Raw genomic sequence first — 57,671 nt, 5'->3', positions numbered from 1 at the left:
TCTCGGCCCCATGCACCCATTACAAACGGGTCATTTACCGAAATACACCAGATCTCATCTACACCCTTGGCCTTAATCTCATCGTAGTGCTCAACATATCCTGGGACATGTTTTGCAGAGCAAGTAGGCGTGAAGGCGCCAGGTAAAGCAAAGATCACAATCTTTTTACCAGCAGCCAGTTTCTCAACTTCAAAAGCATTTGGGCCTAAGGCACAGCCCTCAGTTTCTTCATTTAAAAATTCATAAAGAGTGGCACTCGGTAATTTTTGTCCAACAGAAATCATGATGTCTCCAATAAGTAATTGTTAGGAAGCATGCCAACGCAAGCGCGGGATTCGTCGTCCGGAGGGGCGCCGCGCTGGCATTTTGCAATCACCTATTGTATTAAGCAGTTAATTAATCCGCTTGTTTACGCAAAAAGGCTGGGATTTCATAGTAATCAGCCCCTTTATCCAACAAGGTCTTTGCCTGAGGGGAGCTATCCGCACCTAAAGTAGGAGCAGGAGTCGCCTCACGAGAGCTGCGAAACACTCGTGGCAAATCATATTGGCTATAGTCAACTCCGCTAGCTGCTGGTTGCGCTGCCATCGCAGGCGTAGCTCCCGATCCAGTCAAAGCCATACCAGCGCTTGTACCTAAAGCGGAATCTAAATTTACTTTACTCATCGCAGCAGATGCGCTGGCAGGAGCAAAGCTATTGAGATCAGCCATTGTTGGCATAGCGTCATGAGTACCAGTTGCCTGTCTCCAAACTACCTCAGGCTGATGACTCTGACGTGCTTGAGGATTATTCAATCCAGTAGCAACTACTGTCACACGCAATGCATCACCTAAGCTATCGTCATAAACAGTACCGAAGATCACAGTTGCATCATCGGCAGCATAACCACGAATCGCAGCCATCACTTCGCGAGTTTCTGACAACTTCAATGAACGGCTAGCAGTGATATTGACTAAAACGCCACGAGCTCCAGATAAATCAACACCTTCAAGCAATGGTGAAGCAACTGCAGCTTCAGCAGCTAAACGTGCGCGATCCATTCCAGAAACAGTTGCTGTACCCATCATGGCTTTACCTTGCTCGCCCATGACTGTTTTAACGTCTTCAAAGTCAACGTTGATCAAACCTTGAACATTAATGATTTCTGCAATTCCTGATACTGCGTTATGCAATACATCATCTGCACAAGCAAATGCCTTATCAAATTCAGCATCTTCACCCATCACTTCAAAGAGCTTTTCATTGAGAACCACAATCAATGAATCTACATAAGACTCAAGCTCAGCAGCTCCATTTTCTGCAACTTTCAAACGCTTCACGCCTTCGAAATCAAATGGCTTGCTGATAACGCCCACAGTCAAAATGCCCATTTCTTTTGCCACTTGAGCAACTACTGGGGCAGCACCTGTTCCCGTACCACCACCCATACCGGCAGTGATAAACACCATGTGAGCACCCTGCAATGAATCAGCAATACGAGCACGCGCTTCTTCCGCTGAAGCTGCACCGATTTCTGGTTTTGCGCCAGCGCCTAATCCGCTAGAACCCAGTTGCAAATTCACAGATGCTTCTGAACGCTGTAAAGCGCCAGCATCGGTGTTCATGCAAATGAACTCTACGCCATTGACTCCGCGACGGATCATATGTTGTACGGCATTACCACCAGCACCACCCACACCAACTACTTTAATAATGGTTTTGCCAGCGGTTTCTTGATCTAACATTTCAAATTCCATATACCCTCCTAGGTAAAAAACTTACTACATTGACGACGACGAAAAAACTTAAAAATTTCCTGCAAACCATTCCTTCATGCGCGAGATAACACCCTGCAATGCGCCTGACTGAGATACTCGGCGACCACGCAATAACTGTGCCTGGCCCTCCATTAACAAACCGATACTGGTAGCAAATCGCGGGCTACGCAAAACTTCATGTAAATGTCCACGGTATTCAGGCACACCAATCCGGGCAGGCCTTAAGAAGACTTGTTCTGCCAACTCCACCATGCCCGGCATTAAAGAAGTGCCGCCAGTCAGCACGATTCCAGAAGAGACCATGTCTTCGTATCCTGAATCACGAACAACCCCTCTAACTAAAGTAAACAGCTCTTCTACACGTGGCTCAATCACTGCAGCTAGCGCTTGTTTAGACATTGGACGTGGCTCACGATCACCCACACCCGGCACATCAATCATGGTTGTTGGATCAGCCATTTCCTGACGCGCAATACCATGTGCAATCTTTAAATCTTCTGCATCAATGGTTGGGGTGCGCAATGCCATAGCAATGTCATTGGTAACTTGATCGCCCGCAATTGGAATCACTGCGGTGTGGCGAATAGATCCCTGGCAATAAATTGCGATATCTGTAGTACCACCACCAATATCTACCAGAACAACACCTAGTTCTTTTTCATCATCAGTCAATACTGCCAAGCTAGAAGCCAGCGGTTGCAAAATAAGATCATTCACCTCTAGTCCACAGCGACGTACACACTTCACAATATTTTGCGCAGCACTGACAGCTCCCGTGACAATATGCACCTTTACCTCTAAGCGCAAACCACTCATACCAATAGGCTCACGCACATCTTCTTGCCCGTCGATGATGAATTCTTGAACCAAGATATGCAGAATTTGTTGGTCAGTTGGAATATTGATGGCTTTAGCAGTTTCAAGTACGCGCTCTACATCCCCAGCGCTGACTTCTTTATCACGAATAGCGACCATTCCGCTCGAGTTAAAGCTCACAATGTGATTACCAGCAATGCCAGTAAAGACTTGCATAATCTGGCGATCTGCCATGATTTCAGCTTCTTCTAGCGCCTTCTGAATCGATTGAACAGTTGCTTCAATATTGACTACAACACCCTTCTTCAAACCCTTAGATGCGGTTTGACCAACGCCCACCACATTAAATTGGCCATCAGGAGCCAATTCGGCAACCAAGGCAACGACCTTAGAGGTTCCAATATCTAAACCGACCAATAGGTCACGATTGTCTTTACTCATTACCATTCCTCATTGCTTCAGCTCACTTTTTTTGCCGTCAACATCATTTTTTTTCATACTTGCAGAGGCAAGATGAACTGCAAAACCATTTGCATAACGCAGATCTACTGCATCTACTCGATTAGCCCACTTCTCCTGAACCTGTGGCCAATACTTAAACAGTCGCGCTACACGTTCTTCTGTCAGCGTCTTATCAGAGCTCTCTTCATCGCGCCCAAATTCCACTTTCATGCCATTAGATAATTTGATGTGCCAGGCATAGCGCTCGGTCAAAGCAAGGCTCACTACCTCTGCACCCCAAGGCTTAAACCAGTTGTTCGCTTTTTCATAAAGACTCATGACTTCTGGCCCGGAATCTTCCGGCCCACGAAAATCTACCAAAATCACATCATCATTTATTTCAGAAACTCGACCAGCAAAAATTTCGCCATGATTATTAATTAAGACATGGCTATCAGCCCCGCCCCAGGTACCAAATGGCTTTTGCTCTTCAATGCTGACAATCAGGCCATTAGGCCAAACTCGTCGAACATTGGCATGTCGCACCCAAGGCATGCTCTCAAAGCCACGTTTGACATCCTCTAAACGTACGCTGAAGAAATTGCCCTGCACAGTTTCCAGAACCTGCTGCTTCACCATCGATTTATTAATATGCTTTAAGGTCTGCCCTGCTACTGGTTCAATTTGAATTTGCTTTAAGGCAAAAACAGGCCGCTGACTGAGCCATACCAATATTCCGATAGTAAGCATCACAGCAAAACAGCGCATCAAGAAACGGCTGAGCTTTTGCATCCGATCTGGATGATTCCAGAGCGGAGACATGAGCATGGCGAAAATTTCGCCGAACCGGTCCATGAAATTACTCATGTACGAGCGCCCTCTTTTTGCAGCAAGGTTTGACTCAATAACCAAAGCACTAAATCTGCATACTCAACACCAGCAGCCTTCGCAGCCATCGGCACCAAGGAATGAGATGTCATTCCTGGCGAAGTATTCATTTCCAACAAGTATGGTTTGCCAGTTTTTTTATCAAGCATGACATCGGCGCGACCCCATGTACGACAACCAAGAGTCTGATAGGCAGCTAAAGCGAGATCCTGAACGGCAGCATTTATCTCAGCCGTTAAGCCGGTCGGGCAGAGATACTGTGTCTCATCAGAGAAATACTTGTTGTGGAAATCATAATTGGCTTGAGGTGGAATAATTTTAATCACCGGTAATGCCTCAGCACTATTGCCTTGACCTACCAATGGACAGGTCAACTCATCGCCAACAATGCAGGTTTCAGCGATTACTTTTTTATCAAGACCGGCTGCAAGCTGATAAGCAGCTGGCAGCTCTTCCACTGACTTCACTTTTGTTAAGCCCAAAGAAGAACCTTCATGAGCCGGCTTCACAATTAACGGCAAACCTAGATGCTTAACTACCGCATTCCAGTCACTCTTCGCAGTCAGCTCTTCATATTCTGGGGTTGATAACCCATTACTGATCCAGATCTGCTTAGTTGCAATCTTGTCGATTGCCAGGGCAGAAGCTAAGACACCACTTCCGGTATAGGGAAGCTCTAATAATTCCAATAAACCTTGAATAGTTCCATCCTCTCCAAAACGACCATGAAGAGAAATGAAAATACGATCAAATTTTTCTGTAGCTAATTCAGTTGGGTTACGCAATCCAGGATCAAAGCCATGGGCATCCACTCCTTTTGAGAGGAGGGCTTGTAAAACACCATTGCCTGACATCAGGGAAATCTCTCGCTCACCAGAACGGCCGCCAAGCAATACTCCTACGCGGCCTAAAGACTTTATATCCAGATTCGCCAGGCACGCCTTTACACGATCGCCCCACTGAATTAACAGTTCCTCTTGCTTAGACATGCTTCGCCTCCGACAAAGTGTGAGGCAAAGCAGAGATTGAACCTGCGCCCATCGTAATTAATACATCCCCATCTTTTAATACTTGACCAAGCTTTTCTGGCATTTCAGCAACGCTGGAAGCAAAAGCTACAGCAGCAGAATTTAATAAAGCTTTAGAGGTTTTATCATCTACAAGAGCAGCCTTCATCAAACTCTTTCCGTCAGCACCAGGAATCTTTGCCTCGCCAGCTGGATATACTTCAGTCAAGACCAAAGCATCAAAGTTTTTCAGCACTTGCACAAACTCCCCGAAGCAATCGCGCGTTCTTGTAAATCGATGCGGCTGAAAAGCTAACACTAAGCGACGGTCAGGATAGGCTCCGCGAGCAGCAGCTAAAGTAGCAGCCATCTCTACCGGATGATGCCCATAGTCATCAATCAAGGTAAATTTACCGCCTGATGCCAGTGGAATATCGCCATAGCGTTGGAATCGGCGACCAACACCACTAAATTCTGAGAGTGCTTTAATAATAGCTTGATCACCAACGCCCAACTCTGTAGCAATACCAATGGCTGCCAGCGCATTTCGAACATTGTGTAGGCCAGGTAAGTTCAAAGTCACATTTAATGGACCAGGCTTATTACCATGGCGGCGCACAGTACGGCGCTCTACCGTAAAGTGCATTCGTGTTCCATCGGCACGAACATTGCTTGCACGAATATCTGCATCCTCAGAAAGTCCGTAACGCAAGATGGGCTGAGACACAAAAGGAATAATGTCGCGAACATTAGCATCATCAATGCACAAGACTGCAACGCCATAAAAAGGCATCCGCTGTATAAATTGCACGAATGCTTGCTTTAATCTGGCCATATCATGCTGATAAGTATCCATATGATCAGCATCAATATTAGTAACCACTTCCATGGCTGGAAATAACTGCAGGAAAGAAGCATCTGATTCATCCGCCTCAACCACAATAAAGTCACCTCGACCCAAACGCGCATTTGCGCCAGCAGAATTTAACTTTCCACCAATAACAAAGGTTGGATCTAGATCGCCTTCAGCAAGCACTGAAGCAACCAAGCTAGTAGTGGTGGTTTTCCCATGAGTTCCAGCAATAGCGATTCCCTGCTTAAGACGCATCAGCTCACCCAACATCACTGCACGTTGAATAACTGGAATCTTGGCGGCGCGAGCAGCCAAAACCTCTGGGTTATTACCTGCAACAGCAGTTGAAATAACCACTGCCTCAGCGGTCCCAACATTTTTAGGGTCATGACCGATATGAATTACTGCGCCAAGTTCTTTTAGGCGTTTAGTAGCAGCACCCTCTACCAAATCAGATCCTGATACTTGATATCCCAAGTTCAATAGAACTTCGGCAATACCGCTCATGCCAGTGCCACCGATACCGATGAAATGAATTTGCTGAACAATATGCTTCATATACCTACCCCCGCACAATCAGCACACACCTCAGCAACTCGTTGGGTAGCATGTGGCTTAGACAAAGCATGAGCACGCACAGCCATTTCTTTTAAATCCGTGCGAGTTAAGTTTTGAATCATCAAAGCTAAATCCTGAGGATTAAGATTTTTCTGAGGCAAAAAAACAGCAGCATCAGCATCTGATAAAAATTGAGCATTTGCTGTTTGATGGTCATCAATTGCATGTGGAAACGGAATTAAGCAAGAGGCCACGCCACAAGCAGCCAACTCAGAAACCGTCATTGCACCAGATCGACAAATGACCAAATCCGCTTGGGCATAAGCTGTGGGCATATCTTCAATAAAGGGACGTATGTCTGCCAGCACACCCAAATCAGCGTAACGCTTTTGAAGATCCAATAAATGCTTATCTCCAGCCTGATGAATTACTGTGGGACGTTGCTCTAGTGGAATTAATGCCAATGCTGCAGGAATGTTTTCATTGAGCGCTGCTGCCCCTAAGCTTCCACCAACTACCAAAAGAGATAAAGGCCCTTGTCGTTGTTCGTAACGCTCTGCAGGTGCAGCGATATCATCAAACTCTTGGCGAATGGGATTACCAACCCATTCTGCATTTTCCATCGTATTAGGAAATCCAGTTAAGGTCCTCATTGCAATTTTAGCTAGCGCACGATTAGCACTGCCGGCCACAGAATTTGCTTCATGCAACACCAATGGACGCTTTAATAATTTACTGATTAAGCCGCCTGGGAAAGTAATGTAACCGCCCATACCTAAAACGACATTCGGCTTTAGGCGTCGCATAATTTTCCAGCTTTGATGGCAAGCGCGAGCTAGATTAATAGGTAGCATTAACTTCGCTTTAATACCCTTACCTCGAAGGCCGCCAAACTCAACCGCCTCAAACGGAAAGTTACAAGACTTCACAAGGCGATATTCCATACCGCTTTGATTACCTAACCAAGATACATTCCACCCGCAGATTCGTAAATACTCAGCGACAGCAAGTCCTGGGAAAATATGCCCACCAGTTCCACCAGCCATGACTAAGATTGAGGGTTTGGTCACAACTTCCCTCCGCGCATCAAGATGCGGTTTTCATAATCAATACGAAGTAGCATGGCAATTGCCACTGCATTCATCAAGATGCCAGAGCCACCGTAACTTACTAAAGGTAAAGTCAAGCCTTTGGTTGGCAATAAGCCGAGATTGACACCCATATTGATAAAGGCCTGCCAACCAATCCAAATAGCGACGCCTTTTGCGGCCAGTCCAGCAAAGCTTCGATCTAACTGTAGCGCAGTACGCCCAATCATGAATGCGCGACGCACTATCCAATAGAACAAGAAAATCATGACGACCACGCCAATAAAGCCTAGCTCTTCGCCAATTACAGCCATGATGAAATCGGTGTGCGCCTCAGGCAGGTAATGTAATTTTTCTACGCTACCTCCCAAGCCCGTACCAAACCATTCGCCTCGGCCAAAGGCCATTAATGAATGGGTTAACTGGTAGCCTTTGTTGGCAGCGTTATCAACTTGCCATGGATCCATAAAAGCCAACATCCGGCCACGACGGAAAGGAGATAACGCAATCATGGCTGCCCCACTCAGCAAGCCAACCACAATCAAACCACCAAATAATTTCGCGTTGATGCCGCCTAAAAATAGAATTCCAAATGCAATCAATGCAACCACCACAAAGGCGCCCATATCAGGCTCCTTCATGAGAAGACCGCCAACTAAAGCAACCGCAATTCCCATTGGGAGCATTCCTTTCGAAAAGGAATGCAAATATTCTTGACGTTGCACCGTGTAACTTGCGGCAAAAATAACCGCAGCAAACTTCATGAGCTCGGAAGGCTGAAAGTTCATTACCCCTAACGGTATCCAGCGCTTAGCACCGTTAACGCCTTTACCAACTCCTGGTATCAGCACTGCAATCAGAAGTAATACAGTGAATCCGAAAACAACTGGAGAATAGCGATCCCATACTTTGGTTGGAATCTTAAAGGCCCAAATACCAACTGCGATTGCAATCACCAAAGAAATGATATGGCGAATTAAAAAGAAATTGCTGCTGTAGTTAGCATACTTAGGCCCATCAGCCAAAGTGATGGATGCTGAATACACCATTACCAAACCAATTAACATAAGAGATAGGACTGCCCAAACTAATAATTGGTCGTATTCCATCATGCGCGATCGAGTTTGCTCAACGCCTGATACCGCATCCCTAAGACCGGTACGGAAATTATCAATACCTCCTCTGGAGAAGTTCCAGAAGCGGCCTAGCCCTAAGCGATTTTCAGGAAATAATTTTTCTTTTAAGCTCATGCCTGAACTCCTTCGAAACGCATTCCCAACTCTTCAACTTCCGAGATAAAAACTTGTGCACGTTCTACATAATCGCGGAACTGATCTAGGCTTGCGCAAGCCGGTGACAATAAAACTAAATCACCTGACACTGCTTGAGCGGCTGCGGCTTGAACCGCCATTTGCAAAGTTTTGCTATTGGTACACGGAATATCTGACCCCATAGCCTCAACAATTTTGTCGCCATCTTTACCTATGACAAAAACACCTTTTACGAATCGCAGCGCTGGTTCACGTAATGGACTAAAGTCTTGTCCCTTACCTTCTCCACCAGCAATCAACCAAATTCTTTTTCCAGACTCATTGCTACCCAAGCCATTGATTGCCGCGACAGTAGCACCTACATTAGTACCTTTACTGTCATCCACATATTCAACATCATTTACTATTGCTATGCTTTGTACACGATGCGGCTCACCATGGTAATCACGTAAGCCATGCAAGAGGACATTCATCGGTAAGTTAGCAGCGCGCGCTAAGGCAAGGGCTGCTAGTGCATTTAATGCATTGTGACGTCCACGAATACGTAAAGCATCTGCAGGAATTAAACGCTTCAAACGTAAAGGCTCATCCTCCTCAATCACAGCTGATTTACGACGGCGCTTTGGTTTTGGCTCGAGATCTTCATCCACTTCAGCCCATACCAGCCAATCAATTCCACCAGCACGTAAATCATGCTCGATACCAAATGCGCCTTGCTCATCCGGCCTATTGGATCCAAACGTGACAGTAAATTTTTCTGCTTTTTGCTCTTCAGAAAACAATCCCATCACCAAGGAATCATCTCGATTTAAGACGCAAATAGTATCGCTACCAAATATCTTAGATTTCGCCTCAACATAAGCTGACATCTCACCGTGCCAGTCCAAATGGTCTTGCGTAATATTCAGAACAGCAGCGGCTGTCGGATTCAAGCTGCTTGTATAAACCAATTGGAAGCTGGATAGCTCTAAAACCCAAACATCAGGCATATCTTCTAGTTGATCTGCAGCTTCTAGACAACTCATGAGCTTATCGAGTGCCGCAGGACTAATATTTCCTGCGACAGCTACTCGTTTTCCAGCCCGCTCACAAAGTTGACCTGTTAATGCGGTTGTTGTAGTTTTTCCATTGGTACCCGTAACCGCCAATACTTTGGCGGCATAGCTAGATTCATTTGTTTGTGCCATGCGACTTAATGCAGCAATTGCCCGGGCAAAAAATTCTATTTCACTCCAAATATCAATACGAGATTTTCTAGCATTGACTAAGAATGATTGGGTAGGCTCTTGAAGGGGTGATAGACCAGGACTGATACCGATAACATCTATATCAACCAGTAGATCATCACCTAAAGGGCCAAAGTGAATATCTTTAAGGCCTGCAAACTCGAGCTCAGCAAGCAAAGCCAATTGACGCTCACTTAAAGAAGATCGGTCACGTGTGTCGACCAAACGAACTGCAGCACCATTACGCAGGCACCATCTAGCCATGGCAATACCGGATTCACCTAAACCCATAATCAAAAAGCGATTGGGGGCTTGATAGTCTGCATTGGCGATAGCCAGTGGGTTGGCGAAAGTGTTTTCTAGGTTCAACATATTTACTTTTTGGCTCACCGTAATTTCAAGCTAGATAAACCAATTAAGACCAACAAGATAGTGATGATCCAAAAACGAACTACTACCTGAGTTTCTTTCCAGCCACCTAATTCAAAGTGGTGATGTAAAGGCGCCATTCTAAAAATACGGCGACCCTCACCAAAATGTTTTTTGGTGATCTTGAACCACACCACTTGCATCATTACTGAAACTGTTTCGGCAACAAAGATGCCGCCCATCACGAAAAGCACAATCTCTTGACGCACGATGACAGCAATTGTTCCCAGCGCACCGCCCAAAGCAAGCGCACCAACATCACCCATAAATACTTGAGCGGGATGAGTGTTGTACCAAAGAAAGGCGAGGCCAGCACCACCCATGGCTCCGCAGAAAATCATGAGCTCACCAGCCCCTGGAATATAGGGAAACAATAAATACTTGGCATAGATTGCATTACCCATCACATAAGCAAAAGCACCTAAAGCAGCTCCCACCAAAATCACAGGCATGATGACCAAGCCATCTAATCCATCCGTAAGATTGACTGCATTACTACTACCAACAATGACTAAGTAACTCAAAATAATGAAGCCCATCATTCCCAAGGGATAGCTGACCTCTTTCATAAATGGCAACAATAAGTTGGTTTTTGCGGGCAGGTCTAATGCAAATCCACTCTTGACCCACTCAAAAAATAACTCGAGAACTTTCAGGTTATTGATTTCTGAAACTGAAAATGCCAAGTAAATTGCTGCAAACAAGCCAATCAAAGTTTGCCAAAAGAATTTTTCTCTGGAGGCCATTCCTTTAGGATCTTTACGCACTACTTTACGGTAGTCATCAACCCAACCTACAGCGCCAAATCCAAACGTCACAATCATCACAATCCAAATAAAGCGATTGCTCAAATCAGCCCACAACATGCACGATACAAAAATACCAATTAATATCAATACACCACCCATTGTTGGTGTACCTGATTTCACTAGATGGGTTAGAGGCCCGTCGGTACGTACAGCCTGGCCCATCTTTAATTCGCTCAACTTACGAATTACCCAAGGACCCGCAGCTAAGCCAATCAGCAATGCTGTAACTGTAGCCATCACCGCCCTAAAAGTGATGTAATTAAAGACGCGGAAAAAACCAAAATCGTCTTGTAACCACTGCGCCAAAATTAAGAGCATGCTTTAGCCTCCTCGAGTAAGGCTTGTACTACACGCTCCATGCGCATAAATCGTGATCCCTTAACCAAAATGTTCAAGTGTTGATTAGTACCCAACGCTTGTGCATGTAATGCATCGCGTAATTGCGCAATAAGACTATCCATATTAGAAAAATGAGTAGCGCTAGATAGCGCACTCTTTCCTTTCGCACTCTCAAAACCCTGAATGGCGAATTGACATTGCTCACCAAGAGCAAACAATTTAGAGATGCCTTGCTCAGCAGCATATGCACCCACTTCTTGATGAAATTCTGGACCTTGATCCCCTACCTCGCCCATATCACCTAATACTATCCAGGCATTGTTACCAGACTGTTTTAATGCATCAATTGCAGCACGAACTGAATCTGGATTAGCGTTGTAGCTATCATCAATTAATGTGTGATTTGCATCAATTGTCTTGGCTTGCATACGCCCATTAACGGGCTGGAATGATTCAAGGCCTTCTTGAATCTTTTTAAGACTGATGCCAGCAGCGATCGCAACCGCACTAGCCGCTAGCGCATTGCGTACATTATGGTTTCCTAAAGTATTTAGCTGAATTTGGATGCTTCCATTTTCAGTATTTACTTCTATGCGACCATCATTCAGTAATTTTCCACCTACTGCGGAAGAGGCATTTGTTTGTGTAGATGACAACACAAAATCTAGTACCTTGCGGTCTGCGGCTGCTTTACGCCAAAGGTCAGTGAACTCAGAATCGCCTGGAAATACTGCAATTCCATCTTGAGGTAAAGCGCGAATTACATCAGCATGCTCTTGAGCAACTGCTGCAACTGTAGCCATAAACTCCTGATGCTCGCGCTGAGCATTATTAATTAATGCAATATTTGCTTGGGCTATATCAGCTAACAGAGCAGTTTCGCCAGGATGATTCATACCCAACTCAACGACTGCCAGCTGATCTGTAGGCCTTAACTTCAATAAGGTAAGCGGTAAGCCAATGTCATTATTTAAATTACCCTTGGTAACCAAAGTATGGCTTTCGCCAACAGCCGCCTTAAAAATTGAGGCAATCATTTCTTTGACTGTGGTCTTACCATTGCTACCTGTAACTAAGGCCAATGGAATGTGGCGTGTCACTCTCCAAGCTTTTGCCAACTGGCCTAATGCAGCGCGTGTATCTTCTATGCATACCGCCGGTAAATTTTTGGGGCATTTATCTTTATTGCTAATTAAGGCTGCGCCAGCCCCAGAACTCGCAACGTCAGATAAGAAATCATGAGCATCAAAGCGCTCACCAGCCAATGCTACAAATAATTCACCCGCGTCAATTTGACGACTATCTGTACCTACGCGAGTAATTGACAAAGCTTGAGCTGCTTCAAGAGAGATATTCACTAAAATACTTCCAGGCAACATGGCATGGACCTGAGCAAGCGTTGTCATAGCAGACATCAGACCAACCCTCCAGCCGCTAAGCGAATGTGTTCTTGGTCAGAAAAATCAAATGTCTTGCCATTAATCTCTTGAGAAGTCTCATGGCCTTTACCAGCAACCAAAACAATATCGCGCGCATCCGCATGGCGAACAGCAGCCATGATTGCAGCAGCCCGATCAGCAATCATCTGTACATTGGTAGTTGATGGATTTAGCCCATCGGCAATCATCTGGATAATCGCCTGAGGATCTTCAGAGCGTGAATTATCACTGGTAATAATGATGTGATCAGCAAATTTCTCAGCAACTAATCCCATTTGTGGACGCTTAGTAATGTCACGATCACCGCCGCATCCAAAAACGCACCAAAGTTTTCCACCGCGCTGCTCAGCAAGAGGTCTTAAAGCCTGCAAAGTTTTTTGTAAGGCATCCGGCGTATGGGCGTAATCAACCACTGCCAGTAAGCCTTCTGATTTTTGGTTTTTGCCTAAAGGGATTAATTCCATGCGCCCTGATACAGGACTTAAATGACTTACTCGTTTAGTGGCCTCCTCAGGAGAAAGGCCTTGGGTAAGTAAAACAGTCCAAACTGCAAGCGCATTGCTTAAATTAAATTCACCCAGCAAAGGAATATGCAAAGGGTAAGTACCCTTATCCCCATATACAAAGGTTGTTTGATAAGTCGCACCACTTAAAACCGTGTCTTGCGTATAAATACGCTGCAAGCGACTAGCAAATTTTTCAAAGCCCTTGAATGCAGTTGGTGCTAACCCATAAGCCCACACCTGAATACTATCTTTGGCCAAAAGATTGATTGCCAATTCCCGACCGAACGGATCATCCAGATTAATCACCGCATGTTCAAGACCCGCTTGCTGAAATAACTTTGCTTTTGCTTCAGCATAATCACCCATGCTGCCGTGATAGTCCAAATGATCTTGCGTCAAATTAGTAAATACAGCACAATTAAACCAAGTACCTGCAATACGCTCTTGATGCAAAGCATGTGATGACACTTCCATGGCAACTTGCTGGGCACCCCCATCTAATAACTCTCTTAGCTGTGTTTGCAATTTAGGCGCATCAGGAGTGGTATAGCCAGTCATTACCAAGGCAGTCGGAAAACCAGTGCCCAATGTACCCAATACTGCAGTGCGGTGATTGGGCTCATCTAATGCTTGAGCCAACCACTGAGTAATACTAGTTTTACCATTAGTTCCAGTAACGCCGATTACTTTTAATTGCTTGCTTGGATAGTCATACCACTGCGCACAAAATTCCCCTACCTTCTCAGCTAAAGACTCAACTGCAAAACACTGAGGATGATCCTGAAATTGTGGATCGATACCAGCTGGATCAAATACCACTGCTGCCGCACCATTAGCCAAAGCAGCTTCAATAAATTGACGGCCGTCACGCAATGCCGCTCCATGACCTACTGGGTATGCAAAAAAGATATCGCCAGACTGAATCTGACGACTATCCGCACCGACCTTTGCGGAAGAATTTGCTAAGGTGTGCAGGTGATCAATCAAGTCATTGGGTTCTATATTCAAAGCCACCCTCATCTTTTCAGAACCACATGCTGAGCTTGTACATTCGCAGTGTGAGCGCTCTCGGCTGGCTTATCGTCGAGAACCATTTGCTTCACTTTGCTATCCGGCAAAACATTAAGTGTTCTCAATGTCTCACCAACAATCGTGGAGAACACTGGTGCTGCTACATCACCACCATAGTGACTACCCCCCGTTGGCTCATCAATCATGACAGCTACAACAATACGGGGTGAACTAATAGGCGCAAGTCCAGCAAAATAAGCGCGATAAGAATTGCCGTAACCTTTGCCGACTAATTTATGAGCAGTACCGGTTTTTCCACCAACACGATAGCCTTCAGCCTGTGCTTTAACAGCAGTACCACCAGGCTCTGTAACGGCCTCCATCATCTCGCGCATTTCTATAGCAGTTTTTGCTGAAAGTACGCGAGTGCCAGGCTTAAATTCTGGGCTACGCTCTATTGTCAATGGCACCAATTCTCCATCGCGCGCAAACACGGTATAGGCGCGGGCCACTTGAAAGAGTGAGGCTGAAATACCGTAACCAAAAGCAATACGCGCCTGATCAGTTGGCATCCATTTCTTAAACGGATGCACTGTTCCCGCTACTGCTCCTGGGAAACCAATTTTTGGAGCCTGCCCTAAACCAACGGCGGTATATAAATTCCACATCTCTTCTGGCGAGAGATTATTCATCGCAATCTTGGCAGTACCAATATTGCTTGATTTTTGAATTATCTGGGCAACCGTTAAATTTCCATATGGGTGCGTATCGGTAATTGGTTTAGGGCCAACTAGATATTTAGCACCAATAACCATATTGGTATTTGGAGTTACAGCACCTTTCTCCAAGGCAATTGAAATGGTCAGCGGCTTAATTGTTGAACCAGGCTCAAAAGTATCTGTCATCACCCGGTTACGAAGCTGCTCACCACTCAGAAATCTACGATCATTAGGGTTATAGCTTGGGTAATTGGCTAATGCCAAAATTTCACCCGTCTGAGTATCTAATACCACTGCACCACCCGCTTTTGCATGGTGCTCCTCAACTGCATTCTTTACTGCGTTGTAAGCTAAAAATTGAATCTTGCTATCAATGGAAAGCTGTAGGTCTTTGCCATTCTGTGGAAGCTGCTCAATGGCGACATCTTCAACAACGCGGCCCAAGCGATCAACCACCACACGCCTTTGACCGGGATGCGCAGCAAGATCCTGCTCTCGAGACAGTTCCATACCCTCCTGACCCTTGTCATTCACGTTAGTAAATCCAACAACGTGCGCCATAGCTTCGCCTTCTGGATAGAAGCGGCGATACTCATTGTTCAGACCAATACCGGGAATTTCTAATTGCTTAATCTGTTGCGCTACATCAGGATCAACCTGGCGCTTTAAGAAAACTTGCTTGCGCTCTTCTTTTAATTTTTTGCGCAACTCAGCTTCACTAATTTGCAACAGGCTTGCAAGCTTTTGCACTTTATCGGCAGCCAAATCATCGGGAACTGTATCGTTATAGGCAATGACAGATTTAGCTTCCAGGCTAGTGGCGATCACTTGACCATTGCGGTCTAAAATTTTCCCGCGGCTTGCTGGCAACTCCAGCTCACGTTGAGTACCCCGGACGCCCTTAGCTTCGTAGAATGCATTTCCCGGGCCTTGAATCCAGAAGGCGCGGATTAACAAAAGCATAAAGACGAAAAACAACAGGAATAGCATCAAGCGCGAACGCCACATAGGCAAGCGCAACACTAAATTAGGTGTTGTTGAGAATCCTACCGGCCTCATTTAGCCTCCTTTAGGTACAAAGTACGTTCAGGAGAGATGGGGAACATATGTAATTGATTGCGCGCAACGTCACGAATACGTGCAGATTTCGAAAGATTGCGCTGTTCATACTCTAGACGCAGCCATTCTTGATTAAGCTTGCGCTCTTCAATTTGGGCACGCTCTTGAGCAATAAATAATTTACGTGCACGTTGCTGCGCAGCTACCAATGAAAGCGCGCATACGAGCAACAGAGCTAATAAGGTCAGAGTAGCGCGATTCATACAGGTGCTCCCATACGCTTCTCTGCAACTCTCATAATTGCCGAACGAGCCCGAGGATTTTCAGAGATCTCTAAATCACTTGGCTTAACGCGTCCAATAATTTCTAGCGCGCTTTGCGGCAAATCTTTTTCACGTACAGGTAAGCCGCGAGGTATTTCTACTTTTGCATGAGCTTGAAAAAATTGCTTAACAATACGATCTTCCAAAGAATGGAAACTGATCACTGCAAGTCTTGCACCTGGCTTTAATAATTTCAATGCCGCTTTAAGACCTAATTCCAAATCCTCTAACTCACGATTAATAAAAATTCGTAAAGCCTGGAAAGTTCTAGTGGCAGGATCTTGACCTGCTTCACGAGTGCGCACCACGCTGGCAACTAAGCTGGCTAACTCAGTGGTGGTCTTTGGGGACAAGCCCTCTTCTCGCTTGGCAACGATAGCTTTTGCGATCTGAAATGCAAAACGTTCTTCTCCGTAAGTCTTAATCACGCGGGTGATTTCCTCCTGCGGTGCTTGCTCCAACCATTCTGCTGCTGTTAAACCTTGATCGGTATTCATCCGCATATCGAGCGGACCTTCGCGACGAAATGAAAAGCCTCGATGTGCCTCGTCCACTTGTGGTGAACTGATTCCCAGGTCTAACAAAATTCCATCGACTGATTCTGCTTGTGCGTACTGATCCATATGCGCAAAACTGTCGTGCACAATTGTGAATCGAGGATCCTGGATTTGTTGGGCTACTGAAATCGCATCCAAATCTTTGTCGAATGAGATGACGCGTGCTGACATTTCCAAAGACTTCAGTAAAGCCTGTGTATGACCGCCGCGTCCAAATGTTCCATCGATCACTACGATCTTCTTTGCGGCATTTTTTTCTTGAATGAGCGGGCCACTGATTAGCGCCGTCACCGCCTCGGCCAGTAACACTGGGCGATGAGTTATGTTCATGGCACCCTGTCATCAAAAATTAAATTGCTTCAGAGCTTCAGGCATGCCTTGCGCAATCGCAGCCTGTTCTTTTGCAGCATAAGTAGCTGCATCCCACAATTCCAAGTGACTACCCATTCCGAGCAACATCACTTCTTTTTCAATGCCAGCAGCGGCACGTAATTCTGGACTGACCAATACTCTACCTGCACCATCCAAGTCGACTTCAGCCGCATTTCCTAAGAAAATTCTGCGCCACCAATGGGCATCCATTGGCAGTTGCGCAACTCTTGATCGAAAGGTTTCCCACTCAGGCCTTGGGAAGAGAAGTAGGCAGCCATCCGGGTGTTTTGTGAGCGTAATACGCCCCTCACCCTGAACCAACAAGGCGTCACGATGCTTTGCCGGAATAGACATCCGACCTTTTGCATCCAAATTTAGAGCTGACGCACCTTGAAACACCATTTACCCCACTTTTTCACACTTCCTCCCACTTTAGAGGAACACACTAAGAGGGTCAAGTGTTTTTGGGGATTTTTTTGGGAATTTCTCTAGTGTTTACAAACACTTAGCGTGATGTGTTCATAAAATGCTGATAATAAAATAGCTACTTGAAACAATGGCTTGGAAAATACACTTAAGAATAGGTCTTAGCTATAGAGCTAGATAATCGCCAAATATACTGTTTTTAAAAACAGTATTTTAAAAAATAAATCCAAAAAATATTTTTAAAGCCCATTCTCAGAAAAATGGGAATTTAAATCCTGTAAGCAGCCGTTGTCATGACTTTGGACATCGCTTGCATTACCTTTTGCACGGGGTCTGGCAAAACTACTCCGCCGGCATGTAGCGCTGCTTGTCCATGCTCAATTTCATCGATGCGCATTTGATCAACAATTGCGCGTGAGCGAAGATCTTCCTGGGGCAATGTTTCAAGATGACTTTCGAGATGATTTTCAACTTGTTTCTCAGTCTCCGCTACAAAACCTAAACTCCATCGATCGCCCGCTAAACCAGCAAGCATGCCGATTGCAAAGGATCCAGCATACCAAAAAGGATTGAGGTAACTGGGGTGCGAACCTAATTCTTGTAGACGAGTTTCACACCATGCAAGATGGTCCATTTCTTCTTGACCAGAATGCTCAAGCATCACTTGAATTTGAGGATTTCTAGCAAGCATTTTTTGTGATTGATAGAGTGCTTGAGCGCACACTTCACCCACATGATTTACGCGCATTAATCCGGCAGCATGTTTTCTTTGGGCAACATCCAAATTTGCATGAGAAATCTCGCCTGACCCTGGGGTAGGCCGGCGAGAATGTGCGCCGCCAACGACTGAGCGAAGCGCAGTATCAAACTCAGCAATGAAACGATCTATGAGCGACATCTATAGAAAAATTAGACCAAAACCTCTGCTTTACAGCTTTGTTTAGTCTTTAATCCAAGCTCTGCTAAGAGCGCAAGGTCTTGTTCTGCCTCAGGATTTCCGGTAGTGAGTAATTGCTCACCATAAAAGATGGAATTGGCGCCCGCCATGAAACACATTGCCTGAATTGCACGCCCCAACTCTTGGCGACCTGCGGATAGGCGGACCCTAGCTTTGGGCATCGTAATACGCGCCACAGCAATTGTTCTCACAAACTCCAAAGGATCCAGAGGTTTTTGTTCAGCCAGAGGAGTCCCAGCTACTGGAACTAAATGGTTGATCGGAACTGATTCCGGATAGGGGCTTAAGTTGGCTAGACGCGCCAAGAAGGCGGCGCGTTGCTCACGAGATTCACCCATGCCCACAATGCCACCACAGCAGACTGACATGCCAGCAGCGCGTACATTAGAAATGGTATCTAAGCGATCTTGGTAGCCACGAGTAGAGATCACAGAGCGGTAAAAGTCTTCGCTCGTATCTAGGTTGTGGTTATAAAAATCCAATCCAGCCTCTTGTAAAGCCTTGGCCTGATTAGCTTCAAGCATCCCTAGGGTTGCACAGGTTTCAAGGCCTAAAGCCTTAACCCCCTTAATCATCGCCGTGACTTTTTCAATATCACGGTCTTTAGGCTCCCTCCAAGCGGCGCCCATGCAGAATCGATTGGATCCTGCGGCTTTAGCGGCTTTAGCGGCCTCCAGAACCTCCTCCAGGCCCATTAACTTCTCAGCCTTGACGTCGGTGTCATAACGAGCTGCTTGAGGGCAGTAGCTGCAATCCTCAGGGCAACCGCCCGTTTTAATAGATAGGAGGGTAGCTAATTCCACGTCACCTTCTGGAAAGTTGGCTTCATGAGCCTGTTGCGCCTTGAACATCAATTCATTAAAGGGCAAAGCAAAGAGCGCCTCGATCTGGCTAACAGTCCATTCGCCAGATGCATCCACCTCTTTCCTCAAATCAGCCTTCGATTTGATGTGAGTAAGGGGTTTTTCAACGGTTTGGGCGTCCAACATGAGTCAATTCCAGAAAAATAGATGAATTCAAGGCATAAACATAACAGATACAGCCCGAAATTAGGAAAAACTAGTGGTCAAATATCAAACATGAAGGTTATTTCCGATTTAGATCAAGCCACCCTAGTTAAACGCAGCCTTTCTGCGGTATGGCACCCCTGTACCCAGATGAAGCATCACGAATCACTTCCCCTGATCGCGATTACCAAGGGAAAGGGTGCATGGCTCTATGACGAACAAGAAAACGCCCTATTGGATTGCATTAGCTCTTGGTGGACTAATTTATTTGGGCATTCCAACCAGCGCATTAATCAAGCCATCACAAACCAGCTAGAAAAAATTGAGCATGTGATGTTGGCTGGCTTTACCCACCAACCCGTTGTTGAGCTTTCCGAAAAATTATCCGCCTTAACTCAAAAATATTTAGGTCATGTGTTCTACGCATCTGATGGCGCGTCAGCAGTAGAAATAGCGTTAAAAATGAGTCACCATTATTGGCAACTGCAAGGCAAGCCTCAAAAGAAAAAATTTGTGTGTCTCGAAAACGGCTATCACGGCGAGACCTTGGGTGCTTTAGCTGTAACTGATGTAGCCATCTTTCGTGAGGCTTACGGCTCACTATTGCAAGAGGTATATACCGCCTCTTCACCAGACGCTCGAAAAGCGATGACTGGCGAGAGCGCTAAAGACGTAGCAATAAAAGCCGCTCATGAGCTAGAGAAGCTATTCCAAAAAGAGCATGAACACATTGCCGCCATTATTGTTGAGCCATTAGTCCAATGCGCTGGCCAAATGGCGATGTATTCACCGGAATACTTGCGTCTTGTAAAGACCTTATGTGAATGCTATGACATTCATCTAATAGCGGATGAAATTGCTGTGGGTTGTGGTCGTACCGGAAAATTTTTTGCTTGTGAGCATGCTGGAATTTGGCCCGATTTTCTAACGCTATCCAAGGGAATCAGTGGGGGATACCTACCTTTATCCCTTTGTATGACTACTGAAAAAATTTACCGCGCTTTTTATAGCGATCAAACTCAACAGGGTTTCTTGCACTCCCACTCTTATACCGGCAACCCACTAGCCTGCGCCGCTGCCCTAGCCTGTCTGGAGATTTTTGAATCTGAAAAAGTGCTCGAAAAGAATGTGGAACGCTCAATAGATTTAGCGGACGCATTTGCCTGGGCAAAAGTCGATCCCCGGATAGAACATTGGCGTCAACAAGGAATGATTTTGGCGTTTGACATTAAGTCTGAGGTATTGAAAAACCAAAAGGCATTCCCTCGAGAAATGTTTTCAAGTTGCTTAAACGCGGGCGTGCTGATTCGTCCCATCGCCAATACGGTATATGTGATGCCACCCTATATCTTGTCAACTGAAGAAGCAATGGCAATGGGAAGTGCTGTGCAACGCGCTCTAAATCAGGCCCTCGCATGACTGGTTCGTTCAACGCCCTCAAGTTAGTCGAAGATCAAATTACAGATTTGGAATTGCAGTTACTCAAACGCCAATTACGCGTGACAGAGTCAGCCTGCGACACTACGGCATTGGTAGGTAATAGGCTCTTAAATACTTTCTGTAGCAATGACTATTTAGGTCTTGCCAACCATCCAAAAATCATTGATGGATTAATGGAAGGCGCTAAAAAATATGGTGTTGGTAGTGGCGCATCTCATTTAATTAGTGGTCATAACGTTGCGCATGATCACCTAGAAAAAAAATTGGCCTCTTTTCAGGCAAGCCATATCCCCAAGGCGCGTGCATTATTTTTTAGTACCGGCTATCTCGCCAATCTTGCAGCTATTACCGGTTTAGTGAGGCTTGCCCCTTCTGGTGGCGCCAGTATTTATTCAGCTAAATTAAATCACGCCTCCCTCATTGATGGTGTGCGTTTAGCCAGCGTACAAAACAATGCTGCGGTGACTTTGTTTGATCACACGCAGCCCGCATCCCTACTAAGCTCAATCAAAAATGATGTTAGGCCGCTAAAGCTCATCGTAGTAGATGGGGTATTTAGCATGGATGGTGATTTAGCACCCGTCAAAGAACTACTTCGCATTGCAGAACAAAGCGACGCTCTTTTATTGATAGATGATGCCCATGGTTTTGGTGTACTCGGTAAAAATGGACATGGCATATTGGAACAAGAAAACATCAGCTCTGACCGAATCATTTATATAGGAACACTTGGCAAGGCTGCTGGCGTGAGTGGTGCTTTCGTTTGTGCGAAAGATCAATTTATTGAGTGGCTCATTCAAAAAGGTCGCCCCTATATTTACAGCACTGCCACACCCCCAGCAATAGCGCATGCATTATTAAAAAGCTTAGAAATTATTGAGGGCGATGAAGGCAAAGAACGGCGCGCCCAACTTTACCGCCTCATTCAAATTTGGCAAGATGAAATGTCGTTTACTCAATGGACCAAAGTTTCCTCCTGTACCCCCATTCAACCAGTTGTTCTTGGCAGTAATGCAAATGCCTTAATGGCAGCCAAGCTATTGGATGAGGCTAGTTATTGGATACCAGCCATAAGGCCGCCCACCGTACCTCCAGGAAGCGCACGCTTACGCGTTACCTTTTCCGCAAGCCATCGGGAAGAAGATTTATATCAACTCATAAAGACCTTAAAAACCATCGAGCAACAAGTCATGGATAAAGCCTCTTCATGAATACATCATCGAGTTTTTTTGTAACTGGTACAGATACTGAGATTGGTAAAACTCTAGTCAGTGGTGCACTTATTCTGAAACTACGCGAACAGAATAAACATGTAGTCGGTTTTAAACCAGTGGTGGCGGGCACCTATCTCGAAGCTAATGGCAAGCTGTTAAATGAAGATCTAGAGACTCTCCGAATTGCCTCTCATTTGAGTCCCGAAGAGCTTAATTTATGCCCTTATGTTTTAGACACACCCGCAGCCCCTCATATTGCCGCAGCGCAATTGGGCTTGCAATTAAATCTCGCCACCATCATCAAGGCATATGAATTGATCAGAGCTCAGGCTGAGTCTGTCGTTGTGGAAGGTGCCGGGGGATTTCTGATTCCACTAAATACCACTGAAGACTTAAGCGATTTTGCAGCGCAAATCAATTTACCGGTCATCTTAGTAGTAGGCATGCGTTTGGGATGCATTAACCATGCGCTTCTTACCGTCGAGGCAATTGAATCTCGCAAATTGAAAATTGCCGGTTGGATTGCTAATTCCCTATCTTCCAAAATGGATTTATTAGAAGATAATATTCAAGCGCTTCAAACTAGAATCCATGCACCTTTTTTGGGGCTCATTCCCACATTACCAAGCGAGATAGAAAAGCCCAATAACGCCCCCTACACATTGGCCGCCCTTCAATTTGCTGCAGAGCACATTCAATTGCCTTCATAAAAAAGCAATTAAGGCCTTCTTATCGGCATTGCATATCAGTTTCGGATAAGATGAAGGGATGCATTTAATCCCTGAAATAACCGAGTCTGCAAAAGAGATCCAAGATATTCGACGCAATATTCATGCACATCCTGAATTGCGTTTCGAAGAAAATCGGACTGCCGATCTAGTTGCTCAGGCTCTCTCAAGCTGGGGAATTTCGGTATACCGCGGCATGGGAAAGACGGGTGTCGTAGGACGTCTCGATGGAGACTTAGGTCCTGGCAAGATGATTGGCTTGCGCGCCGATATGGATGCCCTGCCACTTCAAGAACACAATAATTTCGAACATACCTCTCGTAATCCTGGAAAGATGCATGCATGCGGCCATGACGGTCACACTGCCATGCTATTGGGGGCGGCGCAGTATCTCTCCAATCATCGCGAATTTAAGGGCACTGTGGTATTCATTTTTCAACCAGCCGAAGAAGGTGGTGCTGGTGCAAAAGAAATGATCAACGATGGATTATTTGAGCAGTTTCCTTGTGATGCCGTATTCGGTTTGCATAACTGGCCCGGTCTAGCAGAGGGTCATTTTGGAGTTACTCCTGGCCCTATGATGGCCTCTAGCAATACTTTTGAAATCATCATTAAGGGTAGAGGCGGTCATGCTGCCTTACCGCACAACAGCGCCGATCCCGTATTTGCTGGCGCTCAAGTGGTACTGGCATTACAAAGCATCATTACTCGCAATAAACGACCTATCGATGCCGCTGTACTATCTGTGACGCAATTTCATGCGGGAGAAACTAGCAACGTTATTCCAGACAGCGCTTTTATTGGTGGCACCGTTAGAACATTTACTTTGGAAGTGTTGGATCTGATTGAACAGCGCTTGCGTGAACTGGCTCACAATATTGCTAGCGCCTTTGACTGCCAGACAGAAATCACCTTTTCTAGAAATTACCCGCCGCTGATTAATCATGCTAACGAAGTAGCATTTGCGAGCGAAGTCATGAGTGAGATTGCTGGAAAGTCAAATGTCAGCACCTCTATAGATCCAACGATGGGTGCTGAAGACTTTGCCTTTATGTTGCTTGAGAAGCCTGGATGCTATGTCTTCTTAGGCAATGGGGATGGCGATCATCGTTCGGTTGGGCATGGCATGGGGCCTTGCCATCTGCATAACCCCTCATACGACTTCAATGATGCACTCATTCCAGTTGGCGTGAGTTATTGGGTAAAGCTTGCTCAGCGCTACTTGGCGTAAACCTAACGAGGCAATAAAAGCCACATGTTGCCGTTTTGCTTCATGCGGCCCGCCATTTCACCGGCAGCCTCACCAGAACCCCAGTAGTAATCAGCGCGCACTCCCCCAACAATTGCCTTACCCGTGTCCTGAGCCATCACTAGCTTCTGTAAAGGCTGATTACTAGCAGCCTTTGTAGTGGATAAAAATACTGGCGCGCCCAGCGGCATCGCTTGCAAATCAATCGCAATACTCCGCTCACTGGTGAGTGGCACGCCCAATGCGCCATCAGGACCTAGGGATGCATCGACATTGCCTGGCAGCTCTTTAAAGAAAACAAAACGGGGATTTGCATTAAGCATCTCATTAACCTGGTTGGGATTACGCTTTGCCCACTGAGAGATTCCCTGCATACTGGCTTCACCACGCGTAATTTCCTTGCGATCTAAAAGCCATTGCGCAAAGGATTTAAAAGGTTGATCATTCGTTCCCGCAAATCCCAGACGCAAAATACGGCCGTCATCTAGTCGAATTTTTCCTGAGCCCTGTATTTGCATAAAAGCAGCTGCAACTGGATCTTGAACCCAAGCAATCTCTGATCCCTGCAGCACTCCCGAACTGATTAGCTCAGCCCGAGTTGGTGCTGGATTCGGCTTAGACTGACGCCAGGCTTTTGGATAGCTGTACAAAGGAATGTTATAGATACTAGTGCGAGTTAATGATCCATTCATCACTGGTTCGTAATATCCAGTAATCATTCCCGTATCACTTCCGGCACTATTGCGAATTTCATAAGCTTGAAAGTTACTCTCAAAATACCGCCGAATCGCTTGGTTATTTTGACTAGAAATTCCTGCGGTCTGCGAACAGACTGAGCGCCAATTAATTTGGGTAGTGCGCTTTTGCAAAGCTTGACAGCTTTTGAGCCAAGCTGGCCATGCCTGCGTTAGATCATCTTCTTGCCAGCCTGGTAAAGCCTGCCATGAGACCGCACTAAAGCTAGCAATTGATGAGCTATAGGAAGATGGAGAGCCTCCAGCACCCGAACGATATCCAGGCCCACGGGTAGGAGGGGTGGAACAAGCAGCCAATAAACCAGCAATCAGAATAGCGAATACACTTGTTTGGATTAATTTAACTTTAGAAATCATGATCGCCAATTTACTCGATGAATACCCAATGCTACTTTTTGTTGTTGAGGGTGCAATTGCTTTAGGTCTTTTGCTATTTATTGTTTTATGGACCGGTAAAGGCAAAAAATAAGTGTTGCAACCCCTATTCCTGCTTTTTTAGTGGAGGGTACGGGGCATGACTAAAGCAAACTCGGGAATGGGCGCTTGAAAAAATTGTGCCTCCTCAGTCACGCAGAAGTATTCGCCGCGCATTGTTCCAGCAGGTGTGGGCAAAGTAGCCCAACTGGTGTACTCAAAATGCTCCCCGGAACGCAATAAAGGCTGCTGGCCCACAACCCCCAAACCACGGACTTCCTGGACATCATTGTCCCCATCCGTAATAAACCAATGGCGGGCAATGAGTTGAATGCTCGCCGCCCCCGTATTACAGATTGTGATTGTGTATGCAAAGGCAAATTGACGGTTATCCGGGTCGGATTGGTCAGGGAGGTACTGGGCTTTGACCGTAATGCTAATTTCGTGGGGATTCATGATCGAATTCTGCTCCATCCTTAGGTCAACTGCAAGCTAGAATCTAGGGATGGAAAGCCAAAAAATACCATCAAATCGCCAATTTCTTATTGCCCCCTCTATTTTGTCGGCAGACTTTGCCTGCCTAGGCAAAGAAGTACAAGACGTTTTAGCGGCTGGGGCCGATTGGATTCATTTCGATGTGATGGATAACCATTACGTCCCCAACCTCACGATTGGCCCTTTGGTTTGTGAGGCCATTCGTCCGTATGCCATGAAAAATGGTGGGGCTGCCGTTATTGACGTTCACTTAATGGTTGAGCCAGTGGATCGCATCGTGCCCGATTTTGCCAAAGCGGGTGCAAATCTCATTAGCTTTCACCCCGAAGCGAGCCCGCATGTCAACCGCACACTAAATCTCATTCGTGATCAAGGATGTCAGGCAGGGCTCGTACTCAATCCAGCTACACCACTAGATCACTTAGATCACACCTTGGAATTACTCGACCTGGTATTACTTATGTCAGTGAACCCCGGGTTTGGCGGTCAATCATTCATTCCAAGTACCTTACATAAAATCGCTCAAGTGCGTGCACGCTTAGATCGTCATGAAGCGGAGACTGGTCGACAGATTCGTCTTGAGGTAGATGGCGGCATTAAAGTAGATAACATTGCACAAGTGGCGCAAGCAGGCGCAGATACTTTTGTTGCGGGCTCAGCCATTTTTGGCAAAGAAAATTATGCGCAAGTGATCGATGCGATGCGCGCTGAATTAGGAAAGCTAGGAAGAGCCTAATGCATCGCGAAGAATTTAATGCCCTAGCAAAACAAGGTTTCAATCGCATCCCTCTTGTTAAGGAGGTATTGGCTGATTTAGAGACTCCTCTATCGCTTTACGTCAAATTGAGCCAGGCCTTTGGCAAGAAAAATACTTACCTGTTGGAGTCGGTATTGGGTGGGGAGCGTTTTGGCCGCTTCTCCTTTATTGGCTTGCCTGCCAAGACTATTATCCGAACTGTTGGAACACCATCTGCACCCGCCAATGAAGTGTTTACCGATGGAAAAGTGGTTGAAACAAACACCGATAATCCACTGGATTTCGTAGACGCATTCTTTAAACGTTTCAAGGTTGCGGTTCAACCTGGACTTCCTCGTTTTTGTGGTGGCTTAGCTGGTTACTTTGGTTACGACACTGTTCGCTATATCGAAGGCCGTTTAGCAACCCATCAATTACCCGATGAACTTGGCGTACCAGATATTCAACTCATGCTGACTGAAGAGTTGGCAGTGATTGATAATGTCGCCGGGCGAATCTATCTGATTGTTTATGCCGATCCCAGTATTGCTGATAGCTTTGAAAATGCTCAAGCACGTTTAAAAGAATTGCTTGCCTGTCTTAGTAAGCCGGTGGGTATGCCTGCATCGCTTCCAAGCGCCAAAACTGAACTTATTCGCAAGTTCAAAGCAGCAGATTTTGAGAGTGCAGTGCTAAAAACCAAAGAATATATTTTGGCAGGCGATTGCATGCAAGTCGTTATTGGCCAGCGCATTAGCAAACCCTTTACGGATTCACCTTTAGCGCTTTATAGAGCGTTACGCTCCTTAAATCCGTCGCCTTATATGTATTTCTACGATTTTGGCGACATGCAAATCGTGGGATCTTCTCCAGAAATCTTGGTTCGCCAAGAAAAACGGGCTGCAGAAAAAATTGTCACCATTCGTCCTCTAGCTGGTACACGCCCAAGAGGCACCAACCCCGAAGAAGACGAGCGCCTAGCTAAAGAACTGTTAGCGGACCCAAAAGAAATTGCCGAACATGTCATGTTGATTGATCTGGCACGTAACGATGTGGGGCGTATTGCGAAAACAGGCTCTGTAAAAGTGACCGATTCCATGTCAATTGAAAAATATTCACACGTGCAACACATTGTTAGCTCTGTAGAAGGCGAACTTCTGGACAATATGAGCAATATGGATGTATTGCGAGCCACCTTCCCAGCAGGCACCCTATCTGGCGCCCCCAAAATTCGGGCAATGGAAATCATTGATGAGATGGAAATTGTGAAACGTGGTGTTTACGGCGGGGCTGTAGGCTACCTTTCATTCTCAGGAGATATGGATGTAGCAATTGCTATCCGTACCGGTGTAATACGAGATGGAATGCTTCACTCCCAAGCTGGTGCTGGTGTGGTTGCCGACTCTGATCCCACTTCTGAGTGGAAGGAAACTGAAGCCAAGGCTCGTGCAGTTTTAACCGCAGCTGAATTAGTACAAGGAGGTCTCGATGCTCCTCATGATTGATAACTATGATTCGTTCACTTACAACCTTGTTCAGTACTTTGCTGAGCTTGGTGAGGAAGTGAAGGTATTTCGGAATGATGAAATAGCAGTAGAAGATATTGCCAAACTGAATCCTGCTCGCATTTGTATTTCGCCTGGCCCTTGTAGTCCCGCCGAAGCAGGCATCTCAGTAGAAACAATTAAACGCTATGCAGGACAAATTCCGATTTTGGGCGTGTGTCTTGGTCATCAAGCTATTGGTGAGGCATTTGGTGGAAAAGTGATTCGCGCTCAAAAAGTGATGCACGGCAAAACTGATAGCATTCATCACACAGGTGTGGGTGTTTTCAAAAATCTTCCAGATCCATTTAAAGTCACCCGCTATCATTCGCTCGCAATTGAAAAAAGCTCCTTGCCAGCAATGCTTGAAGTTACCGCCACATCCTCCGATGGTGAAATCATGGGAGTGCGCCATCGTGAACTGGCTGTAGAGGGAGTGCAATTTCACCCTGAATCTATTTTGTCTGAGCATGGTCATGCCTTGCTCAAGAATTTCTTGCAAAACAAATAATTCAATACATGTCCATTACCCCCCAAGAAGCCCTTCAGCGTTGCATTGAACATCGTGAGTTATTCCATGATGAAATGACAGACATGATGCGTCTGATCATGAGTGGTGAGATGGCGCCTGAGTTGGTAGCTGGCCTCTTGGTCGCATTGCGCACTAAAAAAGAAACAGTGGGTGAAATCGCTGCCGCTGCACAGGTGATGCGTGAATTTGCAACCTCAGTACATATTGATGATCGTTCGCACTTAGTTGATGTTGTAGGGACTGGTGGCGATGGCGCCCATACTTTCAACATTTCGACTGCTGCGATGTTTGTCGCGGCAGCAGCTGGTGCAAAAATTGCTAAGCACGGAAATCGCAGTGTCAGCAGCAAATCTGGTAGTGCCGATGTATTAGAAGCCTTGGGCGCTAACTTGGCCCTTTCTGCTGAGCAAGTAGCCAAATGCATTTCAACGGTGGGCGCAGGATTTATGTTTGCCCCTAACCATCACCCAGCAATGAAGAATGTTGTTCCTATTCGCAAGCAATTGGGTGTGCGCACTATCTTTAATATCCTAGGGCCCCTCACCAATCCAGCCGATGCGAAGCGCATTCTGATGGGAGTGTTTCATGCCGATCTTGTCGGCATCCAAGCTCGCGTATTACAAGCCTTAGGCATGGAGCATGCCCTCGTTGTTTATGGACGCGATGGATTAGATGAAATCTCGCTTGAAGGTCCTACATTGGTAGGCGAGCTAAAAGATGGTGTTGTGCGGGAATATGAAATTCATCCAAAAGACTTTGGTCTACATACAGCTCCCACTAATAGCTTTAAGGTAGCTAATGCAGAAGAATCTAAGAGAATTGTTCTAGACGTCATTGATAACAAACCGAGCGCAGCCAGCGATATCGTCTGTCTAAACGCAGGTGCAACCCTTTACGTAGCCGGTATTGCCCCTGATATTGCTAGCGGTATTGCAAAGGCTAAAGCAGCTATCGCTTCTGGTGCTGCACGTCAAAAATTAGACGCCTTTGTTGCTGCGTCTCAATCAAACTAAATACCCCCCATGAGTGATATCCTCGACAAAATTGTTGCCACAAAAAAAATAGAAGTAGCCCATAACTCATCAAAAATTTCCCTTGGAAATCATCGCGAGCAAGCTGAAGCTAATAACCAAAGTAATCTTTTAAAGCCCAGAGGCTTTATTCAGGCGATAGAGCGCAAAATTTCAGCAGGGAAGGCTGGGGTGATTACCGAGGTAAAAAAAGCAAGCCCAAGCAAAGGGATCTTGCGAGAAAATTTTATCTCCGCAGAAATCGCGCAGTCTTATGAAAAACATGGCGCTGCTTGCTTATCGGTTCTCACTGATAGTGATTATTTTCAGGGATGTAACGCCTACCTTCAGGAAGCTCGAGCTGCTTGCCAGATTCCAGTTCTTCGCAAAGATTTCACTATCGATCCATATCAAATCTATGAGGCCAGAGCTATCGGGGCAGATGCCATCTTATTGATTGTGGCCTGCCTTGAACTCAACCAAATGATGGAGCTCGAAGCCTGTGCTCATGAATTGGGTTTAGATGTATTGGTAGAAGTTCATAACGCGCCCGAATTAGAGCAAGCGCTAGAGTTAAAGACGCCATTGTTGGGCATCAATAACCGCAATCTCAAAACATTTGAAGTGAGCTTGCAAACCACTCTCTCACTCCTATCTTCAGTGCCCAAGAATAAAACTTTGGTTACTGAATCCGGCATCTTAAGTCGCGCCGATGTTGAGTTAATGCGTAAGAATCAGATAAACGCCTTTTTGGTTGGCGAGGCTTTCATGCGTGCACCAGACCCGGGCACCGCACTTAGCGAGCTCTTTGCTTAAAATGCCTGAGTAGATCAAGCCCATATTTGATTACTGAAATCAGCAATAAAGATCCAAATACATCTCCAATAAACATGACTAAAAAGTGATTTGGGGTACCCGCCCCATCAAGGGCCATGGTTGCATACCAAAATTGGTGCAGCCCTGCAGATAGTAGGGCGTAGAGCAAGATACAGATTACCAACTTGGGTAAATTTAAATTACTTAAATCAGGCGCAAGCTGCGTATTGCTAAGTATTAATACTCTTGCCAAATAGGGAGCGAATCCGGAAATTAAACCAGTTCCAATGCACAGGGTTAGATCTTGAGGAAGCGCTCCAAAATAGCTAATGGTAAATGTAGCTAGGGCAATTCCAATGGCCCCTGGCAAGCCAAAGATTAAGGTTATAAAAAGACGTAAGCCTGCTGGCAGATAAATCCAATTCACTCCCAAGCTGTAAATTAAGCTACCAGTAAGCCAAGAATTAATATAAAAAAGGGTCGCATAAGACAAGGCACTAACCACTATGCCAACAAACCATTCAGAAGGTAAAAAAGAAATTTTTGGCATTATTGGGGCGGCTGTAAATTGACTCTAATCAATGATGGTTCACTCACATGGGGACTAAAATAGCACTGTCGATATAGCCAATATACTTCGTTCAAGCCTACAATTGAAACCATGCAAACTTTAAAGCCGTCCGCTTATTTACGTTTTTTAAACTTGATTGATGCCCTTGATCGCATCAATCCTGGGAAAAAGCTCGACTCCATTGAAGAAAGTCTCTTGGATAAGGTTGTGTCTGCAGCTCAAGCAAAACAGTCTATTCTGGTGGGTGATTTAATTTCCCTCTCTGAATTAGGCTCTCAGGCAACCCTGCACGGCCGATTAAAGAACCTGAGTGCCATGGGATACATCAAGATGGCCGGCAATAGTGATGGCCGTAAAAAGGAAATTCTTCCCACTAAGCAAGCCCTTAAGCGTTATGAAGAAATTTCAAGATGCTTAGAGAAAGCAGTCAATAGGACCTGATTACTGATCGCTGCCATAAAAAGAAAAAGCCCTTTGTTAAGGGCTTTTTTAATATCGGTTTGAATAACTTTTTTAAACGTTAAACAAGAAGTTCAATACATCGCCATCTTTAACGACATATTCCTTACCTTCAGCGCGCATCTTGCCAGCTTCTTTGGCTCCAGACTCACCTTTAAATTGAATAAAGTCATCATAGGCAATTGTTTGCGCTCGAATAAAGCCGCGCTCAAAGTCGGTGTGGATTACCCCGGCTGCCTGCGGAGCTGTATCCCCTTGGTGAATGGTCCATGCGCGCACTTCCTTAACCCCAGCAGTAAAGTAAGTGTGTAGGCCCAATAAAGCATAGCCTGCACGAATGACGCGATCCAAGCCAGGCTCAGCCATCCCGAGGTCAGCCAAAAATTCTGTTTTATCTACATCATCAAGATCTGCAATTTCTGCTTCGATGGCTGCGCATACTGCGACTACCGGCGCATTTTCTTTTGCCGCGTGCTGCTTCACCGCTTCAAGATGCGGATTATTTTCAAATCCATCTTCTTTAACGTTTGCCACATACATAGCAGGTTTGGCAGTAATTAAGCATAGGGGCTTAATGAGTAATTTCTCATCATCAGTTAAATTCATGCTGCGCACTGGCAAAGCTGAATCAAGGTGAGCTTGTACTTTAGTCAATACTGCAACTAAAGCAGCCGCTTCTTTGTCATTTCCAGATTTGGCAGCTTTGCTAGAACGGTTTAATGTTTTTTCTACTGTGGCTAAGTCAGACAAGGCCAGCTCAGTATCAATCACACCAATATCAGCAATCGGGTCGATTTTGCCTGCCACGTGAATGACGTTTGGATCCTCGAAACAACGCACCACATGGGTAATCGCATCCGTTTCCCGGATATTGGCTAAGAATTGATTTCCTAAGCCTTCGCCTTTAGATGCGCCAGCAACCAGGCCAGCAATATCGACAAATTCGACTGCTGCCGGCAGCACGCGCTCAGGCTTTACGATCTCAGCCAAAGCGGCTAGACGGGGGTCAGGAACCTCTACTACGCCCACATTAGGCTCAATCGTGCAGAAAGGATAGTTTTCCGCTGCGATTCCAGCCTTGGTAAGCGCATTAAAGAGGGTAGATTTGCCGACGTTAGGCAGGCCGACGATGCCACATTTCAAAGACATGTCCTTATTGTAAAGGGGCTTGTTTCGATATCATCGAGTTATGTCAGATGCGAACCAAAAACATTCATCCAAAACCCCAGCGAATTCGCCTCAAATTCGCACTGCAGATGTCGTTGTGGTGGGCGGAGGCATAGCCGGCAAGGCTTGCGCCTTAGGCCTGGCGCAATTAGGCCTTCAAACAGTAGAAATTGCCCCCGATCTCCATCAAGCAGTGCCCACCCCACAAAGCAGTCAATGGGGTCAAAGAATTTATGCTTTTTCGCCAAGCACCCAAAAATTACTTGCCCATCTCCAAATTTGGGACGCTCTAGACCATAGTCGCCTCCAAGCTGTACGCGACATGCGAATTTATGGCGATCGTGGCGAGAAAAGTGATCACCTCCATCTCTCTGCCTTTGAAGCAGGCACGCCTCAGCTCGCATGGATTGGTGAATCTAATTTAATTGAGCACACCTTAGATCAAGCAGCGCGCTTTCAAAGTAAATTAGAGCGCATGAATGATGCTGTAGAAAAAATAGAGGTTGATACAGATGGAGCAACCCTTCATCTAAAAAGTGGAGGCACTATTCGCACGCAACTCGTCATTGCAGCAGATGGAGCAAGCTCACCCATTCGCAATCACCTTGGAATTAACACCACTGAAGAGAGCTATTTACAAAGTGCTGTAGTGGCAAATTGGTTTTGCACTTATCCCCATCTTGAAACTGCTTTTCAATGGTTCTTGCCGGGCGGAGATATTGTTGCCATGCTCCCGTTACCCAACAAGCAAGTATCCATGGTGTGGTCAACTTCCCCAGAAAATGCCGCTGAGCTTCTCAAGCTTGATGCCTCTGGCTGGCAAAGCCGTTTTGAATCGATCGCCAATGGCGCGATTCTGAAACAGTTAGGCGAGCTCACGCTGAACTCCAGCCCTGCAGCGTTTCCACTGCGCAAAATCAGGGCTGCCCGCTTTATTGGCCCAGACTCGTCTCCTAAAGTAGCCCTCATTGGAGATGCCGCTCATGTGATGCATCCATTGGCTGGGCAAGGCTTAAATCTAGGTTTAAGGGATGTTGCCGTGTTGCTCAATATTCTTGGTAAGCGCGAATCTTTCCGTGCGGTAAATGACTTAACACTACTGCGTCGTTATGAACGTCAACGCCAAGGCGACACTAGCGCATTACTATGGGTCACAGATAAACTAAAAAAATTATTTTCTGGTAGCAGCAGTACGGAGAAGCGGTTACGTAACTGGGGTCTTGGGCTTGTGAATAAAAGCCACTTTATTAAACAGCGGCTCATTGAACGCGCCTTAGGAGACATTCATTTTGATTAAATTTTTATCAGCAGTACTAATATGCGTAGGTCTCATATGCTCGACATCCGTTCAAGCACAAGCTGAACAGCAAATTAAGGTCGATATTCAAAAAAAATTGGGCACTACTGTCAAGGTAAAAAGTGTTCATCCTGCACCCATTTCAGGCCTCTATGAAGTGTTGGTTGGAAATGACATTTTTTATACCGACGCCTCTGGAAAATATTTATTCCAAGGTGAAATCATTGAGCTCGCTACTGGTAAAAACATTACAGAGCAGCGTCAAAATGACCTTAATCGCATTAAATGGTCTGATTTAAACCAATCTAACGCCTTTAAAACAGTTCGAGGCAACGGCAGTCGACAGCTGGCAATTTTTTCTGACCCTAATTGCGGTTACTGCAAGCGCCTTGAGAAATCTTTACAGCAGCTAGATAACATCACCATCTATACGTATCTCATACCCATTCTTTCGCCTGACTCCGCTCAAAAAGCAAAGCAAATCTGGTGCTCTGCTGACCCGTCGAAGACGTATATCGATTGGATGGTCAATGGAGTTACCCCAAATGGAAAAAGTGATTGCACAACACCCTTAGATAAGAATCTGGCATTTGCAAAGACTTACGGCATTACTGGTACCCCTACACTCTTTTTTATTGATGGCAGTCGCTTTCCAGGCGCAGTACAAATTACTGACATCGAAAAGAAATTCGGCTCACTTAAATAAAGAGAAGCACCATGGCAGATCTCCCAGCGATCCAATACACCGTTTGGCCAGCAGATCCACATGGTCACCGTTTTCAGGTAAAGCTTCATATTGCTAACCCCAATCCAGATGGGCAAGTAATCAAGATGCCAGCCTGGATTCCTGGTAGTTATTTAATTCGGGATTTTTCAAAACAGATTGAAGCTATTGATGCCTATATAGCCGGCAGTACAAAGCAAAAAATTGCGCTTGAGCGCATCGATAATGATCGATGGCGACTCCCAAGAAATGCTGGTGCTGTCGATATTTTGACAACCGTTTATGCCTTTGACTCATCGGTTCGCGCAGCCTACCTAGATACCGAGCGCGCCTTTTTTAATGCCACCAGCCTATGCTTGGCTGTAGAAGGCCAGGAAGACCTTCCTTGCTCGCTGGCGATTACCCCAGCAGAGGGCGCCTTTGCAGATCATTGGACTGTGCAAACCAGCTTACGAGCTGCAAAGACGGATAAAAATGGCTTTGGATTTTATCTAGCGAAAAATTTTGATGACTTGATAGATCACCCAGTGGCAATCGGCGAATTTCAAACGGTCCAATGGATGTCTGGCAGCGTTCCACATAGCATAGCTATTCAAGGATGTATTCATCCGATTGATAGCGCTCGCCTTGCTCAAGATCTTCAAGCAATTTGCAATTCCACCATCAATCTTTTTGAACCTAAATCCAAGCAACCGCCATTTACGCATTATTTATTTTTAGTCAATACTGTTCTGAATGGATATGGCGGTCTGGAACACCGCAATAGCACAGCACTTCTATGCCGACGCGATCAGATTCCGCAAGCGAATGTGCCCCTCGAAGAAGATGCATATCGAGAATTTCTAGGTTTGTGCAGTCACGAATATTTTCATGCGTGGCTTGTTAAGCGCATTAAACCTCAAGCGTTTCAACCTTACCATCTCAGCCAAAGAAACCACACTAGGCTGCTTTGGTTTTTTGAAGGCTTTACTAGCTACTATGACGATCTCCAGCTATTCCGCAGCAAACGTATTGATCTTGTCACGTATTTAAAGCTGGTTACCAATAATTGGAATGGTGTTTTACGAGGACCCGGTAGGCACAAACAAAGCTTGGCCGATAGTTCTTTTGATGCCTGGACGAAGTACTATCAGGCAGATGAAAACACCCCTAATGCAGTAGTGAGCTACTACGGTAAGGGGGCTTTGGTTGCTCTTGGCCTTGACTTACAAATTAGAGCCTTCTCCAGCAATAAAAAATCCTTAGATGATTTAATGCGTTTAATTTGGCAACGACATGGAATCACCTTAGCAGGAATTGGGGAGGACGGACTAGATCAATTGATATTGCAATTGCTCGGGAATGGATTTACTAAAACTTGGAATGAAATCAAGGCTCGATATATTTTTGGAGTCGAAGACATCCCTTTGCAAAAATGGATTGCCTCCACATTGGTCCGAGTAAAACCAAAACATCAAAGCTCGCTAGAAAAACTCAAACTGCAGCTGGGCATCCGCCATACCGATGTAAACGGCTGGATCAAAATTACCCATATCCTAGATGGTGGGGCCGCACAGGCTGCAGGCCTTGCACCCGGAGACCTCTTAGCTAGTATGAATGGTCAACGCATTACCCCAACCCGATGGGATAGCGTCTTGAATAGCCTTGCTAAAGAACAAAGCTTTGCCATATTGTTTTATCGGGATGATTTAGAGCATGAGCGTATTGTGATGTTGGAGTCATCCCAACTGCCATTGCAATATGAATTAAGTCCTTCATCAGACTCAAAATCTAATTAATGCCTTCTTTTTCTAAGAGCGATATTCCTGAGGATTGGCGCGCACTACTAGGCGACTACTTTGATTCACCTGCCTGGAAGCAATTAGAACTTAATCTGCAGTCCATTCTAGACAGTGCGCCTGCAAGCATTTACCCCCAGCCTGAGCATTTCTTTAAAGCTTTAAAACTAACTCCAGTCGATTCAGTCAAAGTAGTCATCCTCGGACAAGATCCGTATCACTCGCCCGGATTGGCACAAGGCTTGGCATTCTCCATTCCCGCTGATATCCCTTTAAACTCCCGTGCGTTTCCAAGTTCATTACGCAATATCAGCAAGGCACTCGCTCTTGAGGGGTTTGGTGGATTGCCAAACGGTGACTTACATTCATGGGCACAACAAGGCGTGCTTCTCCTAAATACAGCACTCAGCGTAAAACCAGGCGAAGCGGGAAGTCATGCCAATCTAGGATGGAAAAGCCTGATTGATTGTTTAATCACTCAGCTCGCCTTACAAAAACCTTCTTTAGTGTGGATGCTTTGGGGAGGTCATGCTCAATCCAAGCTCCCATTAATTGAATCTGGTATTGACCAACTCATTTTGCAATCTTCCCACCCTTCTGGATTGGGCGTTTACAAAACCGACAAGCCTTTTTTAGAACCTGGTGCACACGCTAGTTGTAAACACTTCACCAAAGCAAATGAGTGGCTTACTGGCCATCATCAGGCGCCCATTCAATGGATTAGTTTAAATAGCGCGGTAAATGGCATTCAGGTGGATTTATTTAGCCAAAGCGGTAAAAATACAGCCCACTAGACAAGAGGCAAAGATGGCGCAAAGCCATTCCAGCATTTGGCCTGATTGAAAAAACCCAAGGTATTGGCCTAAATAAGAGCTTGAGACGGCAGCAATAAAGCCCACCAGGACGGGCAGCAAAAGTCTTTGCGGGTTTGGGCTCCGAGAGGAAGTGCCAGGGTAAAAAATCCAAGCCGATGCGCCTGATACACCCCCAATTAGCAGAAAAGCCAAAAACCCCATTGTTACCCCCATAAATGCTGTCATCAAATCTATAATCACCATTATGAAGTTGTTGACACTCGGCATCAATCATCACACAGCGCCGGTCGCCATTCGGGAAAAGGTCGCCTTTGATCCTGAATTTCTTCAAGAAGCGTTGCACGATCTTCGCCAGCATTTGCTTGGAGCGAATCAATCCGGCCTGCCCGAAGCCACCATCTTGTCGACCTGCAATCGCACAGAAGTCTATTGCGCAGCCAATGATGCCAATGCAGCAAATATCTTGCATGAGGCCACCTTTGACTGGTTAGCCAAAACCCAACAACTAGCACCTAGCAGCCTTCAACCCCATATTTATTCCCTCCCCCAATCTGATGCTGTCCGACATGCATTCAGAGTGGCATGTGGGCTAGATTCGATGGTGATAGGCGAAACCCAAATCTTGGGTCAAATGAAAGATGCCGTAAGAACTGCAAATGATGCGGGCGTATTAGGAACCTATTTAAATCAGCTTTTTCAAAAAACGTTTGCAGTTGCCAAAGAAGTCCGTGGCTCGACTGAAATTGGCACCCACTCTATTTCTATGGCCGCTGCTTCCGTTCGGCTGTCAGAACGAATCTTTGAAAAAATTTCCGAACAGAAAATTTTATTCATCGGCGCTGGTGACATGATCACTTTGTGCGCTACCCACTTTGTTGCTCGTAAACCTAAAAATGTCGCCATTGCCAATCGCACTATCGAACGCGGTCAAGAGTTGGCAGACTCTATTTCAGCACAGGATGTCCAGGCTGAATCCCTAAAGCTCTCCGAGTTACCAGGGCGTTTACATGAATTTGACATCATTGTTTCTAGTACGGCATCTTCACTGCCAATTATTGGCTTGGGAATGGTGGAAAGCGCTCTGAAGCAGCGCCGTCACAAGCCGATGGTCATGATTGATCTGGCCGTACCACGTGACTTTGAGCCTGAAATCGCCAGACTAGATGATGTGTATCTCTATACCGTTGATGACCTAGGCGTCATGATTCAGACCGGCACTAATTTACGTCAAGCAGCCGTAAGTCAAGCTGAAGCAATTATTGAAGATCGCGTTGGAAACTTTATGCACTGGATGCAAGGACGAAATGCTGTCCCTGTAATTCAGGATATTCAACAACAAGGTGAGCGCTTAAGGCAGCTTGAGTTAGAGCGCGCCATGAAACGACTAATGCGCGGTGATGATCCACAAGAAGTTCTCAATGCGATGGCCCAAGGACTAACAAATAAATTCTTGCATGGCTCACTCCATGCCTTGCAACACTCTAATGGCGCTGAGCGTGACGCCTTGATCAAGTTGTTACCAAAACTATTCGCCTCGCATTCCAAACCAGAAGATCATTAGATGAAGCCCAGCATGCGGGCTAAGCTAGACCACCTAGATACGCGCTTAGCCGAACTCAATTCCCTATTAACTTCCGAAGAAGCAACCAAAGATATGGATGCTTATCGGAAACTCACGCGTGAGCATTCGGATATTGCAACGGTTGTGGAGCAGTTTGGCTTATATAAAAAAGCTGAAGCAGATGCCCAAGCAGCCGAAGAAATGCGCAAAGATCCGGAAATGAAGGATTTTGCTGATGAAGAACAAAAACAAGCTCAAGCTACGATGGAAGAGCTTGAGGGCGCACTTCAGAAGCTCCTTCTACCAAAAGATGTAAACGATGAACGAAACGTTTTCCTAGAAATTCGTGCGGGCACTGGTGGTGATGAAAGCGCACTCTTTGCTGGCGACCTGTTGCGGATGTACACCCGCTTCGCCGAAAGACAAGGTTGGAAGGTTGAAGTGGTTAATGCAGCTGAATCTGATCTGGGCGGCTATAAAGAGGTTGTCTTGCGTCTTGTTGGGCAGTCAGTCTATTCACGTCTAAAGTTTGAATCTGGCGGTCACCGCGTTCAACGAGTTCCCCAAACTGAAACGCAAGGGCGTATCCATACTTCAGCCTGCACGGTAGCGGTCATGCCCGAAGCAGATGAACTTGAAGCAGTGAAAATTAATCCGGCAGAACTACGTATTGATACCTTCCGCGCCTCTGGTGCAGGGGGACAGCACATTAATAAAACCGATTCTGCCGTACGTATCACCCACATCCCGACCGGTACGGTAGTAGAGTGCCAAGATGATCGTAGCCAACACCGCAATCGCGAACAAGCAATGAAGGTATTGGTATCGCGCATCATGGATGCTCGCGAGCGAGAGAAGCATCAGTTAGAGGCCCAGACCAGAAAATCATTGATTGGCTCTGGTGATCGCAGCGATCGCATTAGAACCTACAACTTCCCACAAGGACGTATTACTGATCACCGCATTAACCTCACTCTGTATAAAATTGATGCCATGATGGATGGGGATATTGATGATCTGTGCAATGCTTTAGCATCTGAACATCAAGCCGAATTGCTCGCCGCACTAGGCGATAGCTAACCCCTTCATGTCCTCTGATTTAACTCTACGCTCTTTACTAGGCAACTCTCAGCTTCCACCAAATGAAGCGCGTATTTTGATGGCACACATACTCGAGAAGCACTATGCCCTACCTCGTTCTGCCCTACTCTCGCGTGATGATATGGCGCTTGAGGTTCAAGCACTTGCCCATTGGAAAGAGTTGGAGTCAAAGAGATTGGATGGCGAGCCGATCGCTTACCTGATTGGCAAAAGGGGATTCCATAATATTGAGTTGCAAGTTGCCCCTGGTGTTTTGATTCCGCGCGCAGAAACTGAACTATTAGTAGATATCGGATTAAAAGAGATCGCTCGCTTAACTGATAACCAAAAGATGGTTAAGGTACTTGACCTAGGAACAGGCTCAGGTGCTATTGCTCTAGCCTTAACCCATGAGGCCTCCAATATATCTGTCACCGCAACCGATCAATCATTGGATGCCTTAGCAATTGCGCGGTCTAATGCGCATTATTTAGAACTTGAAAATCGCGTGTGTTTTGCCCAAGGCAATTGGTATGAGGCTATCAGTAAAAATGATGTCTTTGACATCATCCTTAGCAATCCACCCTATATTGCCAATCATGATCCCCATTTAACCCAGGGGGATCTTCGCTTTGAACCGCTTTCTGCACTGACAGATCACAGCACTGGACTCACCTGCTTGGAGACTATTATTTTTGGCGCCAAGGCACACCTCAATACTGAGGGGCTTCTAGCTGTAGAACATGGTTTTGATCAATCAGAGGCCGTTGTTGAGCTAATGAGAACCGCTCAATTGAAGGATATTCAAATCCATCTCGATTTAGCCGGGCACAACAGGGTTGTTTCAGGCAGAAAATAAGGTCTTGAGACACCCTTTTATCGATAAAGTCTTAAAATCAAGCCATCAATCGTTTTATATCCACACTGCAAATTTATCGCTTTTCTAGAAAGAATTTATGGACACACAAGCACAAATTAAAGAAATCGTTACTAGCCATCCCGTAGTTTTATTCATGAAGGGAAATGCACAATTTCCACAATGCGGCTTCTCCGGAAACGCTATCAATATTCTGAAAGCTAGCGGCGTAGAAAAACTCCATACCGTCAATGTGCTCGAGGATGAAGGAATTCGCCAAGGCATTAAGCAGTATGCCAATTGGCCTACTATTCCGCAGCTCTATATCAATGGGGAATTTATTGGTGGCTCAGACATCATGACTGAAATGTTTCAGTCTGGCGAGCTACAAAAACTCGTTAAAGGCTAAAAGGCTTTTCGACGTGACTTTTGATCTCAGCTCGCTTTTACTATTTGGCCTGCCATTCGGATTGTGTGCAGGCCTTTTGGTATATGCGCTTAGCCTTCGCTCCAGCCTAACAAGAGCCGAACTATCAGCACAAACTGAGGCAGCTCTTGCTCTAAGCTTGCGTACAGAGCGTGATCAAGCACTACAAAATGCCATCAGACTAGAGGCAGAACTAGACTCAGAGCGTAAACAAGGTTTAGGGCGCATTGAATCACTCAATGAAGCAAAAGAAGCCTTAACTAGCCAGTTCAAAAACTTGGCTAACGAAATACTCGAAGATAAATCAAAACGTTTTACCGAGCAAAATGCAGCCAGCCTTGATGCCCTTCTCAAGCCCTTACAAACAAAGCTCACTGAATTTAAAGAGCAGGTCAGCACTTCCTACGGCAATGAAGCACGTGAACGCTTTGCCTTAAAAAGTGAGATTGAACGCCTAGCAAATCTGAATCTGCGTATGTCTGATGAGACACGCTCTTTAACGCAAGCCTTAAAAGGCGACTCTAAGGTTCAAGGCAATTGGGGTGAGTTGGTTTTAGAATCCATCCTAGAGTCTTCAGGCCTACGCAAGGGTGAAGAATACGTAGTTCAGGACAGCCACACTCAAACAGATGGTTCACGCCTACAGCCAGACGTAGTGATTAAACTTCCAGAAGGCAGAAGTTTAGTTGTCGATAGCAAGGTTTCTATTACTGCGTATGCAAGACATGCTGAAACCACGGATCCCGAGCTTGCAGAGAAAGAGTTAGCGGCCCATATTCAATCGCTACGCCAGCATATTCAAGGGCTTTCAGGGAAGAACTACAGCTCCTTATATGGCGTCGGATCGGTAGACTTTGTATTGATGTTTGTTCCAATTGAGCCGGCATTTTTACTGGCATTAAAGACCGCCCCCAATCTTTATCAAGAAGCCCTGGCAAAAAATATTGTGCTCGTTTGCCCAAGCACTTTGATGGCGACGCTTCGTACGGTAGCCCATTTATGGAGACAAGATCATCAAAATCGTAATGCCTTAGAGATTGCGAAGCAATGCGGCAATCTTTATGACAAATTTGTTGGATTTGTTGATGACCTTGAAAAATTAGGTCAACGCCTAGATCAAGCACAGACTAGCTATCACGATGCTTTTAATAAACTCAAAACAGGCAAGGGCAATTTAATCCGCTCAGCCGAAAAGGTCCGTGAACTTGGCGTTAAGCCCAGCAAGAATTTATCCACCCCCTTGATTGAATCCTCTGCAGAGAACGATTGATGCACTCAGGGTATAGGACTAATAGAAAAACCCCGGAGAGCTAAGCCCTGTGGGGTTTTTTAATACTTGAATTTTCTACAACGAGGTAGCTAATTAAGCTGATTTACGCCCGCGTGATGCAGGAGTAGCGGCTTTCTTTACTTGAGCGATTTGACCTTGAACAGCTTCAATTGCTTGATCAGCATTCTTTTCTGCAGTTGCAAAAGCTTCTTTGCTTGCAGCGCGGAACTGTTCAAAACCTTGCAAAGCACTACCGTATGCAGTTTTGAAAGAAGATAAGAATACGTCTGAGCCAGCAGGTGCATTAGTAGCTACAGTATTAATCCAATCCTGAAAACCGTCTTGCAATTGGTCGATAGTGGCATCAACAACGTTTGCAAATTCTTTATTGCCATCACGCAATACTTTGCTTACTTTCTTTTGATATGCAGCAGCTTGGTTACCGGCAGCCTGCATTGTTTCAGTATTGAGGATTTCTGCAACTTGCTTAGGATCCTTCACTGTCAATACTTGTTGGATACCGTCTTGGGCATTCACTAAAATATCCTTAGATGCAGCGTAGTTCAATTCAGCTAATTTCTGAGCATTTTCTAATGCAGCCTCGCTTAAAGAAAAAGTAGCTTCGAGGCCCTTGCTATTAATTTGGGACAATTTAGCGGTGATTTGGTCTTGGTTCATTTAATTCTCCAGTCATTAAGTGGTACAACTAGTCATTTAAGTGCTTTTTTAAAAGGTTCAGAATGCTGAAAACTCTTAAATATTGCACTGCACCATGAAACTGTAACTGAAGGGTTAGGCCAAATCAAGAATTATTTGCTGCTTTGCAACAAATATAATATTTAGCGAAATATATTGAATAATATCAATCACTTAGAAAAATCAGAAAATGCTCACTCCTATCGAAAGGTGGCCTTAGCAGCTTGTTTTGGCACCTTTTTAGAGTGGTATGACTTTCTCACCTTTGCTACCCTAGCAGTCGTGTTTAGCCCCTTATTTTTTCCATCTAGTGATCCCAGTACCGGGCTTTTAGCGAGTTTGGCTACCTTTGGTGTTGGGATGGTGGTCAGACCTATTGGCGCCGCCTTTTTTGGCTCCCTGGGCGATCGCATAGGCCGCAAGCCAGTATTTATGGTCACTATTACGATCATGGGCCTGGCCACGGTCTGCGTAGGCTTTTTACCAACCTACGCACAGATTGGTATTTGGGCGCCAATCTTGTTGGTTGTACTGCGACTATTGCAAGGACTCTCAGCCGGGGGAGAGATTGGAGGAAGCGCGGTATACCTCACTGAGCATGCGGGCACTAAAAATCGCGGCTTCAAAACCAGCTTTCTTCAACTGATGGGGCCACTAGGCATTTTATTTTCCACCCTACAAATCGCCTTATTGAGAAATTACCTCACTCCAGAAGAATTTGAATCCTGGGGCTGGCGTGTCCCCTTTTGGATTTCAATCATATTGTTGGCTATTGCATTTAAGGTGCGTATGTCGCTAGAGGAAACTCCGATTTACTTGGAGTTAATGAATAAAAACCAAAGGTCTGAAAGCCCACTGCTTGAGAATTTCAAAGACCCCAAAACACGCAAGCATATGTTTTTACTTTTCTTTTGTATTTCTGCTGGTGGGGCAATTTTATTTTTTTGTGTTCAGGTATATACAGCCATTTATCTTAAGACCTCTACCAACATTCCTGCTGAAGTAGTCGACAAGCTGAGCATTTATGGAACAATTTCTCTTTTATTTTTTACGGTATTTGCTGGCTGGCTTTCAGACAAAATTGGCAGAAAGCCAGTTGTAGTTAGTGGTTTAGTACTTGGGGCAGTACTGATCTTGCCGGCATTTGAATTACTCAATGCACTCGGTAACAATACATCTAATCAAAATAATTCAAATTATTTGCTTGCGCTGATCCTGATTGGAATATCAGGAATCTTAGGGCTAGTGGTTGGGCCACAAACTGCTCTACTCGCAGAGCTTTTCCCTGCCAAATCTCGTAATAGCGCCGCAACACTTCCACATAATCTGGCCGCAGGCTGGATCGGCGGGCTACTGCCCCTGATAGTGACTTGGATTAACCGTGAATATGGGAACGCCACCGCTGGTTTATGGTATCCAACTGCATTTTTAATTTGCGCTGCAATAACAGCGCTGATCTACTTACCAGAAACGGTAGCAACAAATCTAAGGGAATAAAATCTGATGCAAAAGGATTTTATTCCTTCCATTTTTGGAGGTATTTCTGATAACCATGCTTCCAAGCATCTGTACCAAAATTTCCGCCACTTTCATGAACTAAGGAAAGTGGGATAGTTCCCATCTTTACATCATTGATTTCGGCTTGACGACAAAAATCCATGTCATAAAAATGAAAATCAAATTGCTCATCAAAGCGAATATTATTTTTTATCAATGTCTCGCTATACGCGGCAAGTAAGAGCCCGTCTAATAGCTTTACCTCTTGAAATGGGGGTCCAAAAATACTGAGACCTATCGCAGGAAATGTAGTTCCGTGCCCCACAATTCCACTTAAATTTTCTGGGCTATCCCATTCAAATTGATCATTTTGAAATGCCCATGAGGGCTGCAAAGCCTGTCTACGTTTATTTCCAGCACACCCAACAATGCCGAAATGCTCCAAGCCATTTGCTATAGCTGACGCCCAGTAGAAATCTAAAATAAATAAGTCATCATGAGCAAAGACAAATAAGCATGGCTCATTGCTCAATTGATCTATTGCCTGGTTATAAACGCTAGATAACCCCCGTTTATTTTCAGGAAAAAGTTGCACTTCCAAAAAAGGGGATTGGTAGAGGGCTAAAGACCTGCCAGTGGCAGATTTTTCATAAAATTCTTGAGTACTTAAACGAGTGGCTACAACAAATTGTATTTTTATGACATCACCTATTTGTTTGAGTATGAGGCACGTTTCAGGTCATTTATTTTGACATAGCAATGAAAAAAGGATTTACAGCCTAAGACCGTAAATCCTTTTAGTATTTTGGTGCCCCTTGTCCGACTCGAACAGACCACCTACTGATTACAAATCAGTTGCTCTACCAGATGAGCTAAAGGGGCAACGATAATATTTTAGCCTATTTCACAATCCTCAGGCCAGGTTTATTGGTTTTAGGCTTTTCGACTGCTGCATCAGAAGAATCGGCTATATGCAAATCTTTCATTTGTGATGGGTCAAAGGGGAATGACATTCCCTGGCCATTTTCCCTGGCATAAATTGCAAGCACGTGACTGACAGGAACCATAATCTTGCGAGGAATGCCCCCAAATCTTGCCTGAAAGCTAATCCAGTCGTTCTCCATCTGCAATTGATGACAAGCATCCAAGGAAAGGTTCAGGACGATTTCATCGTTCTTAACAAATTCCATTGGTACCTCTACTCTGGCATCCACAAATACGGCAATAAATGGCGTAAAACCAAAATCCGTGCACCACTGGTGTAGGGCACGGATTAGATATGGTTTATTACTTGGAACGTCAGACATGCTGAGGGGAATGAACCGCAATGAATGCTTAGCGGCGCATAACCTTTTCTGAAGGAGTCAATGCTTCGATATAGGCAGGTCTACTAAAAATACGCTCAGCATATTTTAAAAGTGCTGCTGCATTACGAGAAAGATCAATACCATAGTGCTCAAGGCGCCATAACAATGGTGCAATGGCAACATCCAACATGGAGAACTCATCGCCCAACATGTACTTATTCTTAACAAAGATGGGGGCCAATTGGGTTAAGCGATCACGAATAGCTAAACGTGCTTTTTCATGAACTTTGTCTGCTGCTTTACCTTTTTCATTCTCAAGCGCTGCCACGTGGACAAAGAGCTCTTTCTCAAAATTGAAAAGGAAGAGGCGTGCGCGTGCACGAGCAACTGGATCAGGCGGCATTAATTGCGGATGAGGAAAGCGCTCATCAATATATTCATTGATGATGTTTGACTCATACAAAATTAAATCGCGCTCAACCAAGATAGGAACTTGGCCATATGGGTTCATTACCGAAATATCTTCAGGTTTATTAAACAAGTCGACATCGCGAATTTCAAAGTCCATGCCTTTTTCAAAAAGCACTAGACGGCAGCGTTGCGAGAATGGGCAGTTAGTACCCGAGTACAACACCATCATAAATATATATCCTTAAATTTCTACATCAATACAACAAACGCACTACAAGCTGCGGCTTTAATTCTTTTCCACTAATGAGGCTCGTTAAGAGCCTCATCTCAACATCAAATTAGTGGATATCTTTCCAATAGGCTTTATTCAAGCGCCAAGCTAAGAGAGTAAAGATGGCCAAGAACAAGAGAACAACAACGCCCAGGCGTTTACGCTCTAACTGTACTGGCTCAGCCATCCATGACATAAAGGCAACCAAGTCGGCAATATTGTCATCGTACTCTTGAGGCTTCATCGTGCCAGGAGTTAACTGTTCAAAGCCAACAAAAACCTCTTCTGTTCTGCTTTCATCATGTGGATCTTTGTGCTCCTCAAACTTAGCTGCACGCTCACCCTGTAGCTGCCAAAGCACATGAGGCATGCCGACTTTTGGGTAAACCAAATTATTCCAACCAGTTTGTGTGGTGTCATCTTTATAGAAAGTGCGCAGATAGGTATACAGCCAATCTGTTCCACGTGCACGAGCTTCTACAGAAAGGTCGGGGGGATTCTTGCCAAAGAATGCCTTACCCTCTTTTGGTGTCATGGAGATCGTCATCAAATCGCCAACTTTGGCATCATTCAAAATGAGGTTGTCTTTGATTTGCTGATCAGTCAAGCCAATATCGCGTAAGCGGTTGTAACGCATGCTAGTAGCTGCATGGCAGTTTAAGCAATAGTTCACAAATAACTTTGCACCATTTTGTAATGAAGCATTGTTGCTTACGCGATTAGGGGCGGCATCCAATGGAAAGCCGCCTTCATTTGCATTGGCGTTAGCACCAAGGCCAAGGGCAGCAACCAACAATGTTGCTTGGCAGACACCCATCAAAGTTTGCAGAATTCGTTTCATACTAGTTCCTAATTTCTCTCTTTGGAGTCTGAATTAATGGGACTTAAAAGTAACGCGAGTTGGAACAGGCTTAAATGTACCAAGCGTGCTCCAGAAAGGCATTCCCAAGAAGAAGCCCAGATAATAAATAGTACAAATCTGAGAAATCTTTTCAAATACTGGTGATGGTGGCTGAATACCTAAGTAGCCCAAAATCACAAAGCACACCACGAATATGCCATATATATATTTATGGAACTGCGGACGGTAGCGAATGGATTTCACTGGCGAATGATCCAACCAAGGCAAGAAGAACATGATCACAACTGAGCCACCCATGATCACTACACCCCAGAATTTGGCATCAAATAAATAGAACCCAACTGCCAATATTAAGGCGATAGCTGCACATGCGCCTTTGACCTTCATATCTTTAGTCTTAAGAGCAAACATACCCAAAATCACTGCCAAGAAAATCCATAACGGCAATAAGAAGTTGGTTGTAGTTGCGCGCAACATTGAGTAGAACGGCGTGAAATACCAAACCGGTGCAATGTGTAAAGGCGTTTGTAATGGGTTTGCAGGAATGAAGTTATTAGCCTCAAGGAAGTACCCGCCCATTTCTGGAGCAAAGAACACAATACAAGCAAAGACCATTAAAAACCCACCCAAATACATCACGTCATGCACGCTGTAATAAGGGTGAAATGGAATGCCATCAACAGGATGGCCCTGAGCATCTAAATTATCTTTGATCTCTACGCCATCTGGGTTATTTGAACCAACCTCATGCAGCGCAAGAATATGAGCCGCTACCAAGCCGATGAGCACCAGTGGAATAGCAATCACATGGAATGCAAAGAAACGATTGAGGGTTGCATCGCCAACAACATAGTCGCCACGTAACCACAAAGAAAGGTCTGGGCCAATCAATGGAATTGCTGAGAACAAGTTCACGATCACTTGAGCGCCCCAATAGGACATTTGACCCCATGGAAGCAAGTAACCGAAGAAAGCTTCACCCATCAGGCACAAGAAAATCGCGCAACCGAAAATCCAAATCAACTCACGTGGCTTGCGATAAGAACCGTAGATCAATCCACGGAACATATGCATATAAACCACAACAAAGAACATCGAAGCACCTGTGGAGTGCATATAACGAATCAACCAGCCCCAGGGGACTTCGCGCATGATGTACTCAACAGAGTCAAATGCCTTGGCAGCATCAGGCTTGTAGTTCATGACCAAGAAAATGCCTGTGATGATTTGAAGCGCCAACACAACGATTGCTAAAGCACCAAAAATATAGAAAAAATTCAGGTTTTTCGGTGCGTAGTACTCACTCATATGCCTTTTGAAGGCATCGGTGACTGGTAGTCTTGAATCAACCCAAGCCATCAACTTCTGAGCTGCAGAAGCGTCTGCTGGGACTTCTTTTTCGTGAAATGCCATTTATCTCTCCTTAGGCCTTCTTATCGTCGCCAATCAGAATCTTGGTGTCGCTCAAATACATATGTGGCGGCACTTCAAGATTATCTGGGGCTGGTTTGTTTTTAAACACGCGGCCGGCCATATCGAAGGTAGAGCCATGGCAAGGGCATAGGAAGCCTCCTGGCCATGAGCTAGGCAATGATGGCTGCGCACCTGCCTCAAACTTAGCAGATGGAGAGCAGCCTAAATGGGTGCAGATGCCAACAACTACAAGGTACTCAGGCTTGATAGAGCGCCATTGGTTTTGTGCATAAGGAGGTGTAAATTGAGCTGGATCGCGCAATGAATTCGGGTCAGCGAGCTCGTTATCAATTTTCGAGAGCTCAGCTACCTGTTCAGGAGTACGACGCACCACCCAAACAGGCTTACCGCGCCACTCAACTGTTCTCATCTCATCTGGCTGCATACCGGCAATATCGATCTCAACAGCTGCTCCAGCCGCCTTTGCACGCTCGGAAGGCTCAAAGCTGTCTACAAAAGGATAAAGGGCAGCGGCGGCACCTACGCCTCCAACCGCCGATGTGGCGATCAACCAATTACGGCGATCCTTGTCCATACAGGGCTTGTCACTCATTTACAAAATTCCTAGAAAGGGTATTTATGGGTGGAAATTGCTTAAAGGTAGGATTTTAAAGTAAAAAGTGGGGTAAGCAAGAAAGTTATAGGGTTAATCTCGGGTTATTCTGGATTCGGACAAAAAAGGGGGCATTTATGGGTGTTTTAAAGGAATTTCGGGACTTTGCCGTCAAGGGCAATGTGATTGACTTAGCCGTCGGTGTCATTATTGGCGGCGCTTTCGGGAAAATCGTAGATTCCCTGGTCAATGACATCGTGATGCCCCTGATTTCGACCCTTTTTGGGGGTCATATCGACTTTTCTAACCTATTTATTGTTTTGGGGCAGGTGCCAGAAGGAGTGCCCAGAACATTTGATGCCTTAAAAAAGGCGGGGGTACCGCTTTTTGCCTATGGCAATTTCATCACGATTTCAATCAATTTCATCCTCTTGGCTTTTGTGATCTTCCAAATGGTCAAGGTTGTAAACAAGGTACGCGTAATGGATGCACCTCCGCCGCCACCCACACCAGAAGATATTGTTTTGCTGCGCGAAATTCGCGATAGCTTGAAAAAATAATCTCTCTAAAAAAATCTAAATAATGTTTAATCGACTTTGGTTACTGTTTGCACAATCGGTAACCATTCTTTTAGCTGCTTGGTTCATTGTGGCAACACTCAAACCTCAGTGGGTCAGCTCACCCAATCAAAATTTATTGGAACGTGTGACACTGAAAGAAGGGCTCTATGACGGCAGCTCATTAAGCCCAGGCTCGTATCACGAGGCGGTAAAAAAATCGATGCCCGCAGTGGTGAATATTTTTACCAATAAAAATAGTTCTAAACCAAAAACTAAAAAAAGAAATCATTCATCAGACCCACTATTTAAATTCTTCTTTGGGGATGAGCCTCCAGGGGAAGAGCCAAAATCTAGCCTTGGGTCTGGAGTTCTAGTGAGTCCTGAGGGCGTCATTCTGACTAACCATCATGTCATCAGTGATGCAGATGAAGTTGAAGTCTCGCTTGCAGATGGTAGAAAATTTTCCGCAAAACTGATTGGTAGCGATCCAGAAACAGACATCGCTGTTCTTAAAATTAATGCCCCCTCTTTACCAACGCCTATTACTTTTGGAGAGATTGAGTCGGTTTATGTAGGAGATATAGTTTTAGCAATTGGCAATCCTTTTGGCGTAGGGCAAACAGTCACATCTGGAATAGTGTCCGCCCTTGGAAGAGATCATGTAGGCATTAATACATTTGAAAACTTTATTCAAACAGATGCCTCAATTAATCCTGGAAATTCTGGGGGCGCCTTGGTCGATACTCGCGGCAATTTAATTGGCATTAACACTGCAATTTATTCAAACAATGGTGGCTCCATGGGCATTGGCTTTGCTATTCCAGTCAATCTTGCAAAACAAGTGATGGAGTCCATTTTGATAACTGGCGGCGTTACTAGGGGATGGATCGGAGTAGAGCCTCAAAATCTTTCTAAAGAGCTCTCCGAGTCGCTTGGGCTACCAGCTAATACCGAAGGTGTTCTGTTGTCTGGAATTCTTGAGGGAGGGCCTGCTGCTCGAGGCGGCGCACAACCAGGTGATGTTCTCATTAGCGTTAATGACAAACCAATTATGGATGTTCGGCAACTACTGAATCAAATTGCACAAATTGGGCCAGGGAATACAGCTGACCTGAAAGTGTTGCGCAAGAACAAAACTTTGGATTTAAAAGTGCAAACTGGAAAACGTCCCAAACCTACTGCGGTTAATCAATGAAAGAGGCTGTGGCTACACAAACCTTATTTGCAAATGCCCTGACTTTTGCACAATCTGAGCAATACCAGGCTGCCATAGATGTGTTGGCAAAACTTCTCAAGGCAGAGCCAAATCATGAAGGTGCACAGCAATTAATTGGGGCTATCTCAAATGCTTTACCCAACAAAAATCAATCAATTACCTTATTAAAAGAATTTATTGAGATTAGCAGCTCTTCACCAGTACTTTTATATGCATTGGGATCACTACATTTAGAGCTTGGGAACTACCCCGAGGCAATTTTGCACCTGAATCACGCCTTGGACCTAGACCCAAATAGTTTTGAGTCACTCCATGATATCGGCGCTGCCTACGCACTCTCTGGCAATAAGGTAGCAGCCTTAGAAAGTCTTCTCAAGGCCGCAAAAATCAATAGTCAGTCAGCAGATCTTTTCTATAACTTAGGCAGACTATACGATGACCAGTTTGAATATGGGGCAGCAATTACCGCCTATAGAAAATCAGTTGAGATTAACTCTAGTTTTACGGAAGCATGGATTAATTTAGGCATTGATTTAGGTGTCTATAAAAAATATTCAGAATCTTTGAGGTGCCTAGACATAGCATATGCACAAAATCCAAATGTGGATTTTTTATATGGCGACTGCCTGTATTTACATATGCGCATGTGCTTATGGGAAAAATTAAATCTAGCAAAAGACAATATTGAAAAGGGGGTGATGAAAGGTACGAGAATCATTCCCCCATTCCCCCTATCTGCATTAATTGACTCTCCCACCCTGAATTTAGAGGCGGCCAAAATTTATACGCAGGCACGCTATCCAAAAAATTCTTCGTTAGGACCCATCAGTAATTCTTCTAATAAAAAAATAAAGGTTGGGTATTTTTCTCCAGACTTTCATGAGCACCCTGTTTCATATTTGATGGCAGAAGTTTTTGAGCTGCACGATCGTAGTCAATTTGAAATTTATGGCTTTTCATTTGGCAAGCCAAACAACGACGCCATGCGACAAAGAGTGGAGAGCTCTTTTGACCACTTCCTTGATGTCGCGCAGAATACCCCCCAAGAAATAGCATCTATGTCGAGAGAAATGGGCATCGATATAGCTATCGATTTATGTGGATTTACTGAAAATGCTAGAACCGAAATATTTGCCATGAGAGCAGCGCCTATCCAAGCTAGCTATATCGGATTTTTAGGAAGTATGGGGGCAGAATATATAGACTACTTAATTGCGGATGAAGTCATCGTTCCACCTCAGTTAAGGCAGTTTTATAGCGAAAAGATAATTTATCTTCCAAGTTATCAAGCAAATGATTCGAAGCGAGCGCCAAGTGAAAAATACTTCGCTAAATCTGATTTTGGAATCCAAGAGGATCAATTCGTATTTTGTAATCTGAATAATGCCTTCAAGATCACCCAAGCTATCTTTGATAGCTGGTTAAGAATACTAAAGATGACCCCTAATTCAGTCATGCTTTTGTATGCTGAAAATGCGGAAGCTACTAAGAATCTACTGGAGTATGCAAGCAAAAATGGGGTTGCCCCTCAAAGGTTTGTTTTTGCCGAGCGTTTGACTAGGGCAGACTATCTTGCTCGCTACAAAATAACTGATTTATTCCTAGACACTACTCCATACAATGCTGGCACTACAGCAAGCGATGCCCTATGGATGGACATACCTGTAATTACTCTGCAGGGTGAATCCTTTCCAAGTCGAGTGGCCTCTAGCCTACTCACACATCTGGATTTACCAGAATTAATTCATCAGTCAATGGCTGGCTATGAAACACAAGCAGTAGAACTCGCCACCTATCCAGAAAAGTATATAGACCTAAAAAATAAATTAATTGCCAATAAAAATAGTACGCGCCTATTTAACTCAAACTTGTTTATGCATAGTTATGAAAGTGCTCTCAAAGAAGCAAATACTCTTTTTTGCGCTAACTTACCCCTCAAGGATATTATTAGCCTTTAGGGGCGTCAATATAGATATGATCTAACGGCATATTTTGTTGATGTCGCTCATAAGCCTCTATGTATCCGGCCTCTAGATTTTTTGTAAATAGCGGCGTATCAAATAGAGGGGCAGTTAACAGATTTCTCTCAAGTCGATCTTTAAGTTCCTTCAATCTGCTTGGACTAGTTGCTAACTGAATTGCTAGCGCTTCATATTCTTCTTGTGTTTCTACCGTTAAACCAGAAAGTCCAACGGCATTATTAAGACTTGCGGCAACGCGAGCACCAAAAGACTCTCCAGCTAGCGTGAGTACCGGTAACCCAGCCCATAAAGCATCACTAGCTGTTGTGTGTGCATTACACGGGGTAGTGTCTAGGAATAAATTAGCATTCTTATATCTAGCTAAATGATCTGCTGAATCCATGCGCCCAGCGAAAATAAATCTGCCAGCATCTAAGCCTCTTGTTAAAGCCTCTTGCTTTAAGTTAGCGACCGCAATAGGGTTGTCTTCATAAAGCCAAAGTACACTACCCTCTACTGCCAGCAAAATTTTTACCCAGCCATCTAAAACTGCTGGAGTAATCTTATAGTTGTTATTAAAACAGCAAAACACAAATCCCGACTCAGGAAGCCCAAGCTCTTTACGAGACTTGATCAGTGGTGATATCTTCCTGCTTCTATCATTGACTTGATAGCTATCGGGCATATAAATAATTTTCTCTACCATGCCATCTTGATGCTTTTCCGGAATCAAAATAGGATCGGCGATCACATAATCAAAACACGGCAATCCCATCGTCCCAGGAAATGCTAGATAGCTAATTTGAATCGGGGCAGCGCCATACATGAATATTTTAGGGCGCGCTTCTTTGGTAAAGCCTTTTAAATCAATGGCTATATCGATGTGCATTTCACGCGCTAGCTGAGCAATCTCTTCATCCGATCTATCTTCAACATCCAGAAATTGGTCAAATGATTTCTCCAGCCTGTTACGCATCTCATCTGGAGCATTACGGCCAAATACAAATCCAAAAAGTTCAAATTTTTCTTTGTCATGGCACTCAAAAAGTTCGGCAACTAAATATGCCGTAGGGTGATTATGAAAATCTGCAGAAAAATAACCAAGCCGTATTTTTTTCTTTGGAGAAATTTTCTCTTGCTTAACTCTCTCAATATTACCCCGCATGGCCTGTGCGTAAATCTCAATGGAGCACCTAATTAAACTCTTATCATCTACTAAAGAGATGAGATTGTATGGAATTGCGACTTTTTCACCATCTCTAACTCGATGAACCAAATCCTTCACTTGATTCGTCAGGTCAGTCCATTGACACATTTGTATCTGATTTTGTATAGAAAGCCCAAACAGAAAATCTTTTGTAGGGTCTATTACTAAAGCCTTCTTAAAAGCTTCATCAGCTTTTTCAAACTGCTTCGTTTCTGCGTAAATATCACCCTTTGACAACCAAGCCTGAATGGATTGGGGGTGAATGAGAAGAATTTCATCAAAATTGGTAAGCGCCTGTTCGTAGTCCTTGGCCCGGAAATAAATGGTGCCTCTGAGTGCCAAAGCCTCAAGATAGTGAGGCTGTATTTTTAATGCCTGATTGCAACAACCTAAAGAATAGTCATACTTTTTTTGAAGATCAAAAATAATGGCTGCACCATAAAATGCCTTGGCATTATTGGCGTCTAACAATACGGTCTTTTCATAACAAGCTAAGGCCGCCTGATAACGCGACAATGCTAAAAATGCATTCCCTTGATTACTATAGGCCTCGGCATAATCTGGCTGTAGAGAAATCGCCTTTTCATAACAAATGAGCGCCTCTTCAAAGCGCCCCAAAGCTTGCAAAGCATTCCCTTGATTACTATAGGCCTCGGCATAATCTGGCTGTAGAGAAATCGCCTTTTCATAACAAGTGAGCGCCTCTTCATGGCGCTTTAGTTCGCTTAAAACGTTGCCTCGATTGCTGTATGCCAATCCATTTTCTGGACTAACTGCAATTGCCTGATCAATTAATTCCAGCGCTTGAGTCCAATCTTTTTGAAGGCCGGCAATTATCCCCAGAAAACGCAGCGCATCTGGCTGACTTCTTTCTTTACTCAATACGGCTTTGAGATGTAATTTTGCTGATTCCAGCTCATTAGCCTGAATTTCTTGCACGGCTTTTTGAAGAAGCTGAATAGTTTGAGGGGAGCTCATTCCATGATCTTAATGGATGCGTTCGAAATTTATTGATTATCTAGTCGCCGCAAAAGAAAAAACCCACCGTGTTTACACGGTGGGTTAATTTACTTCTTAACTCTATCTAATTCGAACTAGCTGACGCTAGCGTTAAATTAGAAAGTGTGACGTACGCCAACAGCGTAGTTGCTGATATTAGCGGATGCTGGGTTAAGGTTGGTATTTTGTGCGCCACCAGCTACTGAAGTAGGGTATGACGCATTAGAAGTACCAACTTGGCCGTAGATTGCGTACAAGTTAGTACGCTTGCTCAACCAGTAGTTAGAACCAATTTGCCATGCTGTTAAATTAGCTGTGTTAGCACCGTAACCGTTGTAACGTCCCAAACCACCAGATACCCAAGCTTCGATAGTTGGAGTAATGAAGCTACGTACACCGATCTGCTCAGCAGAACGCTTGTAGTAATAGCTGTTGTCTTGTTGTGCAGAAACCTTACGTGTAATGTACTGTGCGTATGCCTTCAAGATGCCGAAGTCATAAGTAGCAGCAACGTACCACTGGTTGTCTTGTACGTTTGTACCGTTAGCAGAAGAACCGCCTGCATAACCTTGTGCTGGAGCGCCAGCAGTAATTCCTGTTACATACGGTGAAGTGTATGTGTAAGTTTGTGCAGACTGCTTAGAAGTCATCGCTTGGTAGTTAGCTGTTGCATAGAAATTCTTGAATGTGTAGTCAAGTCCTAAGCCCCAACCGTTCTGGTTGTTCAAGCCACCAGCTGCTGCATAAGTACCGGCTGCAGGTGTACCAGTAACAGTGATTGTTTCGTTTGAGTTCTTGTTGTTAGCAACTAACATTGCATTAGCTTTGAAGCCAGCAAATGTATCGCTGTTCAAAGACAATTGGTTGTTTGTACGAACTGTGTAAGCTGCACCAGTTGAGTTCTCTGCAGAACCAGCACCTTCAGTAGTTGCTGGGTAAATCAAGTTACCAGAGATGTTGTTAGCTTGACCTGGGTCAGTAGCTGCAACAGCGTTATGAACAACAGTGTACTGAGTACCCAAAGCAAATTGACCAATACCATTTTTCTTCAAACCAACGAAAGTTTGACGGTTTTGTGTGCCACCAGTGTTAACAGCTTGGTTGTTGTTAGGTGTAAGACCGAGTTCAACAGTGAAGAACGCAGAAGTACCGCCGCCTAAATCTTCAGTACCTTTGAAGCCTAAGCGTGATGTGGACTCAGCAGATGATGAGAAAGCGTTACCAGTTGTTTTGTTAACAGCTTGTGGGTTTTGTGTAGAACCAGTAGCTGCACGTGTGTTGTAACCAACATAACCCAAATCCAACAGGCCATAAACGGTTACGCTTGATTGAGCTTGTGCAGAGCCAGCAATAGCTGACAAGGCTGCAACTGCGAATAGCGATTTTTTCATTCTTTAAATCTCCAAAAATTAAAAGTAATGCCCAAATAAAACTGGGACCTATGAATTTTGCTTCTTTTGCCCCGCCCGACTGGGGGTAGGAGCATTTAGGAACTCTTTTTGCTTGTCAAAAGGTAGTTTTTTGGCTTTCTTCGTTGTATCTCGACAACAAGACCTTTGATTTCTGTCTTTTTCAGCCCTGGAATGCCAAAATTGTCATATGGCAAGTCGCGAATTCTTAAAAATCCTCAGTTCAGCACGATTAGGTGATGTTTCTGCGCAACAAAAACTGGCTGAAGCCTATCTTACCGGGGCGTATAAAACCCCAATTCAACCAGCTAATGCCTTGATTTGGTTAGAAAAATCGTATATTTCCATTACAAATCAAGCGGTTGAGGGGGCAAGCTCACACACTACTCAAATTTCTGAGGTTTTAGCTCAAACTGCCAATATTCCATTAGCGGAAACCTTTGGCTCCCCC

54 protein-coding genes and 1 tRNA gene (1 of these 55 only partly in view) are annotated in these 57,671 nt (G+C 45.0%); 23 read left to right on the top strand and 32 right to left on the bottom strand.

Going from position 1 to position 57,671, the window contains the following annotated elements; translation table 11 throughout:
• The 18 genes from PNUC_RS00935 to bioB form a co-directional block, all read right to left on the bottom strand.
• Nucleotides 1-284, bottom strand: partial view of a peroxiredoxin gene (locus PNUC_RS00935; RefSeq protein WP_011902019.1) — the 5' portion only. Its footprint begins 217 nt before the window's first position; only the first 284 of its 501 coding nucleotides appear in the window; its start codon is at nucleotides 282-284; its stop codon lies beyond the left edge, outside the window.
• Between the two features lie 112 nt (nucleotides 285-396).
• Nucleotides 397-1,737, bottom strand: coding sequence for a cell division protein FtsZ (ftsZ, locus tag PNUC_RS00930; RefSeq protein ID WP_011902018.1), 1,341 nt, complete (start codon nucleotides 1,735-1,737; stop codon nucleotides 397-399).
• A gap of 48 nt (nucleotides 1,738-1,785) precedes the next feature.
• Nucleotides 1,786-3,015 carry a cell division protein FtsA gene (gene ftsA / locus PNUC_RS00925; protein ID WP_011902017.1) on the bottom strand — a complete coding sequence of 410 codons (1,230 nt, stop codon included), beginning with the start codon at nucleotides 3,013-3,015 and terminating at the stop codon, nucleotides 1,786-1,788.
• A gap of 9 nt (nucleotides 3,016-3,024) precedes the next feature.
• A complete protein-coding gene (locus PNUC_RS00920) occupies nucleotides 3,025-3,882 on the bottom strand; it encodes a cell division protein FtsQ/DivIB (protein ID WP_011902016.1) in 858 nt (285 codons plus the stop codon).
• Nucleotides 3,879-4,892: a D-alanine--D-alanine ligase gene (locus PNUC_RS00915; protein WP_011902015.1), complete on the bottom strand. Its 1,014-nt coding sequence runs from the start codon at nucleotides 4,890-4,892 to the stop codon at nucleotides 3,879-3,881. The genes PNUC_RS00920 and PNUC_RS00915 overlap by 4 nt, the downstream gene beginning before the upstream one ends.
• Nucleotides 4,885-6,321 (bottom strand): UDP-N-acetylmuramate--L-alanine ligase, encoded by a 1,437-nt coding sequence (gene murC / locus PNUC_RS00910; protein WP_011902014.1) that lies wholly within the window; start codon nucleotides 6,319-6,321, stop codon nucleotides 4,885-4,887. Before murC ends, PNUC_RS00915 begins: the two co-directional genes overlap by 8 nt.
• On the bottom strand, nucleotides 6,318-7,391 hold the full coding sequence (gene murG / locus PNUC_RS00905) for an undecaprenyldiphospho-muramoylpentapeptide beta-N-acetylglucosaminyltransferase (RefSeq protein WP_011902013.1): 1,074 nt from the start codon (nucleotides 7,389-7,391) through the stop codon (nucleotides 6,318-6,320). Before murG ends, murC begins: the two co-directional genes overlap by 4 nt.
• On the bottom strand, nucleotides 7,388-8,659 hold the full coding sequence (gene ftsW, locus PNUC_RS00900) for a putative lipid II flippase FtsW (protein WP_011902012.1): 1,272 nt from the start codon (nucleotides 8,657-8,659) through the stop codon (nucleotides 7,388-7,390). Before ftsW ends, murG begins: the two co-directional genes overlap by 4 nt.
• Entirely contained in the window at nucleotides 8,656-10,197 is a 1,542-nt protein-coding gene (gene murD, locus PNUC_RS00895) for a UDP-N-acetylmuramoyl-L-alanine--D-glutamate ligase (RefSeq protein WP_397428486.1), read from the bottom strand. The genes ftsW and murD overlap by 4 nt, the downstream gene beginning before the upstream one ends.
• 95 nt (nucleotides 10,198-10,292) lie before the next feature.
• Nucleotides 10,293-11,462: a phospho-N-acetylmuramoyl-pentapeptide-transferase gene (gene mraY / locus PNUC_RS00890; protein ID WP_011902010.1), complete on the bottom strand. Its 1,170-nt coding sequence runs from the start codon at nucleotides 11,460-11,462 to the stop codon at nucleotides 10,293-10,295.
• On the bottom strand, nucleotides 11,453-12,898 hold the full coding sequence (locus PNUC_RS00885; protein ID WP_011902009.1) for a UDP-N-acetylmuramoyl-tripeptide--D-alanyl-D-alanine ligase: 1,446 nt from the start codon (nucleotides 12,896-12,898) through the stop codon (nucleotides 11,453-11,455). Before PNUC_RS00885 ends, mraY begins: the two co-directional genes overlap by 10 nt.
• The gene (locus tag PNUC_RS00880) at nucleotides 12,898-14,448 is read right to left on the bottom strand and encodes a UDP-N-acetylmuramoyl-L-alanyl-D-glutamate--2,6-diaminopimelate ligase (RefSeq protein WP_011902008.1); all 1,551 of its coding nucleotides are present in this window, start codon (nucleotides 14,446-14,448) and stop codon (nucleotides 12,898-12,900) included. The genes PNUC_RS00885 and PNUC_RS00880 overlap by 1 nt, the downstream gene beginning before the upstream one ends.
• On the bottom strand, nucleotides 14,445-16,217 hold the full coding sequence (locus tag PNUC_RS00875) for a peptidoglycan D,D-transpeptidase FtsI family protein (protein ID WP_011902007.1): 1,773 nt from the start codon (nucleotides 16,215-16,217) through the stop codon (nucleotides 14,445-14,447). The genes PNUC_RS00880 and PNUC_RS00875 overlap by 4 nt, the downstream gene beginning before the upstream one ends.
• On the bottom strand, nucleotides 16,214-16,480 hold the full coding sequence (gene ftsL / locus PNUC_RS00870) for a cell division protein FtsL (RefSeq protein ID WP_011902006.1): 267 nt from the start codon (nucleotides 16,478-16,480) through the stop codon (nucleotides 16,214-16,216). Before ftsL ends, PNUC_RS00875 begins: the two co-directional genes overlap by 4 nt.
• On the bottom strand, nucleotides 16,477-17,427 hold the full coding sequence (gene rsmH / locus PNUC_RS00865) for a 16S rRNA (cytosine(1402)-N(4))-methyltransferase RsmH (protein ID WP_011902005.1): 951 nt from the start codon (nucleotides 17,425-17,427) through the stop codon (nucleotides 16,477-16,479). Before rsmH ends, ftsL begins: the two co-directional genes overlap by 4 nt.
• A gap of 12 nt (nucleotides 17,428-17,439) precedes the next feature.
• Entirely contained in the window at nucleotides 17,440-17,868 is a 429-nt protein-coding gene (gene mraZ, locus PNUC_RS00860; protein ID WP_048812188.1) for a division/cell wall cluster transcriptional repressor MraZ, read from the bottom strand.
• 295 nt (nucleotides 17,869-18,163) lie between these two features.
• Nucleotides 18,164-18,793 carry a 2-polyprenyl-3-methyl-6-methoxy-1,4-benzoquinone monooxygenase gene (gene coq7 / locus PNUC_RS00855; RefSeq protein WP_011902003.1) on the bottom strand — a complete coding sequence of 210 codons (630 nt, stop codon included), beginning with the start codon at nucleotides 18,791-18,793 and terminating at the stop codon, nucleotides 18,164-18,166.
• A gap of 11 nt (nucleotides 18,794-18,804) precedes the next feature.
• Nucleotides 18,805-19,842, bottom strand: coding sequence for a biotin synthase BioB (gene bioB / locus PNUC_RS00850; protein WP_011902002.1), 1,038 nt, complete (start codon nucleotides 19,840-19,842; stop codon nucleotides 18,805-18,807).
• A gap of 90 nt (nucleotides 19,843-19,932) precedes the next feature.
• On the opposite strand from bioB, the gene bioA reads away from it, so the two are divergent.
• From bioA to PNUC_RS00830, 4 genes are read left to right on the top strand one after another with little or no spacing between them, the layout of a single operon-like run.
• On the top strand, nucleotides 19,933-21,279 hold the full coding sequence (gene bioA / locus PNUC_RS00845) for an adenosylmethionine--8-amino-7-oxononanoate transaminase (protein WP_143070010.1): 1,347 nt from the start codon (nucleotides 19,933-19,935) through the stop codon (nucleotides 21,277-21,279).
• Nucleotides 21,276-22,511, top strand: a complete 1,236-nt coding sequence (locus tag PNUC_RS00840) for an aminotransferase class I/II-fold pyridoxal phosphate-dependent enzyme (protein WP_011902000.1) — start codon at nucleotides 21,276-21,278, stop codon at nucleotides 22,509-22,511. The genes bioA and PNUC_RS00840 overlap by 4 nt, the downstream gene beginning before the upstream one ends.
• A complete protein-coding gene (gene bioD, locus PNUC_RS00835) occupies nucleotides 22,508-23,224 on the top strand; it encodes a dethiobiotin synthase (protein WP_011901999.1) in 717 nt (238 codons plus the stop codon). Before PNUC_RS00840 ends, bioD begins: the two co-directional genes overlap by 4 nt.
• Before the next feature lie 58 nt (nucleotides 23,225-23,282).
• Entirely contained in the window at nucleotides 23,283-24,473 is a 1,191-nt protein-coding gene (locus PNUC_RS00830) for a M20 aminoacylase family protein (RefSeq protein WP_011901998.1), read from the top strand.
• Nucleotides 24,474-24,475: 2 nt separating this feature from the next.
• Here PNUC_RS00830 and mltA read toward each other — a convergent pair whose 3' ends face one another.
• Both mltA and apaG read right to left on the bottom strand, forming a co-directional pair.
• A complete protein-coding gene (gene mltA, locus PNUC_RS00825; RefSeq protein ID WP_011901997.1) occupies nucleotides 24,476-25,603 on the bottom strand; it encodes a murein transglycosylase A in 1,128 nt (375 codons plus the stop codon).
• A gap of 138 nt (nucleotides 25,604-25,741) precedes the next feature.
• The gene (apaG, locus tag PNUC_RS00815; protein ID WP_011901996.1) at nucleotides 25,742-26,116 is read right to left on the bottom strand and encodes a Co2+/Mg2+ efflux protein ApaG; all 375 of its coding nucleotides are present in this window, start codon (nucleotides 26,114-26,116) and stop codon (nucleotides 25,742-25,744) included.
• 49 nt (nucleotides 26,117-26,165) lie between these two features.
• Here apaG and rpe point away from each other — a divergent pair, with 49 nt between their 5' ends.
• The 5 genes from rpe to trpC are packed head-to-tail and all read left to right on the top strand — an operon-like array spanning nucleotide 26,166 to nucleotide 30,793.
• Nucleotides 26,166-26,891, top strand: a complete 726-nt coding sequence (rpe, locus tag PNUC_RS00810; RefSeq protein ID WP_011901995.1) for a ribulose-phosphate 3-epimerase — start codon at nucleotides 26,166-26,168, stop codon at nucleotides 26,889-26,891.
• Nucleotides 26,891-28,396: an anthranilate synthase component I gene (gene trpE / locus PNUC_RS00805; RefSeq protein ID WP_011901994.1), complete on the top strand. Its 1,506-nt coding sequence runs from the start codon at nucleotides 26,891-26,893 to the stop codon at nucleotides 28,394-28,396. Before rpe ends, trpE begins: the two co-directional genes overlap by 1 nt.
• Nucleotides 28,380-28,946, top strand: a complete 567-nt coding sequence (locus PNUC_RS00800; protein ID WP_011901993.1) for an aminodeoxychorismate/anthranilate synthase component II — start codon at nucleotides 28,380-28,382, stop codon at nucleotides 28,944-28,946. The genes trpE and PNUC_RS00800 overlap by 17 nt, the downstream gene beginning before the upstream one ends.
• Nucleotides 28,947-28,954: 8 nt before the next feature.
• Nucleotides 28,955-29,980 (top strand): anthranilate phosphoribosyltransferase, encoded by a 1,026-nt coding sequence (gene trpD, locus PNUC_RS00795; RefSeq protein WP_011901992.1) that lies wholly within the window; start codon nucleotides 28,955-28,957, stop codon nucleotides 29,978-29,980.
• Between the two features lie 9 nt (nucleotides 29,981-29,989).
• A complete protein-coding gene (trpC, locus tag PNUC_RS00790) occupies nucleotides 29,990-30,793 on the top strand; it encodes an indole-3-glycerol phosphate synthase TrpC (RefSeq protein ID WP_011901991.1) in 804 nt (267 codons plus the stop codon).
• Here trpC and PNUC_RS00785 read toward each other — a convergent pair.
• Nucleotides 30,774-31,343 carry a hypothetical protein gene (locus PNUC_RS00785; RefSeq protein WP_011901990.1) on the bottom strand — a complete coding sequence of 190 codons (570 nt, stop codon included), beginning with the start codon at nucleotides 31,341-31,343 and terminating at the stop codon, nucleotides 30,774-30,776. The genes trpC and PNUC_RS00785 overlap by 20 nt on opposite strands.
• A 111-nt stretch (nucleotides 31,344-31,454) precedes the next feature.
• On the opposite strand from PNUC_RS00785, the gene PNUC_RS00780 reads away from it, so the two are divergent.
• Nucleotides 31,455-31,805 carry a hypothetical protein gene (locus PNUC_RS00780; protein WP_011901989.1) on the top strand — a complete coding sequence of 117 codons (351 nt, stop codon included), beginning with the start codon at nucleotides 31,455-31,457 and terminating at the stop codon, nucleotides 31,803-31,805.
• A 72-nt stretch (nucleotides 31,806-31,877) separates the two neighbouring features.
• Here PNUC_RS00780 and ychF read toward each other — a convergent pair whose 3' ends face one another.
• On the bottom strand, nucleotides 31,878-32,972 hold the full coding sequence (gene ychF / locus PNUC_RS00775) for a redox-regulated ATPase YchF (protein WP_011901988.1): 1,095 nt from the start codon (nucleotides 32,970-32,972) through the stop codon (nucleotides 31,878-31,880).
• A 40-nt stretch (nucleotides 32,973-33,012) separates the two neighbouring features.
• Here ychF and PNUC_RS00770 point away from each other — a divergent pair, with 40 nt between their 5' ends.
• The 9 genes from PNUC_RS00770 to rmuC all read left to right on the top strand — a co-directional run bounded on the left by PNUC_RS00770 (nucleotide 33,013) and on the right by rmuC (nucleotide 42,798).
• Nucleotides 33,013-34,287, top strand: a complete 1,275-nt coding sequence (locus PNUC_RS00770) for an FAD-dependent monooxygenase (RefSeq protein ID WP_011901987.1) — start codon at nucleotides 33,013-33,015, stop codon at nucleotides 34,285-34,287.
• On the top strand, nucleotides 34,280-34,993 hold the full coding sequence (locus PNUC_RS00765) for a DsbC family protein (protein ID WP_011901986.1): 714 nt from the start codon (nucleotides 34,280-34,282) through the stop codon (nucleotides 34,991-34,993). The genes PNUC_RS00770 and PNUC_RS00765 overlap by 8 nt, the downstream gene beginning before the upstream one ends.
• 11 nt (nucleotides 34,994-35,004) lie before the next feature.
• Nucleotides 35,005-36,789 (top strand): M61 family metallopeptidase, encoded by a 1,785-nt coding sequence (locus PNUC_RS00760; protein WP_011901985.1) that lies wholly within the window; start codon nucleotides 35,005-35,007, stop codon nucleotides 36,787-36,789.
• Complete coding sequence (locus PNUC_RS00755; RefSeq protein ID WP_011901984.1) at nucleotides 36,789-37,583, top strand: uracil-DNA glycosylase; 795 nt, start codon at nucleotides 36,789-36,791, stop codon at nucleotides 37,581-37,583. Before PNUC_RS00760 ends, PNUC_RS00755 begins: the two co-directional genes overlap by 1 nt.
• Before the next feature lie 265 nt (nucleotides 37,584-37,848).
• Nucleotides 37,849-39,165 (top strand): glutamyl-tRNA reductase, encoded by a 1,317-nt coding sequence (gene hemA, locus PNUC_RS00745; RefSeq protein ID WP_011901983.1) that lies wholly within the window; start codon nucleotides 37,849-37,851, stop codon nucleotides 39,163-39,165.
• Nucleotides 39,166-40,245: a peptide chain release factor 1 gene (prfA, locus tag PNUC_RS00740; RefSeq protein WP_011901982.1), complete on the top strand. Its 1,080-nt coding sequence runs from the start codon at nucleotides 39,166-39,168 to the stop codon at nucleotides 40,243-40,245.
• A 7-nt stretch (nucleotides 40,246-40,252) separates the two neighbouring features.
• Nucleotides 40,253-41,104 (top strand): peptide chain release factor N(5)-glutamine methyltransferase, encoded by an 852-nt coding sequence (gene prmC, locus PNUC_RS00735; RefSeq protein WP_011901981.1) that lies wholly within the window; start codon nucleotides 40,253-40,255, stop codon nucleotides 41,102-41,104.
• Between the two features lie 97 nt (nucleotides 41,105-41,201).
• Entirely contained in the window at nucleotides 41,202-41,510 is a 309-nt protein-coding gene (gene grxD / locus PNUC_RS00730; protein ID WP_011901980.1) for a Grx4 family monothiol glutaredoxin, read from the top strand.
• A gap of 13 nt (nucleotides 41,511-41,523) precedes the next feature.
• Complete coding sequence (gene rmuC, locus PNUC_RS00725; protein WP_011901979.1) at nucleotides 41,524-42,798, top strand: DNA recombination protein RmuC; 1,275 nt, start codon at nucleotides 41,524-41,526, stop codon at nucleotides 42,796-42,798.
• 93 nt (nucleotides 42,799-42,891) lie between these two features.
• Here the strand turns inward: rmuC and PNUC_RS00720 are convergent, their stop codons facing one another.
• Nucleotides 42,892-43,476, bottom strand: a complete 585-nt coding sequence (locus PNUC_RS00720; RefSeq protein ID WP_011901978.1) for a phasin family protein — start codon at nucleotides 43,474-43,476, stop codon at nucleotides 42,892-42,894.
• Between the two features lie 174 nt (nucleotides 43,477-43,650).
• Between PNUC_RS00720 and PNUC_RS00715 the strand changes: the two genes are divergently transcribed.
• On the top strand, nucleotides 43,651-44,991 hold the full coding sequence (locus PNUC_RS00715; RefSeq protein WP_011901977.1) for an MFS transporter: 1,341 nt from the start codon (nucleotides 43,651-43,653) through the stop codon (nucleotides 44,989-44,991).
• Nucleotides 44,992-45,010: 19 nt separating this feature from the next.
• Here the strand turns inward: PNUC_RS00715 and PNUC_RS00710 are convergent, their stop codons facing one another.
• The 7 genes from PNUC_RS00710 to petA all read right to left on the bottom strand — a co-directional run bounded on the left by PNUC_RS00710 (nucleotide 45,011) and on the right by petA (nucleotide 49,868).
• A complete protein-coding gene (locus tag PNUC_RS00710) occupies nucleotides 45,011-45,586 on the bottom strand; it encodes a glycosyltransferase (protein WP_011901976.1) in 576 nt (191 codons plus the stop codon).
• A gap of 211 nt (nucleotides 45,587-45,797) precedes the next feature.
• A tRNA-Thr gene (locus PNUC_RS00705) sits at nucleotides 45,798-45,873 on the bottom strand.
• 17 nt (nucleotides 45,874-45,890) lie between these two features.
• Nucleotides 45,891-46,298 carry a ClpXP protease specificity-enhancing factor gene (locus PNUC_RS00700; protein WP_011901975.1) on the bottom strand — a complete coding sequence of 136 codons (408 nt, stop codon included), beginning with the start codon at nucleotides 46,296-46,298 and terminating at the stop codon, nucleotides 45,891-45,893.
• Nucleotides 46,299-46,326: 28 nt separating this feature from the next.
• Nucleotides 46,327-46,938: a glutathione S-transferase N-terminal domain-containing protein gene (locus PNUC_RS00695; RefSeq protein ID WP_011901974.1), complete on the bottom strand. Its 612-nt coding sequence runs from the start codon at nucleotides 46,936-46,938 to the stop codon at nucleotides 46,327-46,329.
• 109 nt (nucleotides 46,939-47,047) lie between these two features.
• Complete coding sequence (locus PNUC_RS00690) at nucleotides 47,048-47,821, bottom strand: cytochrome c1 (protein WP_011901973.1); 774 nt, start codon at nucleotides 47,819-47,821, stop codon at nucleotides 47,048-47,050.
• A gap of 33 nt (nucleotides 47,822-47,854) precedes the next feature.
• Complete coding sequence (locus tag PNUC_RS00685) at nucleotides 47,855-49,255, bottom strand: cytochrome b (RefSeq protein WP_011901972.1); 1,401 nt, start codon at nucleotides 49,253-49,255, stop codon at nucleotides 47,855-47,857.
• Nucleotides 49,256-49,265: 10 nt separating this feature from the next.
• Nucleotides 49,266-49,868, bottom strand: a complete 603-nt coding sequence (gene petA / locus PNUC_RS00680; protein ID WP_011901971.1) for a ubiquinol-cytochrome c reductase iron-sulfur subunit — start codon at nucleotides 49,866-49,868, stop codon at nucleotides 49,266-49,268.
• Nucleotides 49,869-50,005: 137 nt separating this feature from the next.
• On the opposite strand from petA, the gene mscL reads away from it, so the two are divergent.
• Genes mscL through PNUC_RS00665 form a run of 3 tightly spaced genes read left to right on the top strand, consistent with a single transcriptional unit; the run spans nucleotide 50,006 to nucleotide 53,602 of the window.
• The gene (mscL, locus tag PNUC_RS00675; protein ID WP_011901970.1) at nucleotides 50,006-50,428 is read left to right on the top strand and encodes a large conductance mechanosensitive channel protein MscL; all 423 of its coding nucleotides are present in this window, start codon (nucleotides 50,006-50,008) and stop codon (nucleotides 50,426-50,428) included.
• A gap of 22 nt (nucleotides 50,429-50,450) precedes the next feature.
• Nucleotides 50,451-51,623 (top strand): trypsin-like peptidase domain-containing protein, encoded by a 1,173-nt coding sequence (locus PNUC_RS00670; RefSeq protein ID WP_011901969.1) that lies wholly within the window; start codon nucleotides 50,451-50,453, stop codon nucleotides 51,621-51,623.
• A gap of 8 nt (nucleotides 51,624-51,631) precedes the next feature.
• Nucleotides 51,632-53,602 (top strand): O-linked N-acetylglucosamine transferase, SPINDLY family protein, encoded by a 1,971-nt coding sequence (locus tag PNUC_RS00665; RefSeq protein ID WP_161485393.1) that lies wholly within the window; start codon nucleotides 51,632-51,634, stop codon nucleotides 53,600-53,602.
• On the opposite strand, the gene PNUC_RS00660 is transcribed toward PNUC_RS00665, so the two are convergent.
• Together PNUC_RS00660 and PNUC_RS00655 are read right to left on the bottom strand one after the other, a co-directional pair.
• A complete protein-coding gene (locus tag PNUC_RS00660; RefSeq protein ID WP_011901967.1) occupies nucleotides 53,592-55,790 on the bottom strand; it encodes an O-linked N-acetylglucosamine transferase, SPINDLY family protein in 2,199 nt (732 codons plus the stop codon). The two genes, PNUC_RS00665 and PNUC_RS00660, sit on opposite strands and share 11 nt — an antisense overlap.
• A 137-nt stretch (nucleotides 55,791-55,927) precedes the next feature.
• Nucleotides 55,928-57,202 carry a porin gene (locus PNUC_RS00655; RefSeq protein WP_011901966.1) on the bottom strand — a complete coding sequence of 425 codons (1,275 nt, stop codon included), beginning with the start codon at nucleotides 57,200-57,202 and terminating at the stop codon, nucleotides 55,928-55,930.
• Nucleotides 57,203-57,671: the final 469 nt, after the last annotated feature.

It is taken from the genome of Polynucleobacter asymbioticus QLW-P1DMWA-1, assembly GCF_000016345.1.
Classification (GTDB): domain Bacteria; phylum Pseudomonadota; class Gammaproteobacteria; order Burkholderiales; family Burkholderiaceae; genus Polynucleobacter; species Polynucleobacter asymbioticus.
Note: the sequence above shows the minus strand (reverse complement) of the source record. Positions and strands in the feature narration are given on the sequence as shown.

Excerpts from the sequence above, each read along its gene's own strand:
- PNUC_RS00695 (WP_011901974.1), bottom strand. The coding sequence starts at position 46,938 with ATGATGGTGTTGTACTCGGGTACTAACTGCCCATTCTCGCAACGCTGC.
- bioD (WP_011901999.1), top strand. The coding sequence starts at position 22,508 with ATGAATACATCATCGAGTTTTTTTGTAACTGGTACAGATACTGAGATT.
- ftsZ (WP_011902018.1), bottom strand. The coding sequence starts at position 1,737 with ATGGAATTTGAAATGTTAGATCAAGAAACCGCTGGCAAAACCATTATT.
- mraY (WP_011902010.1), bottom strand. The coding sequence starts at position 11,462 with ATGCTCTTAATTTTGGCGCAGTGGTTACAAGACGATTTTGGTTTTTTC.
- ychF (WP_011901988.1), bottom strand. The coding sequence starts at position 32,972 with ATGTCTTTGAAATGTGGCATCGTCGGCCTGCCTAACGTCGGCAAATCT.
- PNUC_RS00800 (WP_011901993.1), top strand. The coding sequence starts at position 28,380 with ATGCTCCTCATGATTGATAACTATGATTCGTTCACTTACAACCTTGTT.
- PNUC_RS00840 (WP_011902000.1), top strand. The coding sequence starts at position 21,276 with ATGACTGGTTCGTTCAACGCCCTCAAGTTAGTCGAAGATCAAATTACA.
- PNUC_RS00915 (WP_011902015.1), bottom strand. The coding sequence starts at position 4,892 with ATGTCTAAGCAAGAGGAACTGTTAATTCAGTGGGGCGATCGTGTAAAG.
- PNUC_RS00875 (WP_011902007.1), bottom strand. The coding sequence starts at position 16,217 with ATGAGGCCGGTAGGATTCTCAACAACACCTAATTTAGTGTTGCGCTTG.
- PNUC_RS00660 (WP_011901967.1), bottom strand. The coding sequence starts at position 55,790 with ATGAGCTCCCCTCAAACTATTCAGCTTCTTCAAAAAGCCGTGCAAGAA.
- PNUC_RS00700 (WP_011901975.1), bottom strand. The coding sequence starts at position 46,298 with ATGTCTGACGTTCCAAGTAATAAACCATATCTAATCCGTGCCCTACAC.
- ftsA (WP_011902017.1), bottom strand. The coding sequence starts at position 3,015 with ATGAGTAAAGACAATCGTGACCTATTGGTCGGTTTAGATATTGGAACC.
- PNUC_RS00720 (WP_011901978.1), bottom strand. The coding sequence starts at position 43,476 with ATGAACCAAGACCAAATCACCGCTAAATTGTCCCAAATTAATAGCAAG.
- apaG (WP_011901996.1), bottom strand. The coding sequence starts at position 26,116 with ATGAATCCCCACGAAATTAGCATTACGGTCAAAGCCCAGTACCTCCCT.
- PNUC_RS00880 (WP_011902008.1), bottom strand. The coding sequence starts at position 14,448 with ATGAGGGTGGCTTTGAATATAGAACCCAATGACTTGATTGATCACCTG.
- PNUC_RS00770 (WP_011901987.1), top strand. The coding sequence starts at position 33,013 with ATGTCAGATGCGAACCAAAAACATTCATCCAAAACCCCAGCGAATTCG.
- rsmH (WP_011902005.1), bottom strand. The coding sequence starts at position 17,427 with ATGAACATAACTCATCGCCCAGTGTTACTGGCCGAGGCGGTGACGGCG.
- PNUC_RS00920 (WP_011902016.1), bottom strand. The coding sequence starts at position 3,882 with ATGAGTAATTTCATGGACCGGTTCGGCGAAATTTTCGCCATGCTCATG.
- PNUC_RS00785 (WP_011901990.1), bottom strand. The coding sequence starts at position 31,343 with ATGCCAAAAATTTCTTTTTTACCTTCTGAATGGTTTGTTGGCATAGTG.
- trpE (WP_011901994.1), top strand. The coding sequence starts at position 26,891 with ATGCATCGCGAAGAATTTAATGCCCTAGCAAAACAAGGTTTCAATCGC.
- trpD (WP_011901992.1), top strand. The coding sequence starts at position 28,955 with ATGTCCATTACCCCCCAAGAAGCCCTTCAGCGTTGCATTGAACATCGT.
- PNUC_RS00670 (WP_011901969.1), top strand. The coding sequence starts at position 50,451 with ATGTTTAATCGACTTTGGTTACTGTTTGCACAATCGGTAACCATTCTT.
- murD (WP_397428486.1), bottom strand. The coding sequence starts at position 10,197 with ATGGGTTTAGGTGAATCCGGTATTGCCATGGCTAGATGGTGCCTGCGT.
- PNUC_RS00830 (WP_011901998.1), top strand. The coding sequence starts at position 23,283 with ATGCATTTAATCCCTGAAATAACCGAGTCTGCAAAAGAGATCCAAGAT.
- bioB (WP_011902002.1), bottom strand. The coding sequence starts at position 19,842 with ATGTTGGACGCCCAAACCGTTGAAAAACCCCTTACTCACATCAAATCG.
- PNUC_RS00685 (WP_011901972.1), bottom strand. The coding sequence starts at position 49,255 with ATGGCATTTCACGAAAAAGAAGTCCCAGCAGACGCTTCTGCAGCTCAG.
- murC (WP_011902014.1), bottom strand. The coding sequence starts at position 6,321 with ATGAAGCATATTGTTCAGCAAATTCATTTCATCGGTATCGGTGGCACT.
- rpe (WP_011901995.1), top strand. The coding sequence starts at position 26,166 with ATGGAAAGCCAAAAAATACCATCAAATCGCCAATTTCTTATTGCCCCC.
- petA (WP_011901971.1), bottom strand. The coding sequence starts at position 49,868 with ATGAGTGACAAGCCCTGTATGGACAAGGATCGCCGTAATTGGTTGATC.
- mltA (WP_011901997.1), bottom strand. The coding sequence starts at position 25,603 with ATGATTTCTAAAGTTAAATTAATCCAAACAAGTGTATTCGCTATTCTG.
- PNUC_RS00690 (WP_011901973.1), bottom strand. The coding sequence starts at position 47,821 with ATGAAACGAATTCTGCAAACTTTGATGGGTGTCTGCCAAGCAACATTG.
- PNUC_RS00780 (WP_011901989.1), top strand. The coding sequence starts at position 31,455 with ATGCAAACTTTAAAGCCGTCCGCTTATTTACGTTTTTTAAACTTGATT.
- trpC (WP_011901991.1), top strand. The coding sequence starts at position 29,990 with ATGAGTGATATCCTCGACAAAATTGTTGCCACAAAAAAAATAGAAGTA.
- bioA (WP_143070010.1), top strand. The coding sequence starts at position 19,933 with ATGAAGGTTATTTCCGATTTAGATCAAGCCACCCTAGTTAAACGCAGC.
- PNUC_RS00760 (WP_011901985.1), top strand. The coding sequence starts at position 35,005 with ATGGCAGATCTCCCAGCGATCCAATACACCGTTTGGCCAGCAGATCCA.
- coq7 (WP_011902003.1), bottom strand. The coding sequence starts at position 18,793 with ATGTCGCTCATAGATCGTTTCATTGCTGAGTTTGATACTGCGCTTCGC.
- PNUC_RS00755 (WP_011901984.1), top strand. The coding sequence starts at position 36,789 with ATGCCTTCTTTTTCTAAGAGCGATATTCCTGAGGATTGGCGCGCACTA.
- PNUC_RS00655 (WP_011901966.1), bottom strand. The coding sequence starts at position 57,202 with ATGAAAAAATCGCTATTCGCAGTTGCAGCCTTGTCAGCTATTGCTGGC.
- hemA (WP_011901983.1), top strand. The coding sequence starts at position 37,849 with ATGAAGTTGTTGACACTCGGCATCAATCATCACACAGCGCCGGTCGCC.
- prfA (WP_011901982.1), top strand. The coding sequence starts at position 39,166 with ATGAAGCCCAGCATGCGGGCTAAGCTAGACCACCTAGATACGCGCTTA.
- PNUC_RS00885 (WP_011902009.1), bottom strand. The coding sequence starts at position 12,898 with ATGTCTGCTATGACAACGCTTGCTCAGGTCCATGCCATGTTGCCTGGA.
- ftsL (WP_011902006.1), bottom strand. The coding sequence starts at position 16,480 with ATGAATCGCGCTACTCTGACCTTATTAGCTCTGTTGCTCGTATGCGCG.
- prmC (WP_011901981.1), top strand. The coding sequence starts at position 40,253 with ATGTCCTCTGATTTAACTCTACGCTCTTTACTAGGCAACTCTCAGCTT.
- ftsW (WP_011902012.1), bottom strand. The coding sequence starts at position 8,659 with ATGAGCTTAAAAGAAAAATTATTTCCTGAAAATCGCTTAGGGCTAGGC.
- grxD (WP_011901980.1), top strand. The coding sequence starts at position 41,202 with ATGGACACACAAGCACAAATTAAAGAAATCGTTACTAGCCATCCCGTA.
- mscL (WP_011901970.1), top strand. The coding sequence starts at position 50,006 with ATGGGTGTTTTAAAGGAATTTCGGGACTTTGCCGTCAAGGGCAATGTG.